Origin of the sequence: Sphingopyxis sp. Root1497, from assembly GCF_001427085.1 — a bacterium.
Classification (GTDB): domain Bacteria; phylum Pseudomonadota; class Alphaproteobacteria; order Sphingomonadales; family Sphingomonadaceae; genus Sphingopyxis.
In genome coordinates this window covers 283,072-336,186 of record NZ_LMGF01000004.1, presented here as the reverse complement: position 1 = coordinate 336,186, position 53,115 = coordinate 283,072, and the positions used below count along the sequence as shown (strand labels likewise).

General features: G+C 67.2%; 47 protein-coding genes (1 of these 47 only partly in view). 25 read left to right on the top strand and 22 right to left on the bottom strand.

The window, feature by feature from the left end; genetic code table 11:
* Window positions 1-292: FAD-dependent oxidoreductase (locus ASD67_RS23705; protein WP_443028038.1), on the bottom strand; the 292-nt coding region annotated here is incomplete at its 3' end.
* A gap of 77 nt (window positions 293-369) precedes the next feature.
* On the opposite strand from ASD67_RS23705, the gene ASD67_RS13130 reads away from it, so the two are divergent.
* Both ASD67_RS13130 and ASD67_RS13125 read left to right on the top strand, forming a co-directional pair.
* Complete coding sequence (locus ASD67_RS13130) at window positions 370-1,056, top strand: lysoplasmalogenase (protein ID WP_056347891.1); 687 nt, start codon at window positions 370-372, stop codon at window positions 1,054-1,056.
* A 109-nt stretch (window positions 1,057-1,165) separates the two neighbouring features.
* Window positions 1,166-1,864: an SDR family oxidoreductase gene (locus ASD67_RS13125; RefSeq protein WP_056347890.1), complete on the top strand. Its 699-nt coding sequence runs from the start codon at window positions 1,166-1,168 to the stop codon at window positions 1,862-1,864.
* A gap of 54 nt (window positions 1,865-1,918) precedes the next feature.
* On the opposite strand, the gene ASD67_RS13120 is transcribed toward ASD67_RS13125, so the two are convergent.
* Window positions 1,919-2,761, bottom strand: a complete 843-nt coding sequence (locus ASD67_RS13120; protein ID WP_056348514.1) for a TauD/TfdA dioxygenase family protein — start codon at window positions 2,759-2,761, stop codon at window positions 1,919-1,921.
* A 165-nt stretch (window positions 2,762-2,926) separates the two neighbouring features.
* Here ASD67_RS13120 and ASD67_RS13115 point away from each other — a divergent pair, with 165 nt between their 5' ends.
* The 3 genes from ASD67_RS13115 to ASD67_RS13105 all read left to right on the top strand — a co-directional run bounded on the left by ASD67_RS13115 (window position 2,927) and on the right by ASD67_RS13105 (window position 4,338).
* Window positions 2,927-3,307 carry a glycine zipper 2TM domain-containing protein gene (locus ASD67_RS13115; protein WP_056347888.1) on the top strand — a complete coding sequence of 127 codons (381 nt, stop codon included), beginning with the start codon at window positions 2,927-2,929 and terminating at the stop codon, window positions 3,305-3,307.
* Window positions 3,308-3,447: 140 nt separating this feature from the next.
* Window positions 3,448-4,008, top strand: coding sequence for a peroxiredoxin (locus ASD67_RS13110; protein WP_056347886.1), 561 nt, complete (start codon window positions 3,448-3,450; stop codon window positions 4,006-4,008).
* Between the two features lie 18 nt (window positions 4,009-4,026).
* Window positions 4,027-4,338 (top strand): hypothetical protein, encoded by a 312-nt coding sequence (locus ASD67_RS13105; RefSeq protein WP_056347884.1) that lies wholly within the window; start codon window positions 4,027-4,029, stop codon window positions 4,336-4,338.
* Between the two features lie 288 nt (window positions 4,339-4,626).
* On the opposite strand, the gene ASD67_RS13100 is transcribed toward ASD67_RS13105, so the two are convergent.
* The 3 genes from ASD67_RS13100 to gyrA form a co-directional block, all read right to left on the bottom strand.
* Complete coding sequence (locus ASD67_RS13100) at window positions 4,627-6,699, bottom strand: amidohydrolase family protein (protein ID WP_056347882.1); 2,073 nt, start codon at window positions 6,697-6,699, stop codon at window positions 4,627-4,629.
* A gap of 130 nt (window positions 6,700-6,829) precedes the next feature.
* Entirely contained in the window at window positions 6,830-7,138 is a 309-nt protein-coding gene (locus ASD67_RS13095) for a DUF952 domain-containing protein (protein ID WP_056347881.1), read from the bottom strand.
* Entirely contained in the window at window positions 7,135-9,801 is a 2,667-nt protein-coding gene (gyrA, locus tag ASD67_RS13090; RefSeq protein ID WP_443028042.1) for a DNA gyrase subunit A, read from the bottom strand. Before gyrA ends, ASD67_RS13095 begins: the two co-directional genes overlap by 4 nt.
* Before the next feature lie 291 nt (window positions 9,802-10,092).
* Between gyrA and ASD67_RS13085 the strand changes: the two genes are divergently transcribed.
* The 3 genes from ASD67_RS13085 to ASD67_RS13075 all read left to right on the top strand — a co-directional run bounded on the left by ASD67_RS13085 (window position 10,093) and on the right by ASD67_RS13075 (window position 13,716).
* Window positions 10,093-11,304, top strand: a complete 1,212-nt coding sequence (locus ASD67_RS13085; protein ID WP_056347877.1) for a hypothetical protein — start codon at window positions 10,093-10,095, stop codon at window positions 11,302-11,304.
* Window positions 11,305-11,401: 97 nt separating this feature from the next.
* Window positions 11,402-12,337, top strand: coding sequence for a hypothetical protein (locus tag ASD67_RS13080; protein ID WP_200938025.1), 936 nt, complete (start codon window positions 11,402-11,404; stop codon window positions 12,335-12,337).
* Window positions 12,334-13,716 (top strand): sensor histidine kinase, encoded by a 1,383-nt coding sequence (locus tag ASD67_RS13075; protein WP_056347875.1) that lies wholly within the window; start codon window positions 12,334-12,336, stop codon window positions 13,714-13,716. The genes ASD67_RS13080 and ASD67_RS13075 overlap by 4 nt, the downstream gene beginning before the upstream one ends.
* 231 nt (window positions 13,717-13,947) lie before the next feature.
* Here the strand turns inward: ASD67_RS13075 and ASD67_RS13070 are convergent, their stop codons facing one another.
* Window positions 13,948-15,234: a citrate synthase gene (locus tag ASD67_RS13070; protein WP_056347873.1), complete on the bottom strand. Its 1,287-nt coding sequence runs from the start codon at window positions 15,232-15,234 to the stop codon at window positions 13,948-13,950.
* A gap of 36 nt (window positions 15,235-15,270) precedes the next feature.
* Window positions 15,271-16,725, bottom strand: coding sequence for a glutamate--tRNA ligase (gene gltX / locus ASD67_RS13065; protein ID WP_082545045.1), 1,455 nt, complete (start codon window positions 16,723-16,725; stop codon window positions 15,271-15,273).
* A gap of 118 nt (window positions 16,726-16,843) precedes the next feature.
* Here gltX and ASD67_RS13060 point away from each other — a divergent pair, with 118 nt between their 5' ends.
* Complete coding sequence (locus ASD67_RS13060; RefSeq protein ID WP_235535675.1) at window positions 16,844-18,943, top strand: ComEC/Rec2 family competence protein; 2,100 nt, start codon at window positions 16,844-16,846, stop codon at window positions 18,941-18,943.
* On the opposite strand, the gene lexA is transcribed toward ASD67_RS13060, so the two are convergent.
* From lexA to ASD67_RS13005, 11 genes are all read right to left on the bottom strand, one after another.
* The gene (gene lexA, locus ASD67_RS13055) at window positions 18,897-19,580 is read right to left on the bottom strand and encodes a transcriptional repressor LexA (protein WP_056347868.1); all 684 of its coding nucleotides are present in this window, start codon (window positions 19,578-19,580) and stop codon (window positions 18,897-18,899) included. The two genes, ASD67_RS13060 and lexA, sit on opposite strands and share 47 nt — an antisense overlap.
* 65 nt (window positions 19,581-19,645) lie before the next feature.
* Window positions 19,646-20,836 carry a molybdopterin molybdotransferase MoeA gene (locus ASD67_RS13050; RefSeq protein ID WP_056347866.1) on the bottom strand — a complete coding sequence of 397 codons (1,191 nt, stop codon included), beginning with the start codon at window positions 20,834-20,836 and terminating at the stop codon, window positions 19,646-19,648.
* Window positions 20,833-21,306 carry a cyclic pyranopterin monophosphate synthase MoaC gene (gene moaC, locus ASD67_RS13045; protein ID WP_056347865.1) on the bottom strand — a complete coding sequence of 158 codons (474 nt, stop codon included), beginning with the start codon at window positions 21,304-21,306 and terminating at the stop codon, window positions 20,833-20,835. Before moaC ends, ASD67_RS13050 begins: the two co-directional genes overlap by 4 nt.
* 57 nt (window positions 21,307-21,363) lie before the next feature.
* Window positions 21,364-22,236 (bottom strand): hypothetical protein, encoded by an 873-nt coding sequence (locus tag ASD67_RS13040; protein WP_056347862.1) that lies wholly within the window; start codon window positions 22,234-22,236, stop codon window positions 21,364-21,366.
* Window positions 22,237-22,508: 272 nt separating this feature from the next.
* Window positions 22,509-23,294: an indole-3-glycerol phosphate synthase TrpC gene (trpC, locus tag ASD67_RS13035; RefSeq protein WP_056347860.1), complete on the bottom strand. Its 786-nt coding sequence runs from the start codon at window positions 23,292-23,294 to the stop codon at window positions 22,509-22,511.
* Window positions 23,291-24,289, bottom strand: a complete 999-nt coding sequence (gene trpD / locus ASD67_RS13030) for an anthranilate phosphoribosyltransferase (RefSeq protein ID WP_056347858.1) — start codon at window positions 24,287-24,289, stop codon at window positions 23,291-23,293. Before trpD ends, trpC begins: the two co-directional genes overlap by 4 nt.
* Window positions 24,286-24,876, bottom strand: coding sequence for an anthranilate synthase component II (locus ASD67_RS13025; protein WP_056347856.1), 591 nt, complete (start codon window positions 24,874-24,876; stop codon window positions 24,286-24,288). The genes trpD and ASD67_RS13025 overlap by 4 nt, the downstream gene beginning before the upstream one ends.
* A gap of 78 nt (window positions 24,877-24,954) precedes the next feature.
* Window positions 24,955-25,962, bottom strand: a complete 1,008-nt coding sequence (locus ASD67_RS13020) for an NADP-dependent oxidoreductase (RefSeq protein WP_056347853.1) — start codon at window positions 25,960-25,962, stop codon at window positions 24,955-24,957.
* Window positions 25,959-27,026: an alpha/beta fold hydrolase gene (locus ASD67_RS13015; RefSeq protein WP_056347851.1), complete on the bottom strand. Its 1,068-nt coding sequence runs from the start codon at window positions 27,024-27,026 to the stop codon at window positions 25,959-25,961. The genes ASD67_RS13020 and ASD67_RS13015 overlap by 4 nt, the downstream gene beginning before the upstream one ends.
* 305 nt (window positions 27,027-27,331) lie before the next feature.
* Entirely contained in the window at window positions 27,332-28,849 is a 1,518-nt protein-coding gene (trpE, locus tag ASD67_RS13010; protein WP_235535674.1) for an anthranilate synthase component I, read from the bottom strand.
* Window positions 28,850-28,851: 2 nt separating this feature from the next.
* Window positions 28,852-30,801, bottom strand: coding sequence for a peptidylprolyl isomerase (locus ASD67_RS13005; protein WP_156377709.1), 1,950 nt, complete (start codon window positions 30,799-30,801; stop codon window positions 28,852-28,854).
* A gap of 178 nt (window positions 30,802-30,979) precedes the next feature.
* Between ASD67_RS13005 and tpiA the strand changes: the two genes are divergently transcribed.
* The 12 genes from tpiA to ASD67_RS12945 all read left to right on the top strand — a co-directional run bounded on the left by tpiA (window position 30,980) and on the right by ASD67_RS12945 (window position 43,965).
* A complete protein-coding gene (gene tpiA / locus ASD67_RS13000; protein ID WP_056348505.1) occupies window positions 30,980-31,732 on the top strand; it encodes a triose-phosphate isomerase in 753 nt (250 codons plus the stop codon).
* A gap of 225 nt (window positions 31,733-31,957) precedes the next feature.
* Window positions 31,958-32,398 carry a preprotein translocase subunit SecG gene (gene secG / locus ASD67_RS12995; protein WP_443028037.1) on the top strand — a complete coding sequence of 147 codons (441 nt, stop codon included), beginning with the start codon at window positions 31,958-31,960 and terminating at the stop codon, window positions 32,396-32,398.
* Window positions 32,399-32,516: 118 nt separating this feature from the next.
* The gene (locus tag ASD67_RS12990) at window positions 32,517-34,148 is read left to right on the top strand and encodes a CTP synthase (RefSeq protein WP_056347848.1); all 1,632 of its coding nucleotides are present in this window, start codon (window positions 32,517-32,519) and stop codon (window positions 34,146-34,148) included.
* 27 nt (window positions 34,149-34,175) lie between these two features.
* A complete protein-coding gene (locus ASD67_RS12985; RefSeq protein ID WP_056347846.1) occupies window positions 34,176-34,862 on the top strand; it encodes a Crp/Fnr family transcriptional regulator in 687 nt (228 codons plus the stop codon).
* 336 nt (window positions 34,863-35,198) lie between these two features.
* Window positions 35,199-36,449 (top strand): lipoprotein-releasing ABC transporter permease subunit, encoded by a 1,251-nt coding sequence (locus ASD67_RS12980; RefSeq protein WP_056347844.1) that lies wholly within the window; start codon window positions 35,199-35,201, stop codon window positions 36,447-36,449.
* On the top strand, window positions 36,442-37,161 hold the full coding sequence (locus ASD67_RS12975; protein WP_056347841.1) for an ABC transporter ATP-binding protein: 720 nt from the start codon (window positions 36,442-36,444) through the stop codon (window positions 37,159-37,161). The genes ASD67_RS12980 and ASD67_RS12975 overlap by 8 nt, the downstream gene beginning before the upstream one ends.
* Window positions 37,148-37,624 carry a glutathione peroxidase gene (locus ASD67_RS12970; RefSeq protein ID WP_056347839.1) on the top strand — a complete coding sequence of 159 codons (477 nt, stop codon included), beginning with the start codon at window positions 37,148-37,150 and terminating at the stop codon, window positions 37,622-37,624. The genes ASD67_RS12975 and ASD67_RS12970 overlap by 14 nt, the downstream gene beginning before the upstream one ends.
* A gap of 10 nt (window positions 37,625-37,634) precedes the next feature.
* The gene (locus tag ASD67_RS12965) at window positions 37,635-37,832 is read left to right on the top strand and encodes a hypothetical protein (protein WP_156377708.1); all 198 of its coding nucleotides are present in this window, start codon (window positions 37,635-37,637) and stop codon (window positions 37,830-37,832) included.
* Between the two features lie 57 nt (window positions 37,833-37,889).
* A complete protein-coding gene (gene dnaE, locus ASD67_RS12960) occupies window positions 37,890-41,378 on the top strand; it encodes a DNA polymerase III subunit alpha (RefSeq protein ID WP_056347835.1) in 3,489 nt (1,162 codons plus the stop codon).
* A 4-nt stretch (window positions 41,379-41,382) separates the two neighbouring features.
* Entirely contained in the window at window positions 41,383-41,790 is a 408-nt protein-coding gene (locus ASD67_RS12955) for a GFA family protein (protein WP_056347834.1), read from the top strand.
* A 94-nt stretch (window positions 41,791-41,884) separates the two neighbouring features.
* Entirely contained in the window at window positions 41,885-43,489 is a 1,605-nt protein-coding gene (locus ASD67_RS12950) for a long-chain fatty acid--CoA ligase (RefSeq protein WP_056347831.1), read from the top strand.
* Window positions 43,490-43,515: 26 nt separating this feature from the next.
* Complete coding sequence (locus tag ASD67_RS12945) at window positions 43,516-43,965, top strand: hypothetical protein (protein WP_156377707.1); 450 nt, start codon at window positions 43,516-43,518, stop codon at window positions 43,963-43,965.
* 31 nt (window positions 43,966-43,996) lie between these two features.
* On the opposite strand, the gene ASD67_RS12940 is transcribed toward ASD67_RS12945, so the two are convergent.
* The 4 genes from ASD67_RS12940 to ASD67_RS12925 all read right to left on the bottom strand — a co-directional run bounded on the left by ASD67_RS12940 (window position 43,997) and on the right by ASD67_RS12925 (window position 48,268).
* Window positions 43,997-45,085 carry a PA0069 family radical SAM protein gene (locus ASD67_RS12940; RefSeq protein ID WP_200938024.1) on the bottom strand — a complete coding sequence of 363 codons (1,089 nt, stop codon included), beginning with the start codon at window positions 45,083-45,085 and terminating at the stop codon, window positions 43,997-43,999.
* 149 nt (window positions 45,086-45,234) lie between these two features.
* Window positions 45,235-45,759 (bottom strand): molybdenum cofactor biosynthesis protein B, encoded by a 525-nt coding sequence (gene moaB / locus ASD67_RS12935; RefSeq protein ID WP_056347828.1) that lies wholly within the window; start codon window positions 45,757-45,759, stop codon window positions 45,235-45,237.
* The gene (locus ASD67_RS12930) at window positions 45,749-47,494 is read right to left on the bottom strand and encodes a lytic transglycosylase domain-containing protein (protein WP_056347826.1); all 1,746 of its coding nucleotides are present in this window, start codon (window positions 47,492-47,494) and stop codon (window positions 45,749-45,751) included. The genes moaB and ASD67_RS12930 overlap by 11 nt, the downstream gene beginning before the upstream one ends.
* A 3-nt stretch (window positions 47,495-47,497) precedes the next feature.
* Window positions 47,498-48,268 (bottom strand): uracil-DNA glycosylase family protein, encoded by a 771-nt coding sequence (locus tag ASD67_RS12925; RefSeq protein ID WP_235535673.1) that lies wholly within the window; start codon window positions 48,266-48,268, stop codon window positions 47,498-47,500.
* Between the two features lie 143 nt (window positions 48,269-48,411).
* Between ASD67_RS12925 and ASD67_RS12920 the strand changes: the two genes are divergently transcribed.
* The 4 genes from ASD67_RS12920 to ASD67_RS12905 form a co-directional block, all read left to right on the top strand.
* Window positions 48,412-50,067 carry an electron transfer flavoprotein-ubiquinone oxidoreductase gene (locus ASD67_RS12920; protein WP_056348498.1) on the top strand — a complete coding sequence of 552 codons (1,656 nt, stop codon included), beginning with the start codon at window positions 48,412-48,414 and terminating at the stop codon, window positions 50,065-50,067.
* A 187-nt stretch (window positions 50,068-50,254) separates the two neighbouring features.
* Complete coding sequence (locus ASD67_RS12915) at window positions 50,255-51,715, top strand: tetratricopeptide repeat protein (protein ID WP_056347822.1); 1,461 nt, start codon at window positions 50,255-50,257, stop codon at window positions 51,713-51,715.
* Window positions 51,712-52,560 (top strand): 4-(cytidine 5'-diphospho)-2-C-methyl-D-erythritol kinase, encoded by an 849-nt coding sequence (locus ASD67_RS12910; protein ID WP_056347820.1) that lies wholly within the window; start codon window positions 51,712-51,714, stop codon window positions 52,558-52,560. Before ASD67_RS12915 ends, ASD67_RS12910 begins: the two co-directional genes overlap by 4 nt.
* Window positions 52,557-53,115: the 5' portion of an N-formylglutamate amidohydrolase gene (locus ASD67_RS12905; RefSeq protein WP_056347818.1), read on the top strand. Its footprint extends 173 nt past the window's final position; 559 of the gene's 732 nt are visible here — the first part of the coding sequence; the start codon lies at window positions 52,557-52,559; the stop codon falls past the right edge of the window. The genes ASD67_RS12910 and ASD67_RS12905 overlap by 4 nt, the downstream gene beginning before the upstream one ends.

Here is a 53,115-nt window from a genome sequence, read left to right as displayed (position 1 = left end):
CCGCGAGCGCCGAGCCGGCGGGGACCTTGTGGACATCGGCCTCGCGCATGATGATCGAGCCGAGGCTGCGCATCTCGCGGTGAAGCAGGCCGACGGCGTTGCTGTCGCCGTCGTCGCTGCGAAAGCTGTTCGAGCAGACCATCTCGGCGAGCGTGTCGCCCTGATGCGCCGGGGTCATATCGCCGCCGCCGCGCATTTCGGACAGCCGGACGCGATAGCCGGCCTCGGCGAGCTGCCAGGCGGCTTCGGAGCCGGCGAGGCCGCCGCCGATGATGTGGATGTCGTGCGCCACTCTTTACCCTAATCGTTGACTTGCAGTTGGTGCGCCGCGCAGTAGGCGTCTTGAGCACAAGATGCAAAGGGGGCGGTATGTCGGGTGACAGCGGTTGGGATCGGGCGCGGTGGCTGTGGGTCGCGGCGCTGGTCGGCGGCGTCAGTTTTTTCTGGGCGGTGCTGCAGCATCTTGACGGACCGGCGATCTGGGCGTGGAAGACGTCGGGGGTCGCGCTGTTGGCGCTATGGGCCGCCGCCAATGCGCGGAGTACCGACGGCTGGCTGATCGCGGCGGCGCTCGGTTTCGGAGCACTCGGGGATTATCTGCTCGACGCGCTGGGAATGTTGCAGGGCGCGGCAGCGTTCGCGACCGGGCACCTTATCGCGATCGCGCTGTACCTGCGCAACCGGCGGCCGAGCCTGTCGGGATCGCAACGGCTGCTCGTCTGGGCGACGGTGCCGCTCGCGCTGGTGATCGCCTGGGGCCTGACGCACGCGGCCGAGACGGGGCAGATGATCGCGGCGATGGCCTATACCGGCGGGGTCGCGGTGATGGCGGCGACCGCCTGGGCGAGCCGGTTCCCGCGCTACCGCACCGGTATCGGCGCGATGATCTTCCTGGCCAGCGACCTGTTCATCTTTGCCGGCGAAGGCGGAACCTTGTCGAGGTCGGTGACGATGTGGCTCGTCTGGCCGCTCTATTTCACCGGGCAGGCGCTGATCGCATGGGGCGTGGTCAGCACGCTGTCGCGCGAAAGCGATGCCGGGCGGGTGACCGCCTGAAAGGCCAGAGGTCCTGAAAGGTAGCGGGTCGCGCCCGTCGCCGTTGATCCTTGCCGCGCGCTTCCATAGAGCTTAGCATGCTAATGATTGGTGGCGCGCTGGAGGGCATATGACGGGCTTTGACGGGCTGGCGGGACAGCATGTGCTGGTCGTCGGAGGCAGTTCGGGGATCGGGCAGGCGGTCGCCGCGATGGCGGCGCGGCACGGCGCGTCGGTCACGATCGCCGGGCGCGATGCGGCCAGACTGGCCGCGGCGGTGGCGACGGTCGGGGGAGAAGGCGCGGCGCTGGATATGCTCGACGAGGCCGCGGTCGAAGCGTTTTTCGCCAGCCGCGAACCGTTCGATCATGTCATCGTCACCGCCGCGCAGCTCCGGTCGGGGCCGATCCGCGACCTGCCGCTGGCGGACGCGAAAGCGACGTTCGATTCGAAATTCTGGGGCAGCTATCTGATCGCGAGGCATGCGAAAATCGTCGAGGGCGGTTCGCTGACGCTGACGTCGGGAGCGGGCGGACGCCGACCGCGTGCCGGCCGTGCGGCGGTGGCCGCCGCGACCGTCGCGGTCGAGGCGCTGACCCGGGTGCTGGCAAGCGAGTTCGCGCCGGTTCGCGTCAATTGCGTTTCGCCGGGGCTGGTCGACACGCCGCTGTTGCGATCGGTCCGTCCGGCTTCGAGTCCGCCACCGCCGCAGCCGGTCGCGCGGGTCGCCAGCCCCGAAGAGATCGCCTTCCAGATTCTGGCCTGCGCCGTGAACCCGTTCATGACCGGTGCGATCGTCGATGTGGACGGCGGACTGGCGCTCACCTGAGCCCGATTGAGCCACGAAGCCTTTAGAAACGCAGGGGAAAGTCGCGCAGTTTCTCTAGCCGTCCCACGCCGCGATCGTCGTGCGGTGCAACAGCCGGTCGTGGCCGTTGTAACCACCGGTGGCGCGGTGGAGCACCGAGCGATTGTCCCACATGACGAGCATGTCGGGTTCCCATTCGTGGCTGTAGCGAAACTCCTCGCGCCCCTGCCACTGGATCAGTTCGTAGAGCAGCGGCAGACCCTCGCTATCGTCGAGCCCGTCGAAGCCGATGATATAGCCCGCGCAGCCGAACAGGCCCTTGCGGCCGGTTTCGGGATGGTCGCGGACGAAGGGATGGCGCTGCGTTTCGAGCGCTTCGTCGCCCGAGCGAATATCCATGCTGCGATCCTTGTCCTTCGCACCGTACATGCCCGAAGGGGCGTAGCCGGCGCGGGCGCTGTGGATCGCCTGCAGCCCCTCGACCCGCGCGCGCATCTCGGCGGGCATCGCGTCGAGCGCGGCATGCTGGTTCGCAAATTCGGTGTTGCCGCCCACCGGGGGGATGGTGATGCCGAACAGGCAGGTTCCCGCCGGTGGCCGCGCCTGAAAACTCCAGTCGCTGTGCCAGTTTTCGGCGAAAAGCGGCGCGGTCTCGTCGGCGCGCCGCTTGACCGCGATGACATGGTCGCGGCCGGGGATCGGCTTGATGAAGGGATCGTCGCCGAAACCGCCGAAATAGCGGGTGAAGCGCTCAAGATCGTCGTCGCCCAGCTTCTGGTCGGGGAAGGCGAGGACATGATGGTCGAGCCAGGCCGCGCGGATGTCCGCGACGGTATCGGCGGCGAGCGGCCGGGTCAGATCGACGCCGGTGACGCGGGCGCCGCAGGACTGACCGCTGGGGGTGATGCGAAGGGTCATCGCACGATGCTGCACCGCTTGCGACGCGGGGTCAATCGGGCGCGCCAAACCGCCCCGAAAGCTGGCCGAGCCGATGCGAATGGAGCCTTTGCGCAACCGCAGTTCAGCCGGGCGCCATCTTCGCAGCCCTAATTTGATCCGCGGGGACCAAGACGGAGAAGACATATGTTCCTGCTCAAGAAACTGGCGCTTACGGCGCTGATCGGTGCCAGCACCCTCGCGGCGCTGCCCGCCGACGCCGATGCGCGCGACCGGCACCACCGCCAGTCCTATTATGGTCACCGCGACAATGACCGGTATCGCGATTATCGCCGCGACTATCGGCGGGACTATCGCCGCGATTATCGGCGCAGCGACTATCGCGATCGCCGCTATCATTGCCGACGCGGCAGCGGCACGACGGGCCTGATCGTCGGCGGAGCGGCGGGCGCCTTGATCGGCCGCGAAGTCGATCGTTATGGCGACCGCGTTCCCGGCACGATCATCGGCGGCGCCGCGGGTGCGCTGATCGGCCGCGAGATCGACCGCGGCGGTCGTCGCTGCTGATCCGGCGGCGGCAGCGGGCCGACACCGGCCCGCTGCCGTCGGTCGTGGCGGGTAAGGCTGATTTTTTTGCCATGCACCGGCGAATTTCGCGGTAAGGTCGACGGGCGGAGCAAGTTTTCCGCCTTTCGTGGAGACCGCTGATGAAAACCCTGACGAAAATCGCAATGTCGTTCGGCCTGGGCCTGTCGCTTGCCGTGCTTCCGGCGCAGGGCATCGCGGCCCTCAAGCAGGGTGCGAAGGCACCCGATTTCACGCTGCACGCGGCGCAGGGCGGCAAGGAATTCAGCCTGTCGCTGAAACAGACGCTGCGCAACGGGCCGGTGGTGCTCTATTTCTTTCCGGCGGCCTTCACGCCCGGTTGCACGGTGGAGGCGCACCTGTTCGCCGAAGCGAACAGCCGTTTCAACCAGCTCGGCGCCCGCGTCATCGGGGTGACCGCGGGCAATATCCACCGCGTCGCCGAATTTTCGCGGTCGGAGTGCCGCGACAAGTTCGCCGTCGCCGCCGATCCGGGGGCCAAGGTCGCGGCGACCTATGACGCGACGATGCAGCGCCCCGACGGGACGACGCTGTCCAGCCGCACCTCCTATGTCATCGCCCCGAACGGGACGATCCTGCTGAGCTACACTGACAGCAAGCCGCAGGCGCATATCGAACAGACGATGGCGGCGGTGCGCGCGTGGAATGCGCGGAAGCGGTAGGCGGGAGAAGCTGTCGCGATGCCGATTATCGATCGTGTCCGCCGGATCATCGACCGGGAATGGATCCGCGTCGACTGGTCCGGGACCCAGACGCTCAAGCACCGGGCGATTTCACTCGTGCCTCCCGCGATGGCGATGGGACTGGCGAGTATCGCGCCTTCGCTCGCCCTTGCCATCGCGCTGGGACTGGCCGGCGTGTTGGGCTACGTCGCCATGGCCATATGGATCGAGGGGCGACGGCTCAAAGGGACCGGCGCCTTTTCGACGAAACGATCGGCGCGCTTCGTCGCGCGAATGCGCCGCGGTGGGGGCGCGGTGGACAAGGAATAGGCGGACCCCGGGTCGAACCCGGGATGACGAAGGGCCGGAAACGACCGATTGCGGAGATNAAATCCTCCCTGTGGCGAAGCCATGGGGAGGTGGCAGCGCGAAGCGCTGACGGAGGGGCGATAGCGCGACGTCGCCGCCCCTCCACCACCGCCTACGGCAGCGGTCCCCCTCCCCATCGCTGCGCGACAGGGAGGATCGGTAACGCCTGCTCTCCACCCCGAAACGGTCGTCAAAACCGTAGAGCGGCTTAGCTGGCCACGTAGTCCGGGATGACGAGAAAGGTCCGCGCTACTTCGGCCGCCCGCTATATCCCGCCGCCTTGCGCAATTCGTCCGCGTCCATGACATAGCCGTCGCTGACCACCGTCACGACGCGGCGCAGCGCGCCGATTTCGGTCGCGGGGTCGCCGTCGACGAGGACCATGTCGGCTTCCTTGCCCACCGCGATCGATCCGGTGCGGGTGTCGGCGCCGACGACGCGGGCGGGGAGGATCGTGGCGCTCTGCAAGGCTTCGGCGGGGGTGAAGCCGGCCTGCTGATAGATTTCCAGCTCGCGGATCAACTCGATCCCCCAGCCGTCGGTGCCGGCGACGATCGGGACGCCGGCCTTGTGGAGCCGGCCGACCAGTTCGACCATCTTCGCGTAGCTTTTGCGGTAGTCGTCGCGCGTCAGCCCCTCGACCAGCGGGTAGCCGCCGGCCGTAAACGCGGACCGTTCGATGACGGGCGAGATGATGCCCATATAGGGGGCATAGGCCGGATGCGGCTTGCCGCCGTCCTGAGTCAGCATGCCTTCGAAGATGACGATCGTCGGATCGACGATGGTCTTTTTGGCGGCGAGGTTCGCGATGAAGCCCTTCATCAGCGGGGCGTCGAGGTCGACGTCCTTGAAGTAACGCGCCGGCCCTTCCATCCGCTGCCTTGTGTTCGCCTTGTCGATCACCTCGCGCGGCATCGCTTCCATCACCACGAAATTGAGGTGGGTGAGTTCGTCGTAGCCGGCGGTCACCGCCTCGCTGGGTTTCATGCCGGCGGGGACATGGCCATGGACGTGAAGGCCGAGCTTATGGGCCTCGCCCGCCGCGGGGGCGATCCACGCCGGGTTCATCGAGGTGTAGAATTTGACGCCCCACAGGCTGGCGGCCTTGACCCGGCGCACGGCCGCGATGGCCTCCGCTTCGCTGCTCACCACCTCGGCGCCCTGCGCCGCGAGCGGATCCTTTTTGTCGATGATCACCGAGATGAACGGCTCGCCCATCAGCAAGGTGCCGTCGGCGCGGCGCTTCGTCGCCTCGACCGCGCGGTCGAAGGTCGTCCCGGGGCTGCGGAAGCTGGTGATGCCGTTCGCCATGTTCGACAGCACATCCCAATCGTCGCCGATATGCAGGTGGCTGTCCCAGATGCCAGGGACGAGCGTCTTGCCCTTGCCGTCGATGACGCGGGCGTCGGCGGGAGCCTTGAGCGAGCCCGCGGCGCCGATCGCGGCGATCTTGCCGTCCTGTGCCAGCACCGCGCGGCCGGGCAGGAATGCGCCCTTGTCGGCGTCGAACAGCTGGACATTGTCGAACAGGACGGGGGCCTTGGCGGCAGGGGTCAGGAAGCGTTTGGCGATGCCGGCGACGGCCTCGGCGGTCGCGGCCTCCTGCGCGTTGCGGAGTTGCTTGAGTGCGCCCTCATAGCCGGCGGGGATCGTCGAGATATAGCTGATGTCGGCGAAATAGCGCTTCTTGTCGTCGAGCCAGACGGGGAGCGGCGAGGGAAGGATGCCGCTGATGAAAGCGAGTTGGACGGTTCTCGGGCCGTTCGGGCCCTGAATGGTCTGCGTTCCGGCGAGCGTCATGCGTCCCTTGCCGCTCGGCAGAAAATCCAGCCCGGAATCGCCCGCCGCGGCGAGCGCGTCGATGAGCGAGGCACTGGCGATCCCGACCCCGCCGGCCGGAATATACCAGCCGCCGGCGGGCGCTTCGCCCGAATCGGTCGCGGTCTTCCAGGTCGCACGGCCGTTCGCGACGCGATAGTCCTCGGCGGCGTCGCCCGACATGGTGACGCCGCGGATGGTCATCGCCTCGACCGCGCCGCCGGGCGCGAAGGTCGTGACCTGATCCATCTCGGTGATCCAGCCGCGCAGTTCCTGCGACCAGCGATAGGCGGTGCGGCCGTCGGGAAGCTGCCAGCGCCACTGGCTTCCATGCTTGCCGGCTTCGGAGACGACGACATAATGGACCGCGTCGGCGGGCGGCTTGAGCAATTCTTCCTTGGGCACCGGCTTCGACTGGGCGGCGGTGGCGGGCGCGGCGTCATGCGCATAGGCGGCAACGGGAGCGGCCGAGGCCAGCAGGGCGGCAATCAAGAACAGGCGCATCGTCAAATCTCCCCTGAGCGCGGACATCGCAAAGCCCGACGTTGGTAGGGCCCGACGTTGGTAGGGGAGGTGGGCCGTGCGAAGCAAGATGCGACCAAAGGCGACGAGCCTTCGATCAAGGGCGATCCTGTCAGCCGCGCCTCTGCAGCCCGACCACCGCATGCATCGGCAGTTCGGCGTAGATATGCGGGAAGAGCGCGCCGCCGCGCGCCGGTTCCCAGCGGACCGCGTCGCCGAGGCAGGTGAGGTCCACCTCGGCGATCATCAGACCGGTTTGGCCCGCGAAATATTTGGCGATCGTCTCTTCGAGCTGCTCGGCGGTCGACAGGTGGATATAGCCGTCGGCGATATCCACCGTGGCGCCGCGGAACACGCGTTCGCGTTCGAAGTCGGTCCATTGCTGGGCGGTCAGGACCTTGAAGGCGGTGGTCGCGGTCATTCGGTCGCGCCGTCGGGTGCGGGTTCGGCGGCGTCGTCGACCGCGGGCGTTTCGTCGTCCCCTTCCTCGGTGTCCTCGTCGCTGTCGCCGATCAGCGCCGCCGACACGACATGCTCGTCGTTGGCGACGTCGAACAGCCGCACGCCCGCCGAGCCGCGCCCGATGACGCGCAAGGAATCGAGTCCCATGCGGATCAGCTTGGCCTGGTCGGTGACGAGCATCAACTGATCGGCTTGAACCGCGGGGAAGCTGGCGACGACGAGGCCGTTGCGGCCGATATTGTCGATGTTGGTGATCCCCTGACCGCCGCGACCGGTGCGGCGATATTCATAGGCCGAGGACATCTTGCCATAGCCGTTGGCGCAGATCGTCAGGATGAACTGCTCGCGCGCGGTCAGTTCGGCCATCCGGTCCGGGGTCAGCGTCGGCTCATTCTCGTTGTCCTTCCACGGAGCGGCGCGCAGATAGGCCTCGCGCTCGTCGCCGGTGGTGCCAACGCGGTGGAGGATCGACAGCGAGATCACCTCGTCGCCCTCGCCGAGGCGCATGCCGCGCACGCCGGTCGAATTGCGGCTCTGGAATTCGCGGACATCGTCGCCGGCGAAGCGGATCGCCTTGCCCTGGCGGCTGGCGAGCAGCACATCGTCGCTTTCGTCGAGCAAGGCGACGCCGATCAGGCGATCATCCTCGTCCTCGCCTTCGAATTTCATCGCGATCTTGCCGTTCGAGGGCACGTTGGTGAAGGCGTCCATGCTGTTACGACGCACATTGCCCTTGGCGGTTGCGAACATGACGTGGAGCTTGCCCCATTCATCCTCGTCCTCGGGCAGCGGCAGCACGGTCGAGATCGTCTCGTCCTTGCCGAGCGGCAGCAGGTTGATCATCGGACGGCCGCGCGTCGCCGGCCCGCCCTCGGGCAGGCGCCACACCTTCATGCGGTAGACCTTGCCGAGGGTCGAGAAGAACAGCACCGGGGTGTGCGTCGAGGTGACGAACAGCTCGGTAACGACATCCTCGTCCTTCGTCGCCATGCCGGCGCGGCCCTTGCCGCCGCGGCGCTGGGCGCGGAAGGTGTCGAGCGGGGTGCGCTTGATATAGCCGTCGAGGGTGACGGTGACGACCATCTCCTCGCGCTCGATCAGATCCTCGTCGTCGATCCCGTCGGCGGCGGGCGCTAGCAACGTGCGGCGCGGTTTGGCGAATTCGTCGCGCACCGCGACCAGCTCTTCGCGCATCACGGCATAGAGTTTTTCGCGGTCGGCGAGGATCGCAAGCAGACCCTCAATCTCGTCCGCCAACTCCTTGAGTTCCTTGCCGATCTCGTCGCGGCCAAGGGCGGTGAGGCGGTGCAGGCGGAGATCGAGGATCGCCTTCACCTGGACTTCGGACAGGCGATACGAAGCGCTATCGTCCATCTCGCCGTCGATCGCCTCGACGAGGCGGATATAGGGCGCGATGTCGCCGATCGGCCATTCGCGCGCGAGCAAGGCGTCGCGGGCCGCCGCCGGGCTGGGCGAGCCGCGGATGATGCGGACGACCTCGTCGAGGTTGCTGACCGCGACGACGAGGCCGAGCAAGATATGCGCGCGGTCGCGTGCCTTGTTGAGTTCGAACTTGCAGCGGCGGGTGATGACCTCCTCGCGGAAGTCGATGAACGCCGACAGGATCGTCTTGAGCCCCATCATTTCGGGGCGGCCGCCGCGGATCGCGAGCATGTTGGCGGGGAAGCTCGACTGGGCGGGGGTGTGACGCCAGAGCTGGTTGAGCACGACCTCGGCGGTCGCGTCGCGCTTCAGCTCGATGACGACGCGCACGCCCTCACGGTTCGATTCGTCGCGGATGTCGGCGACGCCCTCGATGCGCTTGTCGCGCGCCGCCTCGGCGATCTTCTCGACCAGGCCCGACTTGCCGACCTGGAAGGGAATGGCGGTGAGGACGATCGACTGGCGGTCGCCGCGGCCTTCCTCGATGACATAGGTCGATCGCATCATGATCGAGCCGCGGCCGGTGGCATAGGCGTTGCGCGCGCCGCCCTGGCCGAGCATCATCGCGCCGGTCGGGAAATCGGGGCCGGGGATGATTGCCATCAGGTCTTCGAGGCTGATGTCGGGATCGTCGATCGTCGCGAGCGTCGCGTTGATCACTTCGCCGAGGTTATGCGGCGGGATGTTGGTCGCCATGCCGACCGCGATGCCGCCCGCGCCGTTGACGAGCAGGTTCGGATAGCGCGCGGGGAGGACGGTGGGTTCGGATTCCGAGCCGTCATAGTTGGGCTGGAAATCGACGGTGTCCTTGTCGAGATCGCCGAGCAGGGTGTTCGCGACCTTGGCGAGGCGCGATTCGGTGTAGCGCATCGCCGCCGGCGGATCGGGATCCATCGAGCCGAAATTGCCCTGGCCGTCGACGAGCGGCACGCTCATCGACCAGTCCTGCGTCATGCGCGCGAGGGCGTCGTAGATCGAGCTGTCGCCATGCGGGTGATATTTACCCATGACGTCGCCGACGATGCGCGCCGATTTGCGATAGGGGCGGCCGGCGACATAGCCGCTTTCGAACGCCGAATAGAGGATGCGGCGGTGCACGGGCTTCAGGCCGTCGCGCACGTCGGGCAGCGCGCGGCTGACGATCACGCTCATCGCGTAATCGAGATAGGAGGTCTTCATTTCGTCGACGATGTTGATCGGCGAAATGCCGTCGCTGGGCGGCGGCGTAGGCGTATTTTCTTCGGTCAAGACCCGGCCTTTTTTCTGCTTTTCGGGAGGTGGTTTTGGTCTAGCCGATGGGGCGGGCAAAGGCCAGCGATTCGGGCGATTTTGACAGGATTATTTCCACGCCAAAACAGGGGCGCCGAACGCCAAAAGTGACGTCACGCCGCCGCGAACGCGGGGCTTGCCAATCGGCGGCTCGCCCCTAAAGGTCGGGCGGGTGAGACCCAAGCAGCCTTGCGCCCGCCGATGGCCCTGATCGCGCTGATCGGCGCCAGCGAAACGCTGCCCGATGGCGGGTTGCGCGCGCTCGTCACCGTCGCCGGCGAAACGCTGATCGAACGGCAGGCGGCACGCCTCGCCGACGTCGGCGTCACCCATGTCGCGGTCGCGGTCGGCGCGGTGCCCGCCGACCTGCTGGCGACCTGCGATCGCATCCGCCGCCGCGGGGTCAAGGTGACCCCCGTGCGCGCCGCCGCCGACCTGCTCGCGCTGGTCGAAGGCGACGACCGCATCATCCTCGTCACCGACGGGCTGCAGGCGGGGGGTATGCATTACGCCGCGATCGCCAAGCCGGGGTCGCCGGCGATCCTCGTCACCGGCGACACCCCGCTGACCCAGAGTTTCGAGCGGATCGATGCGACTCGGCGCTGGGGCGGACTCGCGAGCATTTCGGACCATATGGTGCGCGAACTCGCCGAGATGCCGGGCGAATGGGACATGATCCTGACGCTGCTGCGGATGGCGGTGCAGTCGGGCGCGCGGCGGCTCTATTGCGAGCCGGCGCTGTTCGAACAGGGTGACATCGCGATCGTCACCGACCGGCCAACCGCGGCGCTGCTCGAACAATCGAGCCTGCAGCAGGTCGAATATGGCGGCATCGGGCTGGGGCGCTCGGCGATCATGATGCCGATCGTGCGCCTGTTCGGCCCGATGCTCGTCAAGTCACCCGCGACGGCACGTTATCTGCCCTATGTCACCGGCCTGCTGTGGGTGATCGTCGCGCTGCTCGCGGCGAGCGGGCTGGCGGCGGCGGGGGCGCTCGTCGCGATCCTCGGCGGGTTGGGGCTGGCGGCGATGCGCTTCCTGTCCGCTTTCCGTGCCGAGAGCGCGGCGCAGGACCGGGTGCGCGAGGTCATCCGGACCTTCGCCTGGGTCTTGCTCGCGGTCTTTCCCTGGCTGCTGTCGCTGGCGGGCGCCGACCACAGGATGCCGCCCTTTTCCGAAGCGGCGCTGGCGCCGTGTCTGGCTGCGACGATCCTGCTGGCGCGCTGGCTTTACGAGGATTCGGGCGAGCGGCGGCGGTTTCACTGGCTGCTGCCCGACGCCGATCAGGCGTGGATGATGCTGGCACCGGCGCTGATTTTCGGCATCGCACCGCTGATGTTCGCGATATTGCCGCTGCTCGCCTTGTTCCAGATCCTGCTTTGGCTGCGCCTTGCGCGGCGTCCCGCGGGCTGAGAAAACAAAGCGCTTCAAGGTTTAGCGCGCATTAACGCCAAGCTGCTATCCGCGAGCTGACATGGTGCAAGCATCGCTTCTTTCCCAACTGGCGTCGGTGAATCTGGCGCTGTCGGCGTGCCTGCACGAAACCGCCGAATATCTCGCCGCGCCCGGCGCGACGCGGCTTTCGGAGGAGCAGCGCGCGCTGGCGCTTGGCGTCGCGCGGCGGCTGGTCGGCGATGCCGCCGACCTGCTCGGCGACGCGGTCGATTCGGCGGCGCTGTGGCACGACTGGTCGGCGCACGGGCTGCCCGGTGCGCCCCAGCTTGCCGGCCTGTGTTTCGCGCGCGCCGAGGAGCATCGCTGGCGCGAGCTATCGGACCGGCATGGCAGCGTGGTCGCGGCGCCGGCTTCGAGCGACACGGGCGGAGGGGCGCTCGCGGCGCCCGCGCCCGCCGACGACCCGTTGTCCGAAGTCGACCGCGGCTATCTAGCGCTGCGCATCGCCGATCGGCGGCGGTTCGATGCGATCGGCCATCCGGTGGTGGCGATCGACGATCTCGATCCCGACCTGTTCCGCTCGCTATTGCTCGACGTCGCCGCCTGGGCGCTCGTCCGCTCGGGCAAGGATCCCGCGCAGGCCGCGCGGCTCGGTGAAGCGGTGCGGGGGGCGCTGGCCGCGCACGACCCCGCGCGGGGCATCGACCGCGCTGCCATGGGCTATCATGCGGCGCTTGCCGCCGTCGGCGTCCAGTCCGACAGCGCGGCCACGGCGATCGCGCGCCACGACTGGCCGGCGCTGATCGCGCTCGCCGCGGCGGCACAGAATTATCGCTATGCCGACATGGCGCTGGCGCTGATCACCGCCGAGCCGGCGCAGCTCGCGCCGCTGCTCGCGCCGTTGCTGCGCGATCATACCGCGCTGGCGCCGCTGGAAGGGTCGCTGGCGATGCTGGCGAACCGCGCGGTGGCGAGCGCCGCGCCCGACGATTATGCCGCCGCGCTGCAAGCCCGCGCCGCGACGCTGGGCGACGAAGGCGGTGCGCGATGAGCGAGCGCGTCATTCGGGGCCGGATCGATCGAAGCGGGGCGCTGGTCAGCGGCGACCCGGCGCTGCTGCGCCTGCAGCAACGCGCCGGCGGAGCGCTCGAAAAGCCGCTGGCGCTGCCCAATCTGGCGCGGCTCGTCGCGCTGGCGCAGCGGTTGCAGCGCGAAATCAACCGGCCGCTGATCGCCGCCGACGACCATAGCGACATCCATGCGCTCGTCCGGATCGTGCCCGACGCCGATGGCGCGACGCTCGAGATCACCGACTGGCGGACGCGGCCGGTCGCCCAGCCGCAGATTCCGCCGATCACCGAAGCCGCGGTCGCCTCACCGCGGGCGTGGACTTGGGAATGCGACGGGCAGCTCCGGCTCGTCTCGCTGCGCGGCGGGACCGATGCGCCGCCGGTCGTAGCAGGCTGGGAGGGGCGCTCGCTGTCCGAGCTGTTCGAACTCCAGCCCGACGACGACGGGCATTTCCCGGTGCTGCAGGCGCTGGCGCGGCAGGCGCGGTTCACCGGCCAGCGGGCGCGGACCGACGGTCCCGGCGGGCGGCTGGTGACGACGCTCGCCGCCGATCCGCTGTTCGACGCCACCGGGCGGTTCACCGGTTTTCGCGGGACCGCCCTGCCCGAGGCGGGGGCTTCGACCCCGGCACCCGCCCCGGCGGCGCTTTCCGACCCCGCCTTTGGTTCGCTGCCGCTGTCCGATCCGGCCTTTGGACGCCGCATCGACGGCGCGCTGCGCGGGCCGCTGGCGCGGATCATCGCGACCGCCGAGACGATTTCGGGCCAGTTCGACGGACCGATCCGCGCCGATTACGCCCGCTATGCCGGCGATATCGCGCATGCCGGGCGCCACCTGCTCGGGCTGGTCGACGACCTCGCCGACCTCCAGAATATCGAGCGTCCGGGGTTCAAGGCGGCGCGCGACGAGATCGATCTTGGCGACCTGGCGCGTCGCGCGGTCGGATTGCTGGGCATGAAAGCCGAAGAAAAGGGCATCCGCATCGACGCTCCGCCGACCGACGAGCGGATGCCGGCGACCGGCGAGTTCCGCCGCGTGCTGCAGGTGCTGCTCAACCTGCTGGGCAATGCGATCCGCTATTCGCCCGAGAATTCGCTGATCTGGATCCGCCTCGACCGCCAGGGCGACCGCGCGATGGTCACCGTCGCCGACCAGGGGCAGGGGATCGACGCCGGGCAGCAGGCGGTGGTGTTCGAGAAATTCGAGCGGCTGGGTCGCACCGACAGCGGTGGGTCGGGACTAGGCCTTTATATCGCGCGGCGACTGGCGCGCGCGATGGAGGGCGACCTGACCGTCGACAGCGCGCCGGGGCAGGGGGCGCGGTTTACGCTGAGTTTGCCGGCGCGGGATGGGGTTTAGCGCTTGCGGCTAACCGATTGCGTCGGGTGTGGGTAGCGGACATTGGCCGTAACTCTTGTTCCCCGGCGAAGGCCGGGGTCCAGAGCGTAATCAGCAAACGCCTGCTCTCCAACGCCCTGGGCCCCGGCCTTCGCCGGGGAACGGCTCTTTTTGGTCGTTACCGGCCGTCGCCATCACCCACAAAAAAGGGGCCGAAAACCGGCCCCTTTCTCGTTTTCGTCTGTCGCCGTATCAGCGCTTGTCGACCGGCACATAGGGACGCTGCGTCGGGCCGGTGTAGAGCTGGCGCGGGCGGCCGATCTTCTGTGCGGGGTCCGAGATCATTTCGTTCCACTGCGCGACCCAGCCGACGGTGCGGGCGAGGGCGAAGAGCGCGGTGAACATCGTCGTCGGGAAACCGATCGCCGACAGGATCACGCCCGAATAGAAATCGACGTTCGGGAACAGCTTCTTCTCGACGAAATAGGGATCGTTGAGCGCCATTTCCTCGAGCTGCAGCGCGACTTCGAAGACCGGGTCGTTGACCTTGAGCGCCTCGAACACCTCGCGCACGGTCTTTTGCATCACCGTCGCGCGCGGATCGTAGTTTTTATAGACGCGGTGGCCGAAGCCCATCAGGCGGAACGGGTCGTCCTTGTCCTTGGCGCGCGCGATATATTCGGGGATGCGTTCGGGGCGGCCGATTTCGCGCAGCATGTTGAGCGCGGCTTCGTTGGCGCCGCCATGCGCCGGGCCCCACAGGCAGGCGATGCCCGCCGCGATGCATGCGAAGGGATTGGCGCCCGACGAGCCGGCGAGGCGGACGGTCGAGGTCGACGCGTTCTGCTCATGATCGGCGTGGAGGATGAAGATGCGGTCGAGCGCGCGTTCGACGACCGGGTTCACCTCATAGGGCTCTGCCGGCACGCCAAACGTCATGCGCAGGAAATTGCCCGTGTAGCTCAGCGAATTGTCGGGATAGACGAAGGGCTGACCGACCGAATATTTATACGCCATCGCGGCAATCGTCGGCATTTTCGCGATCAGCCGGTGGCTGGCGATCATGCGCTGGCGCGGGTCGTGGATCTCGGTCGAGTCGGGATAGAAGGCGCTGAGTGCGCCGACGACGCCGCACATCACGGCCATCGGGTGCGCGTCGCGGCGGAAACCGCGATAAAAGGTCGACAGCTGTTCGTGCAGCATCGTGTGGCGGGTGATCGTGGTGTCGAAGGTGGCGAGTTCGTCCGCGCTCGGCAGTTCGCCGTTGAGCAGCAGGTAGCAGGTTTCCATGAAGCTGCTATTTTCGGCGAGGTCGCCGATCGCGTAGCCGCGATGGAGCAGGACGCCCTCGTCGCCGTCGATATAGGTCAGGTTCGATTCGCAGCTCGCGGTCGAGGTGAAACCGGGGTCGTAGGTGAAGGCGCCGGTCTGCGCGTAAAGCTTGCGGATATCGATGACGTCGGGGCCGACGGTGCCCTTGAGCACGGGGTTCTCGACGGTGGTGTCCCCCAGGGTGATCTTTGCGGTCTGGTCGGTCATATTCTTCCCCTGTTGTGGCGGCGGGAGTCGCTGTGGCTACGCCCCTGCCGGATTATTGTGCGCTGCGTCAAGTCGCGCCAGGCTGGCATCGCGGCCCAGCAGCAGCAGCACGTCGAAAATCCCCGGCGATACGGTCCGCCCGGTGAGGGCCGCCCGCAGCGGTTGGGCCAGTTTCCCGAGCCCGACGCCGGCCGCTTCGCTCTCTTCGCGAATTGCGGCCTCCACCATTTCTTGCGACCAGCCGGACAGCGCGCGCAAACGGTCGGCGACCGAAGCGAGCATCCCCTCCGGTGCGTCCTGTAGCACCGCTGCGGCCTTCTCGTCCATCACCAGCGGTTCGTCGGCGAAGAGGAAGGTCGCGCCGTCGGCGATCTCGTGCAGCGTCTTGGCGCGCGGCTTGAGCGCCGGCATCGCCTGCGCGAGCAGCGCCTGATCCGCGGCGGAGAGATCACGGCCGAGAAGCGTGCCGGTCATCGGGGCGACGAGCGCGGCGAGGCGGGCGTCGTCGGCTTCGCGCAGATAATGGCCGTTGAGATTTTCGAGCTTCTTGAAGTCGAAGCGCGACGGCGAACGGCCGACATGGGCGAGGTCGAACCACTCGGTCGCCTGCGCGCGGCTGATGATCTCGTCGTCGCCATGGCCCCAGCCGAGGCGGAGCAGATAATTGTTCACCGCCTCGGGCAGATAGCCCAATTCGTCGCGATAGGCGTCGACCCCGAGCGCGCCGTGGCGTTTCGACAGCTTCGCGCCGTCGGCGCCGTGGATCAGCGGGACATGCGCGTAAACGGGCTCGCGCCAGTCCATCGCGCGGATCAGCGCGAGCTGGCGGAAGGCGTTGTTGAGATGATCGTCGCCGCGGATGACGTGGGTGACGCCCATGTCATTGTCGTCGACAACGACGCTGAGCATATAGGTCGGGGTGCCGTCACTGCGCAGCAGGACGAAGTCGTCGAGTTCGGCGTTCTGGACGGTGACATCGCCCTGGACCTTGTCCGGAATCGTCACCGCGCCGTCCTGCGGCGCGCGCAGGCGGACGACGTGCGGCACGGCGGGGTCGCCGTCGTTCCGGTCGCGCCAGGGGCTGCGGACGCGGAAGGGCAGGCGCTTTTCCTGGGCCTCGGCGCGCATCGCGGCGAGTTCGTCCTGCGTCAGATAGCAGCGATAGGCATCGCCCTTGGCGAGCAGCTGCGCGGCGACGTCGGCATGGCGGCCGGCGCGGGCGAATTGATAGACGGTGTCGCCGTCCCAATCGAGGTCGAGCCAGCTCATCCCGTCGAGGATCGCGTCGATCGCCGCGTCGGTCGAGCGCGCGCGGTCGGTATCCTCGATGCGCAGCAGGAACTTGCCGCCGTGGTGGCGCGCGAACAGCCAGTTGAACAGCGCGGTGCGCGCGCCGCCGATGTGGAGGAAACCCGTGGGCGACGGCGCGAAGCGCGTCACCACATCAGCGCCGGTCGCTTCGCCGGATATGGTTTGATTTTCGGTTGCCACAACGGCCTCTTTCACTCAGTTTTGCGGGTCCCCGCGGACGGCGGGGACGGGGATCGGGGGTGCCCCTAGCATGGCGACAAGGCCGCTTCAAACGCCCATTGGTTTGCGCGCGGCGGCGATGGTGCGGCGGGTGGGCGAGTCGGTCGAGGCGCGGCTCGATGCCGAGCGCGAACGGATCGCGCTTTGGCTGCCGGTCGCGCTCGGCGCGGGGATCGCCGCCTGGTTCGCGCTGCCCACCCGGACCCACTGGATCGGGCTGTTGCTGGTGTTGGGCGCCGGGGCGCTCGCCGGGCTGCTGATCGGCTGGCAACGCCGGTTCGGGCGCGCGGTCGTCGTCGGATGCGCGGTGATGGCGCTGGGGTTGTTGCTCGTGTGGGGGCGAGCACTATGGGTGTCGGCGCCCGTGCTGGCGCTGCCGGTGGTAACCGAATTTTCGGCGAGCGTCGAAAGCGTCGAGCCGCTGCCGGCGAAGGACCAGGTCCGGCTGATCGTGCGGCCACTGAAGCGACCCGATCTGCCGCCGCGGTTGCGGATCACCGCGGCGGGCGAACAGGGCAAGGGCATCGCGCCGGGCGAGGCGATCGGGCTGCGCGCGCGGCTGATGCCGCCGCCGACCGCGAGCCTGCCCGGCGGCTATGATTTCGCGCAGCGCGCCTGGTTCGACCGGATCGGCGCGGTCGGTACGGTGCTCGGCGACATCGGGCGGGCGCCGGGCGCGGGGGACGGCGTGCAGACGCTGCGGGCGCGGCTGAGCGATCATATCCACGGGCAGATCGACGGATCGGCGGGGGGGATCGCCGCCGCGCTCGTCGCGGGCGATCGCGGCGCGATCAGCGAGGCCGACGAGGAGGCGATGCGGCGGAGCGGGCTGGCGCATCTGCTGTCGATCAGCGGACTGCATGTGACCGCGGTGGTGACCTTTGCGATGCTGATCGCGATGAGCCTGCTCGCGCTCAGTCGGCGGCTGGCGCTGGCGGGCTATGTGCTGCCGCTGGCGGCGGCGGTCGCGGCACTCGCTGGCGGGGGATATACGCTGCTCGCGGGGGCCGAGGTGCCGACCTTGCGCTCGTTCATCGCCGCGCTGCTGGTGCTGATCGCGTTCCTGCTCGGGCGCGAGGCGCTGACGCTGCGGCTGGTCGCGGCGGGCGCGCTGATCGTGCTGATCTGGCGTCCCGAGTCGCTGGCGGGGCCGAGTTTCCAGCTGAGTTTCGCGGCGATCACCGCGATCGTCGCGCTGCACGAAAGCCGCGCGATGCAGCGGTTCATGGCGCGGCGCGAGGAGCCATGGGTGTTTCGCCTGGGACGCGGGGTCGCGGGACTGGTGATCACCGGGCTCGCGGTCGAGGTCGCGCTCGCGCCGATTGCGCTGTTCCATTTCCACAAGGCGGGGCTCTATGGCGCGCTCGCCAATGTCGTCGCGATCCCGCTGACGACCTTTGTCATCATGCCCGCCGAGGCGCTGGCTTTGCTGTTCGACAGCGTCGGGCTCGGTGCGCCCTTCTGGTGGGTCGCCGAGCAGGCGCTGAACGGACTGATCTGGCTCGCGCACAGCGTCGCCGAGGCGCCCGGCGCGGTGGCGACGCTGCCGGTGTTTCCGCCCTGGGGTTTCGGACTCGCGATCTTCGGCGGGATATGGCTGCTGCTGTGGCGGACGCGCTGGCGCTGGGCGGGGGCGGTTCCGCTGGTCCTCGGCATGGCCGTCCTGCTCGCCCAGCCGCGGCCCGATGTGCTGATTACCGGCGACGGCAAGCATATCGCCGCGGCGCAACCCGACGGCAGCTATGCGTTGCTGCGTGAGCGGGCGGGGGATTATGTGCGCGACGCGGTGGCCGAGGCGGCGGGGATCGATGCGCCGCTCGCCGCGCTCACCGACCTCGATCATGTCGCCTGCAACCGCGATTTCTGTCGCTGGACGCAGGATGGCCGCACCATCCTCGCGGCGCGCGGGCGCGACCGGATCGAGGGGGCGGACATGGCGGCGGCGTGCGCCGCCGCCGATGTGGTGATCAGCGAACGCTGGTTGCCGCGCGAATGCGCCGGCCGCTGGCTGACGATCGATCGCGATACGCTGCCGCAGACCGGCGGGCTGGCGCTTTACCTCGGTGAGCGGCCGCGCGCGGTGACGGCGTTAGGCGCGGGCGACGAGCATATGTGGCGCCGCCCGCCGCAGGTCAGTGGTAACGACGAAGCAGTCCCGACAACTTCCCTTGCACGATGACGCGCTCGGCGGCGTAGCGCTGCGGCTCATAGGCACTGTTCGCGGGATCGAGACGGATCATCTTGCCCTCGCGGCGGAAATATTTGAGCGTCGCATCCTGCCCGTCGACGAGCGCGACGACGATATCGCCCTCGCGCGCGGTGCTGACCTTCTGGATCAGCGCATAATCGCCGTCGAAGATGCCGGCCTCGACCATCGAGTCGCCCGACACTTCGAGCGCATAATGTTCGCCTGAGCCGAGCAGCGCCGCGGGGACCGCGAGATTGTCATGATTTTCGAACGCCTCGATCGGCACACCCGCGGCGATCTTGCCGTGGAGCGGAACCTCGACGATGTCGTTCGCGGCGATCGGACGCATCGCGGGGGCGGGCTTGCGCAGCGGCACGACATTGTCGCGATCGGTGCTGACGGCCGCCTTGCCGCCCTCGGGAAGCTTGACGACCTCGAGCGCGCGGGCGCGGTTGGGGAGGCGGCGGAGGAAGCCGCGCTCCTCGAGCGCGCTGATCAGGCGGTGGATTCCCGATTTGGACTTGAGCCCGAGCGCCTCCTTCATCTCCTCGAACGACGGCGAGATGCCGCTCGCGTCGAGCTTTTGCTGGATGAAGTGGAGCAGTTCATGCTGCTTGGCGGTCAACATCGGGCGTTCTCCATGATGCCGGTTTCGGACATAAGGAGAACGATAATGGAACAGAAGCGAACTTGTCAAGCGATGTCGATATAATCCGCCGCGTCGCCCGCCGCGCGGGACGGCGCACCGATCTCGCGGATGACGAGCGCATTCGCCGCAGCGAGCGGAAAGGTGCGGCCGCTGTCCTGTCCGTCGAAGGGCGAGAGAAGGCCGTCGTCGATCCGTCCGCGCAAATAGTCGCGTCGCGCGCCGCCGGGGCCGAGGGGGGCCGCGAGCGGGGCCCTGCGCAGTTGCGGGAGCGGGGCTCGCGCGCCGGCGAGATGGCGGACGAGGGGGAGCAGGAACAGGGTCGCAGTAACGAAGGCCGACGAGGGGTTGCCGGGCAGGCCAAGCAGCAGCGCGTCGCCGAGCGTGCCCGCGATCAGCGGCTTGCCGGGGCGCATCGCGATCTTCCAGAAATCGAGCCGCCCGCCGGCATCGTCGAGCGCGCCGCGGACATGGTCGTGATCGCCGACCGAGGCGCCGCCGACGGTGACGATGACGTCGTGACGTCGCGCCAGGTCTTTTAATACCTTGGATAAAATTTCACGGTCGTCGCGGATGTGGAGCGGGATGCTGACCACGGCGGGCTCGGCGGCGAGCATCGCGGCGAGCATCGTGCCGTTGCTGTCGGGGATCTGGCCGGGCGCGAGCGCACGGCCCGGCTGGACGAGTTCGTCGCCGGTGGTGAGGATCGCGACACGCGGGCGGGCGCCGACCACAAGCTGCGCGTCGCCACCCATGATCGCCGCGGCGATCGCACCGGCGTTGAGCCGGGTTCCGGCGGCGACGAGCGTGGCGCCGGTAGCGAAGTCGCTGGCGCGGTCGCGAATATGGGCGCCCTGGGCCTCCGGGCCATCGCCGGTCAGCGTCAGGACCGTGCCGTCGGCGGCGACATCTTCCTGCAGGATGACCGTGTCGGCGTCGTGGGGGACCATCGCGCCGGTGAAGATGCGGATCGCCTGACGCGCGCCGAGGGGCAGGACGGGCGCGGAGCCTGCGGCGACCTCGCCGATGATCGTCCATGGTCCCGGCAGGTCGGCGAAACGGATCGCATAACCGTCCATCGCCGAAAGCGGCGCCGCAGGCTGGTCGCGCAATGCGATGATATCGTGCGAAAGATATCGGCCAAGCGATTCGGAAAAGGCGATATTTTCTGGAGGAAGCGGCGTGCGGAGCGCGAGCAGGCGTGCCTGCGCCTCCTCGACGGGGAGCAGCTTGCTCATTCGGCGTGCCAGTCGCCCGAGCGGCCGCCGCTCTTTTCGAGCAGGCGGATATCGCCGAGCACCATCGCGCGGTCGAGCGCCTTCGCCATGTCGTAGAGGGTGAGCAGCGCGACCGAGGCGGCGGTGAGCGCCTCCATCTCGACCCCCGTCGGCCCCGTGGTCGCGGCGGTCGCGGTGACCGAAATGCCGGTTTCCTCCCATTCGAACTCGACGCCGACCTTGGTGAGCGCGAGAGGATGGCAGAGCGGGATGAGGTCGGCGGTGCGCTTGGCGCCCATGATCCCGGCGATGCGCGCGGTCGAGAGGACGTCGCCCTTGGGCGCGTTGCCGGTGCGGATGGCTTCGAGCGCTGCAGGGGACATGGTGATGCGGCCGGTGGCGACGGCGCGGCGCGCGGTTGCGGGCTTGGCGCCGACGTCGACCATATGGGCGGCGCCGCTTTCGTCGAGATGAGTCGGGCGTTGGGTCATGGCGATGAAGCCAAGCAACGCTGCGGAGGAAAGGCAAGGAGAGATAATGACAGGCGGTCAGGTAACGATGATTTCCAGCGATGGGTCCGACACCTGCGTCGCTTCGCAGCGCGTCTTGAAATCGGCGAGGCCGGCGCGCCACCACCGGTGCTCGGCACGGATCTTGTCGAAGCCTGCGGCGAGCGCGGTCATGTCGATGTGATATTCGCCGACGACCCGCATCGGTCCGGCGGGTCCGTTGGGAAAACTATGCGGGTCATATTTCCGGGGTTCGACGAATATATCGAAGACCGTCAGCGCTTCGAGCCCGCTGCCCCAAGCCAGGAGGTTCGCGACCGGCATCGTCAGGTCCATGTTGGAGGTATCGCCATAATTGCTGATCAGCGCGGGTTCGAGCGGGCTGAGGAAAAGCATGCGGTCATTGCCGTTCGCGTAGGGGAGGACTTCGCTGTTGCGGACCACGACCGATTGGTGCCAGCGCTCCTTTTTCCGCATCGACCGGGCGACGCCGTCGATATTGACGATGCGGATCATCGCTTTGGCAGACGGATCGGGCGTAGGCGTCTTGTCCCAGACATTGCCGCCGGGCCATTCGATCATGACCGTCATGCCGCTTGGCTGTCCGGCGGGGAGGATGATGGACTGTTCCGCCATCAGGCCGGCCGGGAGGGGCGGGGCGCGCCTGGGTAGATAATCGGACGTCCATCGGCCGCTTTCGGAAAAGATCGCGCCCGCTTCAGTGTACAGCGTGTCGAATTCGAGCGTGCCGCCGAAGCCGTCGAGGGGCGCGCGGTGACGACATTGATACATGGTTTTCGGCCATTCGGCCGCTTGGGCCGAGCCACTTTCCTGCGCCGATGCCGCCTGACCCAGCAACGGGGCGGCCATCGGCAGCGCCAAAAGCCATGATAGCCGATTGATTCCCGCCATCCTTCTTTCCCTGGTTCCCGGTGTCGATCCGGTTCTTGTAACCGCCTGCTGTAACCGGCGAGATATTACCGGTTCGTATAGGATACCGGTCGGTGATGGGGGGCGAGCTGGTTCTGCTGCGGGTTACGAAAACCGGTTCCGGGCGGAAGGGGGCATAGAAGAGCTGATCCCCGGCGAAGGCCGGGGTCCAGGGCGTCATACTGCTCTGGACCCCGGCCTTCGCCGGGGAACGGGTCGTGGCGGAATGTCCGCTCCCCACCCCAAAGCAGACACTACCCCTCCAGCAACGCTTTCGTCGCCGCGGCCACATCCGCCTGTCGCATCAGGCTTTCACCGACGAGGAAGGTCTTCACGCCGCTGGCCGCGAGGCGTTGGCAGTCGGCGTGGGTGGCGATGCCGCTTTCGCCTACGAGCAGGGTGCCGGCCGGAACCAGCTTCGCGAGGCGTTCGGTGACCGCGAGGTCGGTCTCGAACGTCCGCAAATCACGGTTGTTGACGCCGATCAGGCGCGACTGGAGCGCGGTCAGCGCGCGGCTTAGCTCGGCTTCGTCATGGACCTCGACGAGGACATCCATGCCGCGTTCGATCGCCGCGGCCTCGATGGCCTGCATCTCGGCGTCTTCCAGTGCGGCGACGATGATCAGGATCGCGTCGGCGCCGATCGAGCGTGCTTCGGCGACCTGCCAGGGATCGATCATGAAATCCTTGCGCAGCACCGGCAGGTCGCACGCGGTGCGCGCGGCGATCAGAAATTCCTCATGCCCCTGGAAATAAGGCGCGTCGGTGAGCACCGAGAGGCACGCCGCGCCGCCGGCCTGATAAGCACGAGCGTGGTCGGCGGGATCGAAATCTTCGCGAATCAGTCCCTTGGACGGCGAAGCTTTCTTGATTTCGGCGATCAGCGCGAAGCAGCCGGCGTCGATCTTTGCCTGCAGCGCGGCGGCGAAACCGCGCACCGGGCCGGCGTCGATGGCGTCGAGATCGGCCATCGTGCGCGACTGGCGGCGCTCGGCGACCTCTTCGGCCTTGGTGGCGAGGATTTGGGTGAGCTTGTTCATTTGTAAGCGATCCAGCAGTCGAGCAGTGCGTTGGCGAGGCCCTTGTCGATCGCTTCGGCGGCTTCCTCGACGCCTTCGGTCCGCGTTCGGACCGCGCCCGCGACGAGGAGGGCCTCGGCGGCGTTGTAGAGCACGGCGTCGCGATAGGCACCGGGTTCGCCCTGGAGCAGGCCGCGCAGCGCGCGCGCATTGAAAGCGGCGTCGCCGCCGCGCAGTTCCTCGAGCGGGTGTGTCGGCAGGCCCGCGTCGGCGGCGTGGCTGCGCTGCATGACGACGCCTTCGGGGGTGACCACCGCGACTTCGTTGCCGCCCGCGAGCGACAGTTCGTCGAGGCCTTCGTCGCCCGAGATGACGCGCGAATGCTCGGTGCCGAGCCGGTGCAGCGCCTCGGCATAGACGGCGACATAGGCGGGGCGCGCGATGCCGACGAGCTGGCGCGTGACGCGTGCGGGGTTGGCGAGCGGGCCCATCAGGTTGAAGATGGTCCGGCGGCCGAGCGCCTTGCGGATCGGCATGATGCGCTTCATCGCCGGATGCCGCGTTCCCGCGAAGAGGAAGCAGATGCCGAGGTCGGCAAGCTGTTCCTGCGCCATATGGTCGGCGCGGTCCATGTCGAGGCCGAGGGCTTCCAAGGTATCGGCGGCACCGGATTTCGACGAAGCGGCACGATTTCCGTGCTTTGCGACCGGAACCTCGCATGCTGCCACGACAATGGCGACCGCGGTCGAGACGTTCAATGTATGATGGCCGTCGCCGCCGGTGCCACAGACGTCGATCGCGCCCGCAGGGGCCTCGATCGCGATCAGCCGGTCGCGCATCGCCTGCGCCGCGGCGGCGATTTCGACCATCGTCTCGCCGCGGTCGGACAGCGCGGCCAGGAAGCCGGCGATATCATCGTCGCTGCCGCCGCCGTCGAGCATCGTCGCGAAGGCGTGCGCGGCCTCGTCATGATCGAGCAGCGCGGCCGGATCGGGGAAGGGACCGAAGCGGCTCATGCCGACTGGCGTTCGCGCACCGGCAGGCCCGCGCTCGCCATGAAATTGGCGAGCATCGCATGGCCATGTTCGGTGGCGATGCTTTCGGGGTGGAACTGGACGCCATGGATCGACAGCTCGGCGTGGCGGAACCCCATCACCGCGCCGTCGTCGCTGGTCGCGTTGATGACAAGGCTGGCGGGAATATCGACCACCTCGAGGCTGTGGTAGCGCGTCGCGGTGAGCGGCGAGGGCAGGCCGGCGAACAGCCCGCTGCCGTCGTGGCAGACGGGCGAGGTCTTGCCGTGCATCAGATGGCCGCGCTGCACGATGCCGCCGAAATGCTGGCCGATCGCCTGATGTCCGAGGCAGACGCCGAGCAAGGGCCGCGCGGCGTCGGCGCAGGCGGCGACGAGGTCGAGGCTGATTCCCGCTTCATTGGGCGTGCAGGGGCCGGGCGAGATGAGGATCGCATCGGCACCGCTGGCGAGGGCCTGCGCAGCCGTGAGCGCATCGTTGCGTTCGACGCGCACCTCGGCGCCCAGCTCGATCAGATAATGAACGAGGTTGAAGGTGAAGCTGTCGTAGTTGTCGATGACGAGGATCATGGGATGGGGCGGTAGCGATTTTGCGGGAGTGGGGGAAGGGATAGAAGCTTGGGAAGGCGCAAGTCCGGCTTTTCGGGCCTAGTCGACCATCCGGACGACGATTTTGCCCTTGGCGCGGCCCGATTCGAGATAGGCGATCGCGTCGGCGATGGCGGCGAAGGGAAAGACGCGGTCGATCACGGGTTCGAGCCGTTTTTGCTCGATCAGCGCCGCCAATTCGGCGAGTTCGGCGCCGCTGGGGTGCATGAACAGATAGCGGTAGATCGCGCCATGCTTGCGGGCCTTGGCGCGGATGCCGAAGCTTGCGAACCAGAAGAGCGCGGCGAGGAGCGGGCCGCGGCCGAGATCCTTTGTCGCGGTGAGCGGTTCGGGCAGGCCCGCGACCGAGACGACGGTGGCGCCGGGTTTGACGACGGCGAAGCATTTCGCGAGCGTGTCGCCGCCGATGAGGTCGAAGGCGCCGTCCATGTCGCGGACTTCGCCCGCGAAATCCTGCGTCGTATAATCGATCACGCGGTCGGCGCCGAGCCGCTCGACGAGGTCGCGGCCGCGCGGCGAAGCGGTGGTGGTGACTTCGGCGCCGAGCCATTTGGCGAGCTGGATCGCGAAGGTGCCGACCCCGCCCGCGCCGCCGGGGATGAAGACGCGGCCGCCGGGTTTGAGGTGGAGTTCGTCGCGGAGCGCCTGCAGCGCGGTGAGCCCCGCGAGCGGGACGCCGGCGGCGGTGGTGAAATCGAGGCCGGCGGCCAGCAACGCGGCATGATCGGCGGGGACGACCGCGAGTTCGGCGAAGGCGCCCATGCGCTCCTTGGGCACGCGCGCGAAGATGCGGTCGCCGGGCGAAAAGCCGGTGACCTTCGTGCCGCACGCCTCGACGACCCCGGCGAATTCATTGCCCATGACGACGGGCATTTTAAAACCCTGCACGACCTTGAGTTTGCCGTCGCGAATCTTGAAGTCGACGGGGTTGAGCCCGGCGGCATGGACGCGGACGAGAATGTCGTCGGGCCCGGGCGTCAGCGCCGGGACGTCGCGCAGTTCGGTGGCTTCGGGGCCGCCGTAGCGGGTGAGGACGAGGGCCTTCACGGCTTTTCCGCCATCAGTTTCGCGAGATCGTCCTTCCAGAACTTCGCCCAGGTATGCGTGCTGTGCCCCTTGGTTTCGGGGCTGGCGGGGATGAGGATGAATTTGGCGCGCGGCATGCGCGGGGCGGCTTTTTCGGTGATGCCGTAGAGCGGCGGGTTGATGAAATCGTCGGCGCTGTTGATCCAGAGCACGGGGACGGTGATTTTTTCGAGGTCGGCCCAGGGATTGTAGGTGCGCGAGCTTTCAAGCTGGTAGATGGTGTCGTTGGCGTCGTTGCGGCCATAGGTGCGGGCAAAGGCCTCATCCTTATATTTTTCGGCGGCCTCGCGGGTCGGATATTGCGCCTGCAGCGCATAGGGATTGGCGCCCGCGATCATGCTGAGCGCGGCGGCGGTCCGCAGGCCGGCGGCGGGGGGCGCGCTGTAATTACCGTCCTGCCACAGCGGATCGGCCTTGATCGCGTCGATCGACAAGGTGCGCCACATGCGGTTCTGGCCCGCGATCTCGACCGGCAGGCAGGCGAAGGGGGCGAGGCGCTCGGCGAAGCCGGGCCAGGTCTCGCCCCAGACGAAGGCGTGCATGCAGCCCATCGAGGTGCCGAGGATGAGCTTCAGCTTCTGCACCCCGAGCTTTTCGGTGAGCAGGCGGTGCTGCGCCGCGACCATGTCGGCATAGTCATATTTGGGGAATTTCATCCGCAGCCCGTCGCTGGGCTTCGACGAGCCGCCATGGCCGATATTGTCGGGCAGGATGACGTAATATTTGCTCGTATCGAGCGGCTGGCCGGGGCCGAAAAGCTCGCTCGCGAACTGTGGCTGGAAGAATTGTTTGCCGGTGCCGCCGGTGCCGTGGAGAATCATCACGGCGTTGGTGACACTACCTTTCGCGTCGCGCTGTGGAGTGCCGAGCGTGGTGTAGTGGAGCTTGATCTCGGGCAGTTTCTCGCCGGTCGCGAAGGTGAAATCCTGGAGGATCGCATCGGCTTCGGTGGCGCCTTCGATCTGGGCTTGGGCGGGCGTAGCGGCTGCGAGCAGCAGGGCGAGGGGGACGATGAATTTCAGCATGGGGTGAAGCTAGCGCGTTTGCGGAGCGGTGATAAGTCCTCTGCGTCGCGAGATCGACGAGGGTTTCGGCAACGGCGGCTTTAGGGGGTGGAGAGAGGAGCTTCGCCCTCTCCCGTCGGGAGAGGGATACGCAGGCTTGGTTGCGCAGCAACCTAGCCGAAGTTGGGTGAGGGGATTGATCGATGACCTTGAAAGCTCACCCCAGACACCCTCACCCAACCCTCTCCCAAGGGGAGAGGGCTTTATGGCCGCAATCGGTTGCCTCCGGATCGCACCCTATCGGACGGATCAAATGGTGCCGGCGCTCACTGCCCATACCCCGGCATGCCCGCCAGCCGTACTGCCTCGCGCGCCGCCGCGAACAGCGCGCCGGCCTTGGCCTCGCACTCGCGCTGTTCATACGCGGGGTCGCTGTCGGCGACGATGCCGGCGCCGGCCTGGACGTGCATTTCGCCATCCTTGACGATCGCGGTGCGCAGCACGATGCAGCTGTCCATATTGCCGTCGGGGGCGAAATAGCCGACGCCGCCCGCGTAAGGCCCGCGCGCGTCGGCCTCGAGTTCGGCGATGATCTGGCAGGCGCGGACCTTCGGTGCGCCGCTGACCGTGCCCGCCGGGAAGCCCGCGAACAGCGCGTCGATCGCATCCTTGTCGGGCGCGATGCGGCCGATGACGTTCGATACGATGTGCATGACATGGCTGTAGAATTCGACGGTATAGCTGTCGGTGACGGTCACGCTGCCGCCGATTGCCGCGCGACCGACGTCGTTGCGGCCGAGGTCGAGCAGCATCAGATGCTCGGCGCGTTCCTTGGGATCGGCGAGCAGCGATTCGCGGTTATACGCGTCCTCGGCGCTGGTTCGCCCGCGCGGGCGGGTGCCCGCGATCGGGCGGATCGTGATCTCGCCGTCGCGTACCCGCACGAGGATTTCGGGGGACGAGCCGATCAGCGCGAAGCCCGGTAGGTCGAGGAAATAGAGGAAGGGCGACGGATTGATGCGGCGGAGCGCGCGATAGAGGTCGAAGGGCGGCAGGTCGAACGGGGTCGAGAAGCGCTGCGACAGCACGACCTGGAAGATGTCACCCGCGGCAATATAGTCCTTCGCGGTCGCCACCATTGCGGCGAAATGCTCGGGCGTGGTCGCGGGATTGGCGGCGATGGTCGCCGGGTCGGTCAGCGTGGTCGCGTGCTCGGCATGCGGATTGCCGGTCGCGAGGCGCGCGGCGATGGCGTCGAGCTTGTCCTGCGCGGCGTCGATTGCGCGGTCGATCGGCGCATCGTCGTCGGGCCAGATCGGCGCGATCAGGAAAAGTTCGTCGGCGAGCCGGTCGAAGACGAGGATGACCGTCGGGCGTACGAAGACCATGTCGGGCAGGCCGAGCCCGGCGCCCGGCGCGCGCGGGATGCGCTCGACGAGGCCGATGGTTTCATAGGCGAAGAAGCCGACCAGCGTCGCGAGCGCCTTGGGCAGCGCGTCGGGCACATCGAAACGGCATTCGGCGACGAGGTCGCGCAGCGCTTGCAGCGCCGGAGCGGCGACGGGCGCGAAATTATCGCGGTCACGCTGCCAGTCGCGGTTTATGCGCGCGGCGTCGCCGCGTACCTCGAACATCAAATCGGGATCGAGGCCGATCAGGCTGTAGCGGCCGCGCGTCTCGCCGCTTTCGACCGATTCGAGCACCCAGTCGCCGCGTCCCGGCGCGATCAGCTTGAGCGCCGCCGACACCGGGGTTTCGACATCGGCGATCAACCGCTGCCAGACGACCGCGCCGCGACCCCCGGCCAGCGCTTCGAGCGCGGCAGCTCTACCCTCCAGGCTCACCCTTATTCGGCGACCGGTGCGTCGCCGGTCAGTTCCTTGCGCAGCTGGTCGATCAGCTTCTGGTTGAGCTTGACGCCGACGCGCTTGCGGGCGTCCTGCATCATCTGGGCGACGAGTTCGTTGCCGAAGGCAGGGCCGAGCGGGCCGGCGATCGCGGCGACGCGTTCGGGCTGGATATCCTTCGGGTTCGGACGCTCGACCTTGCCGAGCGCGATCACCATCCAGCCGCGGTTGCCGGGGATTTCGAGCGTCTTGACGCTGCCCTGTGCCATCGAGAAGAGCAGGGCGAGTTCGGGGGGCACGCGCTGGCCGCCCGCGCCGAGTTCGGCGCGAAGCCCGCCGATCGTCTGGACGTTGCCGATGTTCGGCCCGGCGGCGCGCACCGCGTCGGCGAAGCTCTGCTTGCCCTCGACCGCCTTGACGATCGCGCGCGCCTTGTCGCGGGCGACCTTCTGGCCCTGTGCGAGCTTCCAGTCGGCGAGGAGGTCGGCGCGGATCTGCGCGAAGGGCGGCGGCGCCGCGGGGACGACCGACTTGATCGCATAGACGGCGAATTTCTCGTTCTCGACCAGCGTCGCGAGATGGGTCTCGCCCGCGTCGCTGCCCTGGAACGCCTGACTGATCATCGGCGCGAGGTCGGCTGCGAGCGCGAAGGCGGGCTGTGCAGGCGCCCGGCCGCTGGGCAGCAAGGCCGGGGTTTCGACGAGCGTGAGCTTGCGGTCGGTGGTGATCTCGTCGATCGACACGCCCTCGTTCACCGCGTCCTGAACGCCGTTGTAGAAACTGATGATCGCCTCTTCGGCCTTGCTCTTTTGAAGCTGGGCGCGGATTTCGGGGGTGGCGTCGGCGAGCGTCTTGGCCGGTGTCGCGGTGATCGTCTCGACCTGCGCGATGGTCCAGCCGAGGCCGGTCTGTGTCGGGCCGAGGATGTCGCCGCGCTTGGCGGCGAAGGCGGCCTTGGCGGCGGCGCTGTTGGTCATGCCCGAATAGGCGGTCAGCGTGACGTCGCCCGACGAACCGGCGGTGAGGCCGGCGGCCTGCGCGGCGGCGGCGATCGACGAACCGCCGCGAACCTTGGCCGCGATGCTGTTCGCGCTCGCCTGGTCGGGCGCGATGATCTGCGCGAAGCGGCGCGTCTCGGTCGCGGCGAAGCGCGCGGCGTTTGCCTTGTAGATGTCGGCGATTTCCTTGTCGGTCACCGCCGCGACTGGCGCGATGCTGCGGTCGAACACTGCATATTGCAGCACGCGGCGCTCGGGAATGCTGAAGCGGGCGCGATTCTCGCCCAGATATTTCTGCAGCACCGCGTCGCCCGGATCGGCGGTCGGGGCGAAGCTGCTGGAGGGAATATAGGTCGCCTGGCCCTCGCGCCGTTCGAGCAGCAGCGCGGCATAGGGCTGCGCCATGGCGGGCGCGACGCGCGGCATGCTGCCGACCGGGACCGCGAGCTGTTCGGCGTAAATCTGCTGCGCGATGTCGCTGCGCAGCGCGGCTTCGGTGATGTTGTTCTGGCGCAGGAACGCGTCGAACACCGTCTTGTCGAAATTGCCCGATACGCCCTTGAACACCGGCAGGTCGGCGATGCGGCTGTCGATCAGGCGCTTGCTGATCCCCAAGCCGAGGGTGTCGGCATATTGGGTGAAGGCCGCGCCGTCGATGAGCTGGTCGAGCGTCTGCTGGAGCCCGCCGGCCTCGACAAAGGCGTCGATCGTCAGCGTCGGCTGGTCGCGGCGTGCCTGATCGAACGAGCGGCGCACCTGGTCGCGCAGTTCGGCATAACCGATGTCGGTATCGCCGACGCGCGCGACATTGGAGCCGCCGACCCCGCCGCCGAGCGGCGAATTGCCGCCGATATCGCCGAGCGCGAAGGCAACGCCGACGAGCGCGACGAAGGCGAGGGCGAGAATCTTGCCGATCGTGGAGGAAAAGAGGCTGCGGATCGCGGTAATCATCGAAGGGGCAATCTTTCGAATAGGGTGCGCGGGCGCGCAATTCGGTGCGGCTTTAGGCGGGTCGGGCAGCGGCATCAAGGCGCGAAAGTGGCCCGGCGCGCCGCAGGCGCGTCTTGCCTAGCGCCATCGCCCGCCGCTAGGGGCGTCGCAACCGGAACAACAGCGAGAGGAAATGGCGATGGCGCGGCGCAAATATGTGGTCGGCAACTGGAAGATGAACGGCGTGTCGGCATCGCTCGCCGAGGCGCAGGCGATCTTCGCCGCCGCTGCCGAGCACAAGGCGGTCGATGTCGCGCTTTGCCCGCCCTTCACGCTGATCGGCGCGATGGTCGCCGCCGTGCCGGGCGGAGCGGTCGGCGGGCAGGATTGCCACAGCGCCGCATCGGGCGCCTTCACCGGGGCGGTCGCCGCGGCGATGCTGGCCGATGCCGGCGCCAGCCTGGTGATCGTCGGACACAGCGAACGCCGCGAAGGCTGCGGCGAGAGCGACCAGGATGTAAAAGCGAAGGCCGAGGCGGCGCTGGGCGCCGGACTCGATGTCATCCTGTGCGTCGGCGAGCCGCGCACGGTCCGCGAATCGGGCGGCGCGATCGACCATGTGCTGGCGCAGGTGCGGGAATCGCTGCCCGACAGTTTCGATCCGACGCGGCTCGCGATCGCCTATGAACCGATCTGGGCGATCGGCACCGGGCTGGTACCGACGACCGAGGATGTCGCGGCGATGCACGGATCGATCCGCGCCGCGCTGTCCGCACGGATCGGCACGGGATCGGATGTGCTGCGGCTGCTCTATGGCGGGTCGGTCAATGGCGACAATGCCGCCGAACTGCTGGGCGCCGGCGACGTCGACGGCGCGCTGGTCGGCGGGGCGAGCCTGACGGCGGGCAAGTTCCTGCCGATCGTCGCGGCGGGAGGGAGTCTCTCTCAATAGGCTTCCAAGTTCGTTCGCATCGAGCGCAGTCGAGATGCCGATCGGTCGCGCGCGGTCGCGGGGTGTCTCGACTTCGCTCGACACGAATGGGAAAGGGGAGGGCCGACAGCATCGTTTTTCTTGCGTGGACCCTGGCTGGTCCTTGCGGGTTGAAGATTTCGCGCGCCATCTCTATGTGCACCGCCAGATTGGCCCATTTGCGGCACCCCGTTTCAGGATGATATGATGTCGAACCTCTTCACCTTCCTGCTTGTCGTCCAGGCCGTTGTGGCGGCCGCGATGATCGGCGTCATCCTGATGCAGAAGTCGGAAGGTGGCGGGCTTGGCGTCGGTGGCAGCCCCGCGGGTCTGTTGTCGGCGCGCGGCGCGGCCGATTTCATGACGCGCGCCACGACGATCCTCGCGACGGCGTTCGTCGGTCTGTCGATCGTGCTTGCCGCCATGGCTTCGGTCGGCGGTTCGGGCAGCACCACGCTCGACACCTCGCTGTCGAAATCGGCGCAGCCCGCAAGCGGCGCGGCGACCGGGCTGACCGCCCCGGCGCAGGCCCCCGCGAACGGCGCCCCGGCGCAGGCACTGCCGAGCGACGATCCGCTGGCCGCCGCCGCAGCGGCCGCCGCTGCCGATACGCCCCCCGCCGCACCGCCGGCTCCCGCCAAGAAATAAGCGGCGGCGCCGCAAGGCGCCTCCCGCTGCCCGCATTCGTGCGCGGCGGAATTATTTCCGCCGTTTGCGATTCGACGGCTTGCGCCGTCCCCCTCCTGTTGAGTAAGTCTTTCCTCCCATGGCGCGGTTCATTTTTATCACCGGCGGCGTGGTCTCCTCGCTTGGCAAAGGTTTGATGGCGGCAAGCCTCGCGGCTTTGCTGCAAGCGCGCGGCTATCGCGTCCGTATCCGGAAATTCGATCCCTATCTGAACGTCGATCCGGGGACGATGTCGCCCTATCAGCACGGCGAAGTCTATGTGACCGACGACGGCGCCGAGACCGACCTCGATCTTGGCCATTACGAGCGCTTCACCGGCGTCGCGGCGCGGCAGAGCGATAACGTCACCTCGGGCCGCATCTATCAGCAGATCATCACCAAGGAACGTCGCGGCGACTATCTGGGCGCGACGGTGCAGGTCGTCCCGCACGTCACCGACGCGATCAAGGCGTTCGCGCGGACCGACATCGACGACCTCGATTTCGTGCTGTGCGAAATCGGCGGCACGGTCGGCGACATCGAATCGCTGCCGTTCATCGAGGCGATCCGCCAGCTGCGCAACGAGGAAGGCCGCGACAAGACGCTGTCGGTCCATGTCACGCTGGTGCCGTACATCGCCGCCGCGGGCGAATTGAAGACCAAGCCAACCCAGCACAGCGTGCGCGAACTCGCGTCGCTGGGCGTCCAGCCCGACATCCTGCTCTGCCGCTGCGAAAAGCCGCTGCCCGATGGCGAGCGCGCCAAGATCGCGCAATTCTGCAACGTGCGGAAGGAAGCGGTGATCCCCGCGCTCGACGCCGACAGCATCTATTCGGTGCCGGTGCAATATCATGGCGAAGGCCTCGACAACGAAGTGCTGCGCGCTTTCGGCATCCACGATGCGCCCGACCCCGACCTGACGCGCTGGTTCGACATCATGGACCGCAAGCAGCACCCCGAGGGCGAAGTGACGATCGGCGTCGTCGGCAAATATGTCTCGCTGCCCGATGCGTACAAGAGCCTGAACGAGGCGCTGGTCCATGGCGGCATGGCGAACCGGGTCAAGGTCAACATCCGCTGGCTCGACGCCGAGATGTTCGAAAGCGGTGAGGATCTCGCCGCCAATCTCGAGCCGCTGCACGGCATCCTCGTCCCCGGCGGCTTTGGCGAACGCGGGTCGGAGGGCAAGATTTCGAGCGTGCGCTTCGCGCGCGAACGTGGTGTGCCCTTCTTTGGCATTTGCCTTGGCATGCAGATGGCGTGCATCGAGGGCGCGCGCAACACGAGCGGCATCGCGGCGGCATCGAGCACCGAATTCGGCAAGACCGACGAGCCGGTGGTCGGCATGATCACCGAATGGATGAGCGATGAGGGGCTGCAGCAGCGCGGCGCCGACACCGACCTTGGCGGCACGATGCGGCTGGGCGCCTATGAAGCGAAGCTGTCGCCGAACAGCCATGTCGCGGCGGTCTATGGCGCCAATGCGATCAGCGAGCGCCACCGCCACCGCTACGAGGTCAACGGCGCCTATCGCGAGCGGCTCGAATCGGGCGGTCTCGTTTTTTCGGGCATGTCGCCCGACGGCATGCTACCCGAAATCGTCGAGCGGCCGGATCATCCATGGTTTATCGGGGTGCAATTCCATCCGGAACTCAAGTCGAAACCCTTCGATCCGCACCCGCTGTTCGCCGGGTTCATCGAAGCGGCGGTGAAGCACAGCCGGCTGGTCTAACGCCGGGCAACAGGGGCAACGGGGCTTATGGATCACGCGAAACTCGCCGAGCTACAGGGCCCCGACAGCATATTTTCCGGCCTGTCGGTCGAGGATTGGGCCGACATCGCGAGCCGCGCGGTGCAGATCAACTTCGTCAAGGGCAGGGAATTGCTCGTCCAGGGCGATCCCGGCGACATGATGCTGATCCTGACCGAAGGCACGGCGCGCGTGTCGATGCTGACCGCCGGGGGACGCGAGATCGTGCTCGCCTATGCCGAACCCGGCGCGGTGCTAGGTGAGATCGCGCTGCTCGACGGCGGCGAGCGCACAGCTTCGGTCACCGCGACGAGCGCCGGCAGCGCGCTCCAACTCGGTCGCAACGCGCTGCGCGATTTTGCCACCAGCCACCCTGATTTCGCCTGGTCGCTGATGCAGCAGCTCGCGCGGCGGCTGCGCACCGCCGACCAGACGATTGAAAGCGACCGCGCCTATGCGTCGGGGCCGCGGCTGGCGCGCTACCTCAAGCGCCTGATTCGCAAGGACAGCATCGAGACGACGCACCGCGTCGAGCTCAGCCAGACCGAACTCGGCAATTTCGCGGGGATGAGCCGCGAGCATATCAACCGCCAACTGCGCAGCTGGGAGGAATCGGGAGTCATCTCGCTCGAACAGGGGCGGGTGCGCGTGCTCGATACCGACATGCTCGAGGATATCAGCGAGAGCGAGGGGTAGAATCACAACGCCCGGGCCTCGATCTCGAGACCCGGGCGCCTGTGACGAACTACCGCCATCCCCCTTTGCGTGGACGAGGCGAAGCGTCCACACTCCCTGAAACCGGGCCTTTAGCCGCGTGATCCAGAAGTCATCGGGCTAGGCTCCCGGGCGCCGCTTGTCACCCTCTGGCAGTTAGCTTGCGATGCTTTTGCGAAGCCCTGTGGCCGATGGGCAACAGATTTTGCGAATCACTCGCAAGGACTCTCCGCTTACGGCGCCCATTGCCAGCAACCGGGAGGCCCCCTAAAGCGGCGCTATGACGGCATTTTCCAGCGCGTTTCACGGACCGACCCTATGATCCTGCGTCCCTATGAACGCACCATCTTCAAACGTTATCTGCTTCCGGCGCGCGGCGAGGGGTTCATCTTCGTCGCCGCGTCGTTCAGCTTCGTCGCGGTGATGCTCGGCGTCGCGGCGCTCGTCATCGTGATGAGCGTCGTGAACGGGGTGCGCGGCGAGTTGTTCGACAAGATCGTCGGACTCAACGGCCATGCGGTGGTGCAGGGCTTTGGCGGCCGCATCGATAATTGGCGCGACGTGCTGAAAGAGGTGCGCGCGACGCCCGGGGTGACGTCGGCGACGCCGATCATCGAACAACCGCTGCTGACCACCTTCAACGGCCGGGTCGAGGGCGTCGCGGTGCGCGGCATGCTGGTCGACGACATCCGCAAGAACGACGTGCTGAAGGGCGAGGTGCTGCAGGGCAATCTCAATCGCCTGACCGACGGGTCGGGCGAGGTGGCGCTGGGGTCCGAACTGGCGCGCAACCTGGGCGCGAACGTCGGGTCGCAGATCACGATCATCAACCCCGCCGGGCGCTCGACGCCGTTCGGGACGGTGCCGCGCGAGATCAGCTATTCGGTCGGAGCGATCTTCGAGATCGGGGTCTATGACTTCGACAAAAGCTATATCATCATGCCGATGGCCGATGCGCAGTTGCTGCTGCTGACCGGCGACCAGATCGGAATCATCAAGGTTCAGACCGAAAATGCCGACAAGGTCGGCGAAATCCTTGCGCCGCTGTCGCAAAAACTCGCGGCGACGGCGATCGTCGCCGACTGGCGGTCGACCAACAGCAGCCTGTTCGAGGCGCTGGAGGTCGAGCGCGTCGCGCTGTTCGTGATCCTGTCGCTGATCATCCTCGTCGCGGCGTTCAACATCGTGTCGTCGCTGATCATGCTGGTGCGCGCCAAGACGCGCGACATCGCGATCATCCGCACGATGGGCGCGCCGCGCGATTCGGTGCTGCGCATCTTCGTCGCGATCGGCGTGGCGATCGGGGTCGGCGGGACGATGGTCGGGCTGATCCTCGGCTTTGTCGCGCTCTATTTCCGCAAGGGGATATTGAACGGGATCGGCTATTTGTCGGGGCAGAATCTGTGGGATCCATCGGTGCGGTTCCTGACCGAATTGCCGTCGAAACCCAATCCGGTCGAGATCGGGGTGGTGGTGGTGATGACGATCGTCTTCAGCTTCCTCGCGACGCTCTATCCGGCGTTCAAGGCCGCGAATACCGATCCGGTGCAGGTGCTGCGTTATGAATGATATTTTGCAGCTGACCGCGCTGACGCGCCACTTCGAACAGGGCGGCGCGCGCATCGATGTGCTGCGCGGCATCGATGCGCGGTTGCGTCCGGGGGAGATCGTGGCGCTGCTTGGCCCTTCAGGGTCGGGCAAGTCGACCTTGCTGCAGGCGGTCGGGCTGCTCGAAGGCGGCTTTGGCGGCAAGATCATGATCGACGGCGAGGATGCGACGCGCTTCGACCAGGGCGAGCGCACCAAGACGCGGCGCGAGAAGATCGGCTTCGTCTATCAGTTCCATCATCTGCTGCCCGATTTCAACGCGATCGAGAATGTCGTGCTGCCGCAGCTGATCCGGGGTGCCAAACAGGCCGAGGCCGAGGCGCGCGCCGAGGAACTGCTCACACGGCTGGGGCTGGGCGAGCGGTTGCACCACAAACCGAGCAAGCTGTCGGGCGGCGAGCAGCAGCGCGTTGCGGTGGCGCGCGCGCTGGCCAACCGGCCTTTGCTGGTGCTCGCCGACGAGCCGACCGGCAACCTCGACGAGGCAACCGCGGACCGGGTGTTCGACCAGTTCGTCGCGCTGGTCCGCGACAATGGATCGGCGGCGCTGGTCGCGACGCACAACGAGCGGCTCGCGGCGCGGATGGACCGCGTCCTGCGCCTGCACGAAGGGCGGATCGAGGAAGAAATCATCATGGCGGATCTGAGGAGAGGGCGAGATGGGACTTTATGATCTTTCGGCAAAGCTGCCGGGCGGCGGCACGCAATCGCTGGGCGATTATCAGGGCAAGGTGCTGCTGATCGTCAACACCGCGTCGAAATGCGGCTTCACCCCGCAATATGAGGGGCTGGAGGAACTGTACCGCGACTATAAGGACCGCGGGCTCGAAATCCTCGCCTTTCCGTGCAACCAGTTCGGCGCGCAGGAGCCCGGCGATGCGGCGGAAATCGCGAATTTCTGTTCCTTGACCTATGACGTGTCCTTTCCGCTCATGGCGAAGGTCGACGTCAATGGCAGCGATGCCGACCCGATCTTCAAGCATTTGAAGAAGGAGCAGACCGGTCTGCTCGGCAGCGGGATCAAGTGGAATTTCACCAAGTTCCTGGTCGGCCGCGACGGCAAGGTGGTGTCGCGCCATGCGCCGACGACCAAGCCCGAAGCGCTGCGTAAAGAGATCGAGGAATTGCTCGGCTGAGGAGTAGCCGGTGGCGGGGATGAAGCGGACGACGCGGATGGTCCTGAAGCGGTTCGCGATCATCTGCGCATGGCTTGCCGTCTATTTTGTGGTGCGCGAAAATTTCGGGTGGACAGGCGTTCTCCTGCTCGTGCCTCTCGCCTTCGCGATCGGATATGTCGTGCCGGTGATCGCGCGGAAATGGGCGGAGCGCGACGCGATTAAATGAGTGCCGGAGACCGTATCGGGCCTTCCCCGAATCGTCACATATGCCTAGCGTCATTCGATGGCCTACAGCCCCTTTGTCCCCCTGCGCGTCTTTTCCAGTTACACGATGCTGGAGGGGGCGATCGACCCGAAAGCCATTGCGAAAGCCGCGCGCGAGCGCGGATTTCCGGCGGTAGCGATCTGCGACCGCAACGGGCTGTATGGCGCAATGGCGTTCGGCGAGGCGTGCAAGGCGGCGGGCGTCCAGCCGATCGTCGGCATTTTCCTCAGCGTCGCGCGGCCCGGGCCGCGACTCGCCAATGTCGCGCCGCAGATCGACTGGATCGCTCTCTATGCGCAGGACGAGGCGGGCTATAACAATCTGTGCGCGCTGGTGTCCGATGCGCATCTCGGCCGCCCGGTCGACCAGGATCCGCATGTCACCTTCGCCAAGCTCGCGGGACGCACCGATGGGTTGATCTGCCTGACTGGCGGCGGGGAGGGCGCGCTCGTGAAATTGCTCGCGGGCGAACAGAAGACGGCGGCGGACGATTATATCGAACAGCTCGAAGCGCTGTTCGGCGGGCGGCTCTATATCGAGCTGTCGCGGCGCGGCGATGCGGCCGAGAAGGCGGCCGAAAAGGCGCTGATCGACATGGCCTATGCGCGCGCGCTGCCGATCGTTGCGACCAACCCGGCGTCGTTCGTCGAGCCGCAATTCCACGCCGCGCATGACGCGATGCTGTGCATCGCGCAATCGGCCTATGTCGAGAGCGAGGACCGGCGCGTGTCGAGCCCCGAAGCCTGGCTGAAGCCCGCCGAGGCGATGGAAGACGCGTTCTCGGATTTGCCCGAGGCGATGCGCAACAGCCTTGTCATTGCACAGCGCTGCGCCTTCATGGCACCCAAACGCGCGCCGATCCTGCCCAGCCTCGCCGGCGACCGCGAGGGCGAGGCGGCGCAGCTTGCTGTCGATGCGCGCGCTGGGCTGGAGGCGCGGCTGGCGCTTTATCCCGAACTCGGCGCCGAAGAGCGGCAGGCCTATGTCGAACGCCTCGACTTTGAGGTCGGGGTCATCGTCCAGATGGGTTTTCCCGGCTACTTCCTGATCGTTGCCGACTTCATCAAATGGGCCAAGGCGCATGATATCCCGGTCGGGCCGGGGCGCGGCTCGGGCGCGGGCAGCGTCGTCGCCTGGGCGCTGACGATCACCGATCTCGATCCGCTCAAGCTGGGGTTGCTGTTCGAACGCTTCCTCAATCCCGAACGCGTGTCGATGCCCGACTTCGATATCGACTTCTGCGAAACGCGGCGCGGCGAGGTGATCCGCTATGTGCAGGAGAAATATGGCCGCGATACCGTCGCGCAGATCATCACCTTCGGTAAGCTGAAGGCGCGGGCGGTGCTGAAGGACACCGGGCGCGTGCTCCAGATGAGCTATGGGCAGGTCGACCGGCTCGCGAAGCTGGTGCCCAACCATCCGACCGATCCCTGGACGCTCGAACGCGCGCTGAACGGCGTCGCCGAGCTGATGACCGAATATAAGCAGGACGACGGGGTGCGCCGGCTGTTCGACATGGCGCGCCAGCTCGAAGGCCTGCCGCGCCACAGTTCGACCCATGCCGCGGGCGTGGTGATCGGCGACCGGCCGCTCGACCAACTCGTCCCGCTCTACCGCGATCCGCGGTCGGACATGCCGGTGACGCAGTTCGACATGAAATATGTCGAGAGCGCGGGGCTGGTGAAGTTCGACTTTCTCGGTCTCAAGACGTTGTCGGTGCTCAAGGAAGCGAAGCGCCTGCTCGCGCTGCGCGGGATCGACGTCGATCTCGATACGCTCGAATGGGACGATGTGGCCGTGTACGAGCTGCTCCAGCGCGGCGAGACGGTCGGGGTGTTCCAGCTGGAATCCGAAGGCATGCGGCGTACGCTGGCGGCGGTGAAGCCGACCAATTTCGGCGACATCATCGCGCTTGTCGCGCTGTATCGCCCGGGGCCGATGGACAATATCCCGCTGTTCGGCGCGCGCAAGAACGGGCGCGAGGCGATCGCCTATCCGCACCCGCTGCTCGAGGGTATCCTCGCCGAAACCTACGGCATCTTCGTCTATCAGGAACAGGTGATGCAGGCGGCGCAGATTCTCGCCGGCTACAGCCTCGGCGGCGCAGATTTGCTGCGCCGCGCGATGGGCAAGAAGGTCCAGGCCGAGATGGACGCGCAGCGCGAGACCTTCGTCACGGGCTGCGGCGAGCATAACCAGATCGCGCCCAAGGCGGCGAACGAGCTGTTCGACTTGATCGACAAATTCGCGGGCTATGGCTTCAACAAGAGCCACGCGGCGGCTTATGCGCTGCTATCGTACCAGACGGCCTGGCTGAAGGCGCACCATCCGCACGAATTTTTCGCGGCATCGATGTCGTTCGACAGCCACCAGACCGACAAGCTTTCGATCTTCATCGACGACATGCGGCGGCTGGGCGTCGGCATCGCGCCGCCGTCGATCAACGACAGCGAGGCCGATTTTTCGGTCGGCGAAACCGACGAGGGATTGGCGGTGCGTTACGCGCTCGGCGCGCTGAAGGGGGTCGGCGAGAAGGCGATGGAAGCGCTGGTCGCCGAGCGCCGCGCGCATGGCGACTTCGCGAGCCTCGATGATTTTGCCGGACGGATCGACCCCAAACAGCTCAACCGGCGCCAGATCGAGGCGCTCGCGGGCGGCGGGGCGTTCGATCCGGTCGAGCCCGAACGGCCGCGCGCTTTTGCCGGGGCCGAGGCGCTGCTCGCCTGCGCCAACAGTTCGGCGCACGAGCGCTCGACCGGGCAGGGCGGGCTGTTCGGCGGCGACATCGCGATAGCCCCGGCGCTGCAACTCCCGACCGCCGAACCCTGGACGCTCGGCGAGCGGATGACGCGCGAGAAGGAGGCGTTCGGCTTTTATTTCTCGGCGCATCCGGTCGAGAATTATGAGGCGATCATCGCTGCGCGTGGGGCGCGGAGTTACGGTGACATCTGCACCAATGTCGCGATGACCCCGGGAACACGCATCCCGATGATGATGGCGGCGATGGTCGAAAGCGCGCGCCCGCGCATGTCGCAGCGCGGCAATCGTTTCCTCAACCTGACGCTGTCCGACCGTAGCGGTCAGTTCCAGTCGAGCTGCTTCGACGAGCAGGCGGGCAAGATATTGGAAGCGCTGGCGGTCGACGGCGGCTGTGCGATGCTGAGCGTCGAGCTCGATCTGCTCGAAGGCGAAGAGACGCCGCGCGTGACGGTGCGCGGGGCGCAGCCGCTCGCCGATATCGCCGCAACCGCCGCGTTGCAGCTCGAATGCCGGATCGAGACGGCGAGCGCGATCGCAGACCTCGCGCGCTTTGCCGAGCAGCGCGAGGATGCGCGCGGGACAATCGTCATCACGACGCTCGATCCCGATACCGGTCTGGATATCCGGATCAACCTCGGGCGCCGCTTTGCGCTCGACCCCGACCTCGTCGCGCGGCTCGAAACGGTCGCCGGGGTGACCGATCCAAAGCTGTCGCTCGTCGCACCGCGCGATTTTCGGGTGCGCTAGCCCGATGACGCGAACGACCCGTGGCTCCTGCCTCTGCGGCGCCGTCCGCTTCGAGATTTCGGGCGAGTTTGACGCCTTTTTCCTCTGTCACTGCTCACGGTGCCGGAAGGATAGCGGCTCGGCGCACGCAGCGAACCTGTTCTCGTCGAGCGCGACGATCGCCTGGCTGGCGGGGAAAGAGACCGCCAAATCCTGGCGCCTTCCCGGCACCCGCCACGAGCGGAGCTTTTGCAGCGAATGCGGCAGCGCGCTGCCGAGCGTGCAGATGGACGGCGCCATGCTTGTCGTGCCGGCGGGGAGCCTCGACGATCCGGTCGCCATCCGGCCGACCGCGCATATCAGCTGTGCGAGCCGCGCGGACTGGGATGTCGAACTGGAGCATGTCGCGAAACTGGACGGGCTGCCCGGCTGAGGCGCGCCGGTGACGCCGGGAAATGCGCCTTTGGCCTTGCGCGGCGCGCCCTGCCGCCTCTATCCCTAGGCAAAATTCTAAAGAGGATGCCCCTATGTCCATGCAAGGCCAGCCGTTACTCGTCACCAGCCTGATCGATCACGCCGCGCGTGAACATGCGTCGCGCGAAATCGTGTCGCGCTGGGCCGACGGCAGCGTAACGCGCTCGACCTGGGGCGAGGTCGGCAAGGATGCGCGCCGCTTCGCCGCAGCGATGGCGCGGCTGGGCATCGCCAAGGGCGACCGCATCGCGACGCTGGCGATGAACCACGGCCATCACTTGGTCAGCTGGTACGGCAGCGCGGGGTTGGGCGGGGTGTTGCACACCGTGAACCCGCGGCTGTTCGATGAGCAACTCGTTTACATCATCAACCACGCCGCGGATCGCGTGCTGTTGTTCGATGCGATGTTCCTGCCGATCGTCGAGCGACTGCGCGACCAGTTGCCGACGGTCGAGCATTTCATCCTGTTCGATGCGCCCGCGCAGGGCGATTATAAATCCTACCGCGATCTGATCGACGCCGAGGACAGCAGTTTCGAGTGGGTCGACCTCGACGAACGCGATCCGGTCGGACTCTGTTACACCAGCGGCACGACGGGCAATCCGAAGGGTGTGCTCTATGAGCATCGCTCGAACGTCATCCATGCGATCACCGAGATCCAGCCCGATGTGTTCGACATGTCGAACCGCAGCGTGGTGCTGCCGATCGTGCCGATGTTCCATGCCAACAGCTGGGGCATCCCCTTCGCCGCCGCGACGGTGGGCGCGAAGCTGGTGTTTTCGGCGAGCAACGATGCGCAGGTCCTTTGCGACCTGATCCATAATGAAGGCGTGACGCACAGCGCCGGCGTGCCGACGGTGTGGATCGCGATGTTCGCGCATATGGACAAGACCGGCATCGGCTATGGCAAGCTCGCGCGGGTGATCATCGGCGGTTCGGCGTGCCCGCGCGCCATGATCGAACGCTTCATGAAGGACGATATCGAGGTCGCCCACGCGTGGGGGATGACCGAAACGTCGCCGATCGGCACCATGGGCAAGCGCCCGTGGAACTGGGACGCGATGAGCTTCGACGAAAAGGTCGACAATGTCGCCAAGCAGGGTTGCCCGCCCTTTGGTGTCGAGCTGCGGATCGTTGATGACGAGGATCAGATCCTGCCGCGCGACGGCGAGACGAGCGGGCGGCTGCAGATCCGTGGCCCGTGGATCATCCAGCGCTATTACCGCGCCGATGAGGATGCGGCCGACGAAGACGGCTGGTTCGACACCGGCGATGTCGCGCTGATCCACCCCGATGGGGTCATGCAGATCACCGACCGCGCCAAGGACGTCATCAAGTCGGGCGGCGAATGGATCAGCTCGATCGAACTGGAAAATGCCGCGCTCGGTGCACCGGGGGTGCAGGAGGCGGCGGCGGTCGGCGTCTATCACCCCAAATGGGACGAACGGCCGGTGCTGTTGGTGGTGAAGAAGCCCGGCGCCGAGGTCAGCGAGGCGAGCATCACCGCCTATCTGGGCGACAAGATCGCCAAATGGTGGCTGCCCGACGAGGTGATCTTCGTCGACGCTCTGCCGCACACCGCGACCGGCAAGCTGCTCAAGCGCCAGCTGCGCGAGGATTATAAGGACTATCGGCTGAAGTCGCTGGCTGCGGCGTGATTAAATAGGGACAGTCCCTATTAATCTTGCCGATGCTGGCGGGATTTCGAAAATCGAGCCTGGGGATAGGCGATCATATGTGGCAACTGGCTATCTTTGCGTTGGCGTCCTCGGTTCCCGTTGGGGAGCCGAAGCTTAGCGTCGATGGCGAAGCCTTCGGGCCGCAACGAAGCCTGACCTGCACCTGGTTCACCAACTTCGAGAATAGCCGGTTTGAACAATGTCAGGACGCGACGGGAAAGCTGCTTCAAGAGGGCGACGGCGCGTCGATCAAATGCGTTCGGGACACATGCGCGCAATTGGACGCTGCAGCCCGAAAAGCAGCGGATTGGCGGAAGGCTGAGCCGCCTTGGGGAAGGTTTGCGGTAAAGTTGGTCGGACGCCTAAGCCTAAATCCGCGCGAGAAGCGCTATCTGGGCGACGCCACCCAAACTGTTCTCATCGAGGATATTACGAGCGTCAGCGTGTCGAAGTAGCGGCCCCGCCTCTCGCGGTGGCGAAAAGCTTTTAAAACAATTCCATCTGCCCGTCGCGTTCGGGCGGGCGGAACAGGTCGCAGCGGAGCGGCGGGAATTTCCGGTCCATGCCATGTTCGCGCGCGGCGCGTTTGACGCGGGTGCGGATCAGGTCGGCCCACACGCCCCGACCCTTCATGCGCGTCCCGAAATTCGGGTCGTTGTCCCGGCCGCCGCGAATGTCGCGGATCATGTGCATCACCTTGTCGGCGCGGTCGGGGTAGTGCGCCGCGAGCCAGGCGCGGAACAGCGGCGCGACCTCGTGCGGCAGGCGGACGAGGATATAGGAGGCGCGGATCGCGCCGGCCTCCGCCGCCGCGGCCATGATCGCCTCGATCTCATGATCGGTGATCGCGGGGATGACCGGCGAGATATTGACCTGTGTCGGCACGCCCGCGTCGATCAGCCTGCGGATCGCGGCGAGGCGGCGGCGCGGGTGCGGCGCGCGGGGTTCGAGGGTGCGGGCGAGCGCAGGGTCGAGGCTGGTGACCGAGACCGCGACGCCGATCAGCCCGTCCTTCGCCATGGCCGCGAGCAGGTCGATGTCGCGGAGCAGGCGGTCGGACTTGGTGGTGATGATCAGCGGATGCCTGGTCTCGGCGAGCACCTCGACCACCGCGCGGGTGATGCCCCATTCGCGCTCGATCGGCTGGTAACCGTCGGTGTTGGTGCCGATCGCCATGGGCGCGACCCGGTAATTGCGCTTGGCAAGCTCGGCACGCAGCAACTTCGCGGCGTCGGGCTTGGCGAAGAGGCGGCTTTCGAAATCGAGCCCGGGCGACAGGTCGTGGAAGGCGTGGGTCGGGCGCGCGAAGCAATAGATGCAGCCATGTTCGCAGCCGCGATAAGGGTTGATCGAACGGTCGAAACCGATGTCGGGCGAATTGTTGCGCGCGATGATGGTTTTCGGGTGCTCGACGGTGACGGTGGTGCGCAGGCGCGGCGCGTCGCCGTCGATCGCCTCGGCCTCGTCGAGCCAGTCGCCGTCGGCGGCGCGTTCGAGAGAGCCGGTGCGGGTGGGGCGCAGGTTGGTCGGCGCGCCGCGGCCGGCGATCGGGGGGAGGGGTTTGGGCGATTCCACTTGGCGAGGATATCGCGCCGGATGGAACAAAGGAAGAACATTTCTCTTCCATCGTCATTCCCGCGAAAGCGGGAACCCAGTTCCAGCAGCCAGGGTTAGCGCAATTTCGCTCTGGGTCCCGGCTTTCGCGGGGATGACTAATATGGTTGTTATTCGGTCAGCCGCGGCATCAGTTCCACGAAATTGCAGGGCTTGTGCCGGCTGTCGAGCTGAGTGGAGAGAATGCCCTCCCACGCGTCCTTCACCGCCCCCGTCGATCCCGGTAGCGCGAAGATATAGGTGCCGCGCGCGACCACCGCACAGGCGCGCGACTGGATCGTCGAGGTGCCGATGCTCTGATAGCTGAGCCAGCGGAAGAGTTCGCCGAAGCCCGGAATGTCCTTGCCGTCGAGCATGTGCAGCGCCTCGGGCGTCACGTCGCGGCCGGTGACCCCGGTGCCGCCGGTGGTGATCACGACGTCGACCGCCGGATCGTCGATCCAGTTGTGGAGGCGCGAGACGATCAGCGCCTTTTCGTCCCTGATGATCGCGCGGTCGGCGAGGATGTGCCCCGCGCCGGTGAGCAGTTCGACGAGTTTGTCGCCCGACCTGTCCTCGGCCGCGCTGCGGCTGTCCGAAATCGTCAGGACCGCGATGCGGACCCGCTTGAAAGCCAGGCTTTCGTCAATCGGCATTGGTGAGGCCGCTGGCGTAGGTCAGCTGCACCCGGTCCTTGGTATCGGGGAAGCGCGGCCACTTACCCTGCGCGAGCGCGGCGCGGCTGACCGAGGGCTTGCCCTGCTGCGCTTCGTACATCCAGTAGTTGCGCAGCACGATGCCAACATAGCCGCGCGTTTCCCAATAGGGGATCGATTCGATGTAGAGCAAAGGATCGCCTTGGTCGCGGACCTCGGTCTGCCAGCGCGCGATCGGCGCGGGGCCGGCATTATAGGCTGCAATCACTTTCGGCAGCTGGCCCCCAGTCGAGCCGTCGCGGCTGAGATATTCGAGGTAACGCTGGCCGAAGTCCATGTTGACCGCAGGGGTCTTGAGGTCGCCGGGTCCCGATGCGTCGCCGTTCCAGCGCGCGAGGTCGCGCGCGGTGCCGGGGCGGACCTGCATCAGCCCCATCGCGCCGGCGCCGCTGACCGCGGTACGCTGAAAGCGCGATTCCTGCAGCGTGTGGGCAAAGACGAGCGCGGGGTCGACCCGCCAGCCGCCATTGGGTTCCCATTTCGGCTGCGGATAGCGCGTCGCGGCGGCGAGTTTGCGCCCCTGCGGGGTGTTGTGGGCGAGATAGAGCTGGGTCTCGGGCAGGCTCAGGGCGCCGGCGATGCCGATCAGCCGCTCATGCTGTTCGGCGTTGCCGATGCGCGCCTGATGCCGGATCAGGTCGCCGGCATATTTGTCCTCGCCGATCTCGGCGAAGGCGATCGCGGCGCGGACATTGGATTGTTCCTCGAGCGCGCGCCAGGCGCTGCGGTCGGCGCGGACGGTCGGATTGTTGGATGGCTGGCCGAGCGTTTCGGCGGCGAGCAGTCCGTAGAAGGTTTCCTCGTTGGTCGCCGCGGAGCGCAGGCGCGGCTGGACCGCGGCGGGTTCGCCGGCCGCCATCGCGGCGCGCGCGGCCCAATAATAAGCGGCGGCGCGGAGTTCGCTGTCGGGCGCTTCCCTGGCGACGCGGTCGAAAGCGGCCAGCGCGGTGCGATAATCGTGGAGCCGCCAGGCGGCGAGGCCCTGCACCCACGCGCCTTGCGTGGCCCAGGCGCCGCCGTTGGCGGTGCAGGCGAGCGACAGGCGCAGCGCGTTCTGGTCGTCATTCTCGATATAATAGGACCAGGCGACTTTCTGCTGCCACTCGGCGCGCGAGTCGGGGCTGAGCTTGTCGAGGACCGCGTTGAGCAGCGCCTCGGCGCCGGCGGGATCGTCGTTCTTGATGCGGTCGGGGATGCTGCTGGCGAGGCCGCTGGCGAAGGGATCGCTGACGCTGTCGGCGCCGAGGCGGCGTGGGGCGCTGCCCGACCAGGACAGGCGCGTCTGATAGGGCAGGCTAGGCAGGTCGGTCGCGCCGCGCTTGGCGGCGAGGCGGCCGAGCTGTTCGGCCTGCGGCAGATTCGGCGAGCGCGACAGGATCGGCATGATGTCGGCGACTTCGGCCTTGGGGCTGTTCGGCCCGAGGAGCAGTTCGGCGCGCAGGAAGTCGGTGAGCGGACCGCTTTCGGTGCTGTCGAGCAGCGCCTTGGCGTCGGCCCAGCGCTGGGCGCGGATTGCGACGAGAACCTGCGAATAGAGCTGTTTCTGCTTGCCCGACAGGACCGACGGCACCGTCTGCGGCGCGGCGGTGAGCGGGTCTCCGGCGTCGGCCGCGATCGCGGGCGTTGCAACTGAAACAAGAAGCGATGCGGCGAGAGCCGCGGTCCATTTGATCATCTGTCAACGTCCCCGGTTGAACAGTTTGAGGCTATCCCAGGCCGCCGCTTTCTGGGCGGGCCGGGCCAGCAGCATTGCGGGATGCGCGATTGCCACCGCCTCCACCTTGCCGCCATCTTGGTTAATATCGAGTAAGTTTCCGCGCGCGTCGGGCAGCGCGATCTTTGCCGCCATCCGCACGATGTCGCTGCCGATCAGCAGCAATCGGCCGGGCCGTGCGAGGCGGAGGTGATGCCAGAGCAGGCGATCGAGTTCGCCCAGATCGCGCTCGTCGCAGCGGCCGCCGGGCGGACGGGTGACCGCAAGGCTGGCCATATAGCAGGCGTCGCGCGTCGTCCCGATCGCACGCAGCATCGCGTCGAGCAGTTTGCCGGCGGGGCCGGCGAACAGTTCGCCGTCGCGCTGGTCGTCGATTTCGGGCCAGGCGGTGAGCAGCATCAGCGGTGCGCCGGCGTCGCCGACGGGCAGCACGCGGCGCGCGTCCCACTGGCTGCCCGGCACATCGGGATGGTCGGCGAGCCAGCTTTGGAACGTCGCCCAATCCCCGGGCAACTCGACCGGGCCCTTGGCCACGGGCGCTGCGACGACCTCCTGACGCTGGAGGGCGGCGGGAAGGGGGGGGGCTTCGGGCTCGGCTGCGATCGCGGGCGCCATTTTCGGACGCGCGGGCGCGGGATCGTTCGCGGGCGGCGCAGCGAGCCAGCCCGCCGGCGTTTCGCCGACGAGCGCATCGACGCCCGCCAGCGACCACCAGTCGTTATAGCTCTCCGCCAACAAAGCTGAATTCGGCCCACCCATGTGATTTGTTCAAACAGGCAGTTGACGGACGCGTCAATTGGCGGGCATCGCAATTCGTGACAGAATGAGCGCAGGGCACGATGAATGTCCGGCGCCGGGACGGCAGAAAGGTTATTGCGGTGAGCGAACGGGAATCGATGCCCTATGACGTGGTTATCGTCGGGGCGGGTCCGGCGGGGCTTTCGGCGGCGATCCGGCTTAAGCAGCTGGCGAACGAAGCGGGCAGTGAATTGTCGGTCTGTATCCTTGAAAAGGGGTCCGAGGTCGGCGCGCATATCCTGTCGGGGGCGGTCATCGACCCCAAATCACTCGACGAGCTGCTGCCCGACTGGCGGACCTCGGGCTGCCCGCTTGCCGAGGTGCCGGTCAACGACAACCAGCATTGGGTGCTGACCAAAACCAAGAAGTTCGGGCTTCCCGAATTCATCTCGCCCGGCTTCATGCACAACAAGGGCACCTATACCGGCAGCCTCGGCAATCTGTGCCGCTGGCTCGCCGAACAGGCCGAGGGGCTGGGAGTCGAAATCTTCCCCGGCTTTCCCGCCGCGGAAATCCTTTATAACGACGATGGCTCGGTCAAGGGCGTCGCGACCGGCGACATGGGCGTCGCGCGCGACGGCAGCCACAAGGGCGACTACGCCCCCGGGCTCGAGCTCCATGCGAAATACACCTTCTTCGGCGAAGGCGTGCGCGGGCATCTGACCAAGATGCTCAAGCCACAGTTCGCGCTCGACAGCGATTGCGAGCCGCAGGTCTATGGCCTCGGCGTCAAGGAATTGTGGGACATCAAGCCCGAGAATCACGCCGAGGGCCGCGTCATCCACACGCAGGGCTGGCCGCTCGACAACAATGCCAATGGCGGCGGTTTTCTCTATCATCAGGCCAACGGGCAGGTCGCGCTGGGTTTCGTGACCTGGCTTAACTATCGCAATCCACACATCTCCCCGTTCCAGGAGATGCAGAAGTGGAAGACCCACCCCGAGATCGCCAGGATCCTGAAGGGCGGCAAGCGCGTGTCATACGGCGCGCGCGCGATCAGCGACGGCGGCTATCAGTCGGTGCCCAAGCTCGCCTTCCCGGGCGGCGCGCTGATCGGCGACAGCGCCGGTTTCCTGAACGTGCCGCGCATCAAGGGCACCCATACCGCGATGAAGTCGGGAATGATGGCGGCCGAAGCCGCGTTCGCGGCGGTGACCGCCGGGCGGACGAGCGACATGCTGACCGCCTATCAGGACGCCTATGACGACAGCTGGGTGAAGAAGGAACTCAGCGTCGTGCGCAACGTGCTGCCGCTCGTCGAGAAATGGGGCGACCTTGCGGGCACGATCCTGTCGGGCATGACGATGTGGCTCGAAACGCTGAAGATCAAGGTTCCGTTCACGATGAAGCATCATCCGGATAACGAGAGCCTCTATCGCGCCGACATGATGCCGAAGCCCGACTATCCCAAGCCGGACGGCGTGCTGACTTTCGATCGCCTGTCGTCGGTGTTCGTGTCGAACACCAACCATGAGGAAGACCAGCCGGTCCACCTGCAGCTCAAGGACCCGTCGATCCCGGTCGCGTATAATCTGCCGCTCTATGACGAACCCGCGCAGCGCTATTGCCCGGCGGGGGTGTACGAGATCGTTGGCGAAGCCGAAGGCGACCCGAAGTTCGTAATCAACGCGCAGAATTGCGTCCATTGCAAGACGTGCGACATCAAGGACCCGACCCAGAATATCAACTGGGTCACCCCCGAAGGCGGCGGAGGCCCCAATTATCCGAATATGTAAGTTTGGCCTGATCGCGGTCGCGGCGCTGGCGCCGTTCGCTGCGCAGGCGGCCGACGGCGGCGATGCCGCGCTGAACGCACTGGCCCGCGCGCGGCTGGCCGAGGATGCCGGCGATCCGCAGCAGGCGCTCGCCGCGCTGACCGCGGCGTCGAGCCTGATCCCCAACCTGCCCGGGCTGCGCGGGCGGATGCTCGAACAGGCGATCGACGCGGGTAATCTCGAGGCCGCGCGCGGCGCCGCGGCGCTGCTGTGGGCCGGCGGCGACCGCCGGTTCGATGCGCAACTGGTGCTGGTCACCGACGCGCTGCGCCGGTCGGACTGGAAAGCCGCGCGCGACTATGTCGCGGGTCGCGCCGACAAGACCGGCGGCGATGCGATCGCGCGGCTGGTGACGCCGCCCCTGAACAGCTGGATCGATGCGGGACTGCGCGAAAAGTCGCCCGAGCGGCATCTGCTCGACGCTGGCGGGCGCGGACTGCCGCAGCCGGCGTTCCAACTCGAAGCGGCGCTGGTCCAGCTTGCGACGGGGCGCAAGGCCGATGCGGTGGGGCTCGCCGACAAGGTGACGCTGACCGATCGCACGAGCCAGTTGGTCGCGGTTCGCCTTGCCGCGACGCTCGACAAGGCGGGCGAGAGTGATGCGGCGAAGCGGCTGCGTGGGCGGATCGCGCTGGCGGCCGGCGAGCGCGAAGATCCGGTGCTGTTGCTGCCCGACCAGCCGGTGATCAACCCGCGCGGCGGGGTGGCGCACTGGTTCGGCCTGCTCGCCGATGGCTTTGCGCGCACCCCGAACAGCAATCCGAAGATTCCGCTCCTCTTCGCGCGCGTCGCTTACTGGCTTGAAGGCAGCGACTGGCAGGCGCGGGCCGCGCTGGTCGAGGCGCTCGACCGCAACGAGCGCCAGGATGATGCGCTCGGCGTGCTGCAGGACGGCCGGGTGCCTCTGCCCGCGGTGCTGGTGATGCGGCAGGCCGAACTGCTGGCCGATGACGGCAAGACGGCCGAGGCGGTGGCGCTCGCCGAACGGGCGGTGGCAACCGACAAGCCGGCACGCACCTTGTTGGTGCGCTATGCCGATGTCGCGCGGCGCTCGAACGATCCGCGCGCCGCCGAGCGCGCCTATGCGCGGCTCGAGGCCGATCTGGGCGACGATGATTTCGACAAGGCGCTGCACGGCAGCATCTTGATCGCGCGCGCCGAACTGCTGTTGCAGGCGAACGACTGGGACGCGGCCGAACCATTGCTCGACAAGGCGATCGCGCTGCGCCCGGACGATCCGAACATCCTCAATTTCGTCGGCTACTCGTCGATCGAGCGGCGCAAGAATGTCGACAAGTCGCTCGCGCAGATCGAGGCGGCGTGGGCGCAGGACCCGCAAAGCGCGGCGGTCACCGACTCGCTCGGCTGGGCCTATTTCCTGACCGGGCGTGTCGATGAAGCGGTGCCGCTGCTCGAAAGGGCGCAAGGCGGCGATCCGGGCAATGCGGTGATCGTCGAGCATCTGGGCGATGCCTATTGGCAGGCGGGGCGGCGGTTCCAGGCGCGCTACACCTGGCGCGCCGCAGCGTTGCTGGCCGAGGCGGACATGGCGACGCGGATCGCGGCGAAACTGCGCGACGGGCTGACCCCCGCGACGACCGCACCATGACCGCGTTTGCCGAGACGGGCTGGGCGAAGATCAATCTCGCGCTGCATGTCCGCGCGCGACGGGCCGATGGCTATCACGAGATCGAGACTCTGTTCGCCTTCGTCGACCATGGCGACGGGATCGCGGCGCGGGTGGCCGAGGTCGATAGGCTGACGATCGACGGCGAATTTGCCGAGGGATTGAGCGCCGGGCCGGACAATCTGGTGCGGCGCGCAGTTGCCCTGCTCCGCGAACGCTATGGCGCCGACCGGGTGCCGCCGCTCGCGATCGAGCTGACCAAGCGGTTGCCCGTCGCGGCGGGGATCGGCGGCGGTTCGGCCGACGCCGCGGCGATGGCACGGCTGGTGCGAACACATTTCCTGCCCGAATTGGGCGACGCGACGCTGGCGCGGGTCGTCGCCCCGCTGGGCGCCGATGTCGCTGCGTGCGTCGCGAGCGCGACCTGCCTCGGCGTGGGGGTAGGCGAGCAACTCTCGCCGGTGCCCGAATTGCGCCTCGGCGATACCCCGGTGCTGCTGGTCAATCCGCGCGAGGCGGTGGCGACCGGGCCGGTGTTCGCGGCGTGGGACGGGATCGATCGCGGCGCGCTGTTCGGCGATCCGGCGGGGCGCGCGCAATTGTTCGCGGCGCGCAACGACCTGCAACGCGCGGCGATCGCGCAATGCCCCGCGATCGTCAGCGTCCTGACCGAACTCGGCGGGCTCAGCCCCTGGCTCGCGCGCATGTCGGGCTCGGGGGCGACCTGCTTCGCGCTGTTCGATGCGCTCGCCGAACGCGACGCGGCGTCGGTCAGGCTGGCGCAGAGCCACCCGCATTGGTGGCAGATGGCGGGGACGCTGCGATGAGCGAGGCGTGGGTTGCGCTCGGTAGCCCACGCGCGGGCGGAGTGCTGCTGATCGGGGACCATGCGTCGAACCATGTGCCCGCCGATATCGACCTCGGCATCGACCCGGCGTTGCTGACGCAGCATATCGCCATCGATCTTGGTGTGGCCGAGGTCGCGGCGCTGCTGGTCGAGGCGGCGGCGGTCGATGCCGCGATCCTCGGCGGGGTGTCGCGACTGGTGGTCGACTGCAACCGAGACGAGGACGCGCCCGGCGCGGTGCCGATCGCCAGCGACGGCCACGCGATCCCGGGCAATGCGCTGGATCATGATGGCCGCGAGGCACGGATCGCGCGCGTCTTCCGGCCCTATCACGACCATATCGCCGCGACGATCGCGGCGCAGCGTCCGGCGATGATCCTGTCGCTGCACAGCTTTACGCCATCGCTCGCGAGCGATCCGGATCAGGTCCGACCGTGGCAGGTCGGGGTGCTCTACAATGAGGACGACCGGCTGGCGGCGCCCGCGATCGCGGCGCTGGAGGGCGAGGGACTGATCGTCGGCGACCAGCTTCCCT

What these genes read in the sequence shown, in the direction of transcription:
- dnaE (WP_056347835.1), top strand. Translation starts at nt 37,890, where the DNA reads ATGGCCTACAGCCCCTTTGTCCCCCTGCGCGTCTTTTCCAGTTACACG.
- ASD67_RS13130 (WP_056347891.1), top strand. Translation starts at nt 370, where the DNA reads ATGTCGGGTGACAGCGGTTGGGATCGGGCGCGGTGGCTGTGGGTCGCG.
- trpD (WP_056347858.1), bottom strand. Translation starts at nt 24,289, where the DNA reads ATGAGCCGCTTCGGTCCCTTCCCCGATCCGGCCGCGCTGCTCGATCAT.
- ASD67_RS13025 (WP_056347856.1), bottom strand. Translation starts at nt 24,876, where the DNA reads ATGATCCTCGTCATCGACAACTACGACAGCTTCACCTTCAACCTCGTT.
- moaC (WP_056347865.1), bottom strand. Translation starts at nt 21,306, where the DNA reads ATGACCCAACGCCCGACTCATCTCGACGAAAGCGGCGCCGCCCATATG.
- ASD67_RS13105 (WP_056347884.1), top strand. Translation starts at nt 4,027, where the DNA reads ATGCCGATTATCGATCGTGTCCGCCGGATCATCGACCGGGAATGGATC.
- ASD67_RS13040 (WP_056347862.1), bottom strand. Translation starts at nt 22,236, where the DNA reads ATGGCGGGAATCAATCGGCTATCATGGCTTTTGGCGCTGCCGATGGCC.
- trpC (WP_056347860.1), bottom strand. Translation starts at nt 23,294, where the DNA reads ATGAACAAGCTCACCCAAATCCTCGCCACCAAGGCCGAAGAGGTCGCC.
- ASD67_RS12980 (WP_056347844.1), top strand. Translation starts at nt 35,199, where the DNA reads ATGATCCTGCGTCCCTATGAACGCACCATCTTCAAACGTTATCTGCTT.
- ASD67_RS13015 (WP_056347851.1), bottom strand. Translation starts at nt 27,026, where the DNA reads ATGCTGAAATTCATCGTCCCCCTCGCCCTGCTGCTCGCAGCCGCTACG.
- ASD67_RS13060 (WP_235535675.1), top strand. Translation starts at nt 16,844, where the DNA reads ATGGTGCGGCGGGTGGGCGAGTCGGTCGAGGCGCGGCTCGATGCCGAG.
- gyrA (WP_443028042.1), bottom strand. Translation starts at nt 9,801, where the DNA reads ATGAAGACCTCCTATCTCGATTACGCGATGAGCGTGATCGTCAGCCGC.
- ASD67_RS12990 (WP_056347848.1), top strand. Translation starts at nt 32,517, where the DNA reads ATGGCGCGGTTCATTTTTATCACCGGCGGCGTGGTCTCCTCGCTTGGC.
- ASD67_RS13075 (WP_056347875.1), top strand. Translation starts at nt 12,334, where the DNA reads ATGAGCGAGCGCGTCATTCGGGGCCGGATCGATCGAAGCGGGGCGCTG.
- ASD67_RS13115 (WP_056347888.1), top strand. Translation starts at nt 2,927, where the DNA reads ATGTTCCTGCTCAAGAAACTGGCGCTTACGGCGCTGATCGGTGCCAGC.
- ASD67_RS13110 (WP_056347886.1), top strand. Translation starts at nt 3,448, where the DNA reads ATGAAAACCCTGACGAAAATCGCAATGTCGTTCGGCCTGGGCCTGTCG.
- ASD67_RS12955 (WP_056347834.1), top strand. Translation starts at nt 41,383, where the DNA reads ATGACGCGAACGACCCGTGGCTCCTGCCTCTGCGGCGCCGTCCGCTTC.
- ASD67_RS13070 (WP_056347873.1), bottom strand. Translation starts at nt 15,234, where the DNA reads ATGACCGACCAGACCGCAAAGATCACCCTGGGGGACACCACCGTCGAG.
- ASD67_RS12975 (WP_056347841.1), top strand. Translation starts at nt 36,442, where the DNA reads ATGAATGATATTTTGCAGCTGACCGCGCTGACGCGCCACTTCGAACAG.
- ASD67_RS12915 (WP_056347822.1), top strand. Translation starts at nt 50,255, where the DNA reads ATGCTCGAACAGGCGATCGACGCGGGTAATCTCGAGGCCGCGCGCGGC.
- tpiA (WP_056348505.1), top strand. Translation starts at nt 30,980, where the DNA reads ATGGCGCGGCGCAAATATGTGGTCGGCAACTGGAAGATGAACGGCGTG.
- ASD67_RS12910 (WP_056347820.1), top strand. Translation starts at nt 51,712, where the DNA reads ATGACCGCGTTTGCCGAGACGGGCTGGGCGAAGATCAATCTCGCGCTG.
- ASD67_RS13095 (WP_056347881.1), bottom strand. Translation starts at nt 7,138, where the DNA reads ATGACCGCGACCACCGCCTTCAAGGTCCTGACCGCCCAGCAATGGACC.
- ASD67_RS12985 (WP_056347846.1), top strand. Translation starts at nt 34,176, where the DNA reads ATGGATCACGCGAAACTCGCCGAGCTACAGGGCCCCGACAGCATATTT.
- ASD67_RS12950 (WP_056347831.1), top strand. Translation starts at nt 41,885, where the DNA reads ATGTCCATGCAAGGCCAGCCGTTACTCGTCACCAGCCTGATCGATCAC.
- secG (WP_443028037.1), top strand. Translation starts at nt 31,958, where the DNA reads ATGTCGAACCTCTTCACCTTCCTGCTTGTCGTCCAGGCCGTTGTGGCG.
- ASD67_RS12930 (WP_056347826.1), bottom strand. Translation starts at nt 47,494, where the DNA reads ATGATCAAATGGACCGCGGCTCTCGCCGCATCGCTTCTTGTTTCAGTT.
- moaB (WP_056347828.1), bottom strand. Translation starts at nt 45,759, where the DNA reads ATGCCGATTGACGAAAGCCTGGCTTTCAAGCGGGTCCGCATCGCGGTC.
- ASD67_RS13005 (WP_156377709.1), bottom strand. Translation starts at nt 30,801, where the DNA reads ATGATTACCGCGATCCGCAGCCTCTTTTCCTCCACGATCGGCAAGATT.
- ASD67_RS13085 (WP_056347877.1), top strand. Translation starts at nt 10,093, where the DNA reads ATGGCCCTGATCGCGCTGATCGGCGCCAGCGAAACGCTGCCCGATGGC.
- lexA (WP_056347868.1), bottom strand. Translation starts at nt 19,580, where the DNA reads ATGTTGACCGCCAAGCAGCATGAACTGCTCCACTTCATCCAGCAAAAG.
- ASD67_RS13100 (WP_056347882.1), bottom strand. Translation starts at nt 6,699, where the DNA reads ATGCGCCTGTTCTTGATTGCCGCCCTGCTGGCCTCGGCCGCTCCCGTT.
- ASD67_RS13120 (WP_056348514.1), bottom strand. Translation starts at nt 2,761, where the DNA reads ATGACCCTTCGCATCACCCCCAGCGGTCAGTCCTGCGGCGCCCGCGTC.
- ASD67_RS13050 (WP_056347866.1), bottom strand. Translation starts at nt 20,836, where the DNA reads ATGAGCAAGCTGCTCCCCGTCGAGGAGGCGCAGGCACGCCTGCTCGCG.
- ASD67_RS13125 (WP_056347890.1), top strand. Translation starts at nt 1,166, where the DNA reads ATGACGGGCTTTGACGGGCTGGCGGGACAGCATGTGCTGGTCGTCGGA.
- ASD67_RS12970 (WP_056347839.1), top strand. Translation starts at nt 37,148, where the DNA reads ATGGGACTTTATGATCTTTCGGCAAAGCTGCCGGGCGGCGGCACGCAA.